The organism is Mesorhizobium sp. dw_380 (assembly GCF_018588885.1).
In the GTDB taxonomy this organism is placed as follows: Bacteria; Pseudomonadota; Alphaproteobacteria; order Rhizobiales; family Rhizobiaceae; genus Mesorhizobium.
Window position 1 is genome coordinate 168,407 of record NZ_JAFFIW010000001.1, and the last position, 55,380, is coordinate 223,786.

The following is a 55,380-nucleotide window of genomic DNA, read 5'->3' on the forward strand; positions in this document are numbered from 1 at the left end:
ACCCTGCCCCGCAACTATGGCGGGCCGATGCAGTTCGAGGGATCCACGCATGAGCGCGCTTGAAATCCGTGGCATCCGCAAGAGCTATGGCAGTGTCGAGACGCTGAAAGGCATCGACATCGCGCTGCAGAGCGGCGAGTTCCTGGTGCTGCTCGGCTCGTCGGGCTGCGGAAAGTCGACGCTTCTCAACATCATCGCGGGGCTCGCCGAAGCGACGAGCGGCGACGTGCTGATCGGCGGCCGCTCGATCCTTGGCGTTCATCCCAAGAACCGCGACATCGCCATGGTCTTCCAGTCCTATGCGCTCTATCCGAACCTGACCGTGCGGCGCAACATCGGCTTCGGCCTGGAAATGCGCGGCGTTGCGGCCGACGAGCGCGAGAAGGCCGTGAACGAGGCGGCGAAACTGCTGCAGATCGAGACGCTGCTCGACCGCAAGCCGAGCCAGCTTTCCGGCGGCCAGCGCCAGCGCGTCGCCATCGGCAGGGCGCTGGTGCGCAAGCCGCAGGTGTTCCTGTTCGACGAGCCGCTGTCCAACCTCGACGCCAAGCTGCGCCTGGAAATGCGCACCGAGCTGAAGCGCCTGCACCAGATGCTGCAGACCACCGTCGTCTACGTCACTCATGACCAGATCGAGGCGATGACGCTGGCGACCCGCATCGCGGTCATGCGCGACGGCAGGATCGAACAGCTCGGCACGCCCGAGGAGATCTACAACGAGCCGGCGACGCTCTATGTCGCCGGCTTTGTCGGCGCGCCGTCGATGAACATGCTGCAGGCGGTCGTTGCCGGCGGCAAGCTGGCAATTGCCGAGTCCGACGTGCGCATCCCTCTGCCCGCACGCTATGCGAACGCGGCCCGTGAGGGTGCACAACTGATCGTCGGTATCCGCCCCGAAGCGCTTCGCGTGGCGACCGGGGCCTCGACAGACCTGTCCTTGCCTGTGGAGATAGAGGTCGTCGAACTGACCGGCCCCGAGCTGGTCACCACGGCCCGGATCGGCACGCAGCGGCTGACGGCCTGTCTGCCGCCACGGGCCCAGGTCGCCAAGGGCGAAAAGCGCAGCCTCACCTTCGACGAAGCAGCACTTCGCCTGTTCGATCCTTCGACGGGCAAGGCCCTGCCAAGGGCTTGAAGGAAAGTCACGCACGCGGCGGCGCTGTCGCCTCGCACCGCAGACTATTTGGCGATCTCCAACAGGGAGGAGACCAGCAGCTTGCGCTCATCTTTCGACAGCACATCGGAATCGAAGAGGTTCATGCTGCGCAGCCCCTCGATGGCGAGATAGCAGACCAGCAGCGATTTGAGGTCGGGCGCCTCGCCCTTCAGCCGTTCGAAAAGCTGCCGCTTGAAAGTCTTTATCGGTGTCATGAAATCGGGATCCTCGGCGATCGCCGAAAAGATCCAGGACGCCGATGGCTGCTTTTCCTCGCAGTCCTGGGCCGACAATTTGATATAGACTGCGAGTGGATTTTTGCCGTTGTCGTTGCCGCTGGCGGATTCCAGCGCTTGCTCAAAATCGCGCAGATAGCTTTCGACCAGCCCCTGCATCAATTTGGCCTTGGTCGGAAAATTGTAGAGCAGCCCGCCCTTCGACACGCCGGCGCGGCTGGCGACTGCATCGAGCGACAGGCTGCCGGGCCCGGATTCCCGGGCAACATCAGCCGCCGCGGCGAGAATCTTCTCGCGCGAGTTCGGTCGTTGGGCTCTCATGGCGCCTCCCTTCGCAAGCTTAGGCCCAATTGACAAGACCGTCCAGACGGTACAGTAAGACCGCCACTATTTGAAATCGGGACCCACAGTCGATATGTGTCCCGATGTCCGAGCTTCGCGCCGGATTTCGACTGGGGGACTTCCTTGCTCAAGCGCGTACTTCGTATATCTATCGTTATTGTGGTTCTGGTCGTGCTCGTCATTGTGGTCGGCGGCATCGTCGGCTTCAATTTCCTGCGCGACAACGGTATCAAGCAGTATTTCGCCACTATGAAGCCGCCGGCGGCAACCGTGTCGACGACCATCGCCCAGCCGTCGAGCTGGACGCCGGGCGTCGAGGCGATCGGCACGGTCCGTGCTGTGCGCGGTGTCGACCTGACGGTCGAGACCACCGGCATCGTCAAGGACATCCTCTTCCACGCCAATCAGAAGGTGGCGGACAATGCGGTGCTGTTGCAGCTTGACGACGCTGTCGAGCGCGCCGATCTCGAAGCGCAGAAGGCGCAGGCCACATCCGACCAGGCAGCATTCACCCGCGCCATCGAGCTGCAGCGGCGCGGCGTCGGCACCGATGCGACACTGGATGCTGCACGGGCGGCCGCGAGCGCATCCGCGTCGCAGGTCACCAGGCTGCAGGCCGTGCTCGACCAGAAGCAGTTGACGGCGCCTTTCGCCGGCACGGCTGGCATTCCGAAGATCGACATCGGCCAATATCTGGCGCCCGGCACTGCCGTGGTGACACTGCAGGATCTTGACACGATGCGGGTCGATTTCTCGGTTCCCGAACAACAGCTCCCGCTGCTCAAGATCGGCCAGACGATACGGCTCGGCCTGGGCGGCGACGACAAGCCATTTGCCGGCGCCATCCGTGGCATCGACCCCAAGATCGACCCGTCCAGCCGGCTGGTGAACGTCCGGGCGGAAGTCGCCAATCCCGAGGGCAAGCTGACTCCTGGCCAGTTCGTGCAGGTGCGTGTCGAATTGCCCGAGGAGCAGAATGTGCTGGCGCTGCCGCAGACCGCGCTGACCACCAGCCTCTATGGCGATTACATATTCGTGGTGCAGCCGGCCAAACCCGCCAGTGCGGCCCCGGCGCAGCCAGCCAAGCCGGAAGAAAAGCCAGCCGCGGCGGCCACCGATAAATCGCCGGACACCAAATCGGCGGACGCCAAGTCGGCGGACGCGATGAAGCCGGCTGCTGACGCAGCCAAGCCGGCAGACACAGCCAAGCCAGCGGACAAGTCCGCTTCTGATGCCACCAAGCCAGCAGCAGCCGGCCCGGCCAAGCCGGCGGCGGAAGGCGACAAGCCCGCGCTGGTGTTGTCTCAGGTCTTCGTCAAGCCCGGCCGCCGCAATCAAGGCATGGTCGAAATCGTCGAAGGGCTGAAAGCCGGCGACGAGGTCGTTACGGCCGGCCAGAACCGCCTCTTCAACGGCATGTCCGTCATCGTCGACAACACCATCGACCCGACCAAATCGGCAAACAAGCAGGCCGACCAGCAATGAGTTTTTCCGATCTCTTCATTCGCCGGCCCGTCCTCTCCACAGTTCTCGGCTGCATGATCCTGCTGCTCGGTTTCCAGGGCATCTTCAACCTGTCGATCCGGCAGTATCCTAAGGTTGACGAGACCGCGATCACCATCACGACGGCCTATCCGGGTGCCAGCGCCGACCTGATCCAGGGCTTCATTTCGGCCCCGATCGCGCGCGCCGTCGCCTCGACCGAGAACATCGACTACGTCACCTCGTCCAGCCGTCCGTCCTCCAGCACCGTGACGGTGCAGATGAAGCTCGGTTCCAACCCCGACGTGGCGCTGACCGAAGTGCTGTCCAAGGTCCAGGGCGTGCGCGGCACCTTGCCGGACGCCTCCAAGGATCCGGTCATCGTCAAGGGCACCGGCCAGCAGTTCGCGATGATGTACATCTCGATGCAGAATCCGAACATGACGAAGGAGCAGCTGACGGAGTATATCGAGCGCGTCATCAGGCCCCGCATGTCGACGGTCGAAGGCGTCGCCGACGTGCAGATCTTTGGCGCCCAGGAATATTCGATGCGCGTCTGGATCGATCCGGTCAGGCTCGCCGCGCGGGGCGTGACGGCAGCGGAAGTGCTGACGGCGATCAACAACTCCAACTTCCTGTCGGCACCCGGCAACACCCAGAACGAGTATATCGTCTCGTCGATCACCGTGCGCTCGACATTGCAGACGCCGGAAGCCTTCGCCGCGTTGCCGCTGCGCTCGACCGACGGCAATGTGGTGCGCCTGCGCGACGTGGCGCGCGTCGCACTCGCCGCCGCGAACACCGACACCAGGGTCTCTTTCAACGGCAAGCCTGGCACCTTCCTCGCCATCTTCCCGACCCCAGCAGCCAATCCGCTGACCACCGCTGCAGCGCTCACAAAACTCGTGCCGCAGATCCAGGAGACGCTGCCAAAGGGCATGACGATCGAGGTCGTCTACGACGCCACCGGACAGATCAGCGCTTCGATTGAGGAAGTGTTCAAGACCATCGGCGAGGCGGTCGCCATCGTCGTCGTGGTCATCCTCCTGTTCCTTGGCTCTTTCCGTTCGGTGATGATGCCGATCATCACCATCCCGCTGTCGCTGATCGGCGTCTGTTTCCTGCTGTTTGCGGTGGGCTATTCGATCAACCTTCTGTCGCTGCTGGCCATGGTGCTGGCGATCGGCCTTGTCGTCGACGACGCCATCGTGGTGGTGGAGAACATCCACCGCCACATGGAAGAAGATCACATGTCGCCGATGCAGGCGGCCTTCAACGGCATGCGCGAAATCGCCAATGCCATCGTTGCCATGACCATCACGCTGGCCGCCGTGTTCGCGCCGCTGGCCTTCACCGGCGGCCTGACCGGCGCGCTGTTCCGTGAATTCGCGGTGACACTCGCCGGCTCGGTGGTGCTGTCGGGCGTCATCGCCATCACCATCACCCCGATGATGTCGGCGCGCCTTCTGAAGCCTGGCAATGCAGGCCGTTTCCAGCGCATCGTCGACGGCATCTTCTCGCGCGTCGAGCACGTTTATGAGCGTGCCGTTACCGGGTCGCTGAACTATCGCCCGCTGACGCTGATCATCGTGCTGGCGCTTGTCGGCGTGACCGGCTTCATGTTCACCAAGACCTCGACCGAGCTGGCGCCCGAAGAAGACCAGGGCTTCCTGCTCTCGCTCGTGACTGGGCCGCGCTATGCGACGTCCGATTACACCGAGACCTACGTCAACCAGATCCTGGGTCTGGTGAGGGACATTCCGGAGACACGGGCGCAATTCTCGGCGGTCGCCTTCGGCGGCACCACGAACACCGCCTTCGTCGGTTTTGCCTTCAAGGATTGGGCCGAGCGCAAGCGCGGTTCGAAGGAGCTGCAGGCTGACATTACGGCGCGTATCAACAAGGTCGCCGGCGTCCAGGCCTTTGTCTTCGCGCCGCCGACACTGCCGGGCTCGGGCGGTGGCTTGCCCATCTCGATGGTGGTGCGCTCGACCGGCGATTCCGCCGAAGTGTACGAGGCGGCCGAGCAGATCAAGAACAAGGCGCAGGCCTCCGGCCGCTTCATCGTCGTACAGAATTCGATGGCCTATGACGCGCCGCAGGTGACGGTGACCATCGACCGCGACCGCGCCGCCGCCCTCAACCTGCCGATCGCCGATATCGGCCGGACGCTGACGCTGCTGGTCGGCGGCGCCGAAGTGGCGCAGTTCGACCGCGACTCCAACAGTTATGACATCATCCCCCAGGTGCCGCAGGAATTCCGCGACAACCCCGAAAAGCTCGGCGAATACTTCGTGCGCAGCGTGACGGGCGAGATGGTGCCGCTGTCGGCCGTGGTGAAGATTTCGAACAATGCGTCGCCGGCGGCAATCGAGCAGTTCAACCAGCTGAACTCGTCGACGATCTCCGCGCTGCCGCTGCCGGGTGTCACCACGGGCGACGGGTTGAAGGTCCTCGAGGACATCGCCAGGGAGAGCCTGCCCGACACTTTCTTCATCGACTATTCCGGCCAGTCCCGGCAGGAGAAGGAACAGGGCAACACGATCCTGATCGCTTTCGCGGCGGCCGTCATCGTCATCTACCTGGTGCTGGCGGCGCAGTTTGAAAGCTTCCGCGACCCGCTGATCATCATGATGGCGGTGCCGCTGTCGATCTTCGGCGCCATCGTGCCGCTCAATCTGGGCCTCGGCACGCTCAACATCTACACGCAGGTCGGCCTCATCACGCTGATCGGCCTGATCACCAAGCACGGCATCCTGCTGGTCGAGTTCGCCAACCAGCAGCGCGAAATCCATGGCATGCGCCGGCATGACGCCATCATCGCCTCGGCCAAAGTGCGCCTCAGGCCGATCCTGATGACGACGGCGGCAATGGCGCTTGGCGTGGTGCCGCTGATCGTTTCCAGCGGTGCTGGTGCCGCGGCCCGCTATTCGATGGGCCTGGTCATCTTCACCGGCATCCTGGTCGGCACCATGTTCACGCTGTTCGTCGTGCCCATGTTCTACACCTTCATCGCCAGCAAGGACCTGCCGCATCTGGCGGAGAAGCCGGATCCGAAGCTGATGCCGGCGCTGCCGAGCTAGCAACACAAAAAGAGGCCGGAATTTCCCGGCCTCTTGTTTTGGCTGTGCTCGATACCGCCGGTTTGAACCGAAGCTTTCCGGCGGGAGTCCTGAACAGGCACGGCGATCCGCCGGCCCACCCACAGCCTGCTACTTGACGATGACGATGCTGGTGTTATCAGGCCCGAAGGTCTCGACGAGCTGGTAGAAATCGGCGGCATTGTCGGGATGCAGCCGCACGCAGCCATGCGAGGCCGGCTGGCCGAGACGCTTGATCGCATCGGTGGCGTGCACCGCGTAGCCACCGCTGAAGAACACCGCGTGCGGCATCGGCGCATCGTCGTACTTCTTCGAATACCACATCTCATGCATTCGCGTCGGCTTGAACGAGCCCGTCGGCGTCACATGTGCCCTGTCGCCGGTGGAGACCTTCCAGGCGAAGGTCGGCCGGCCATCGACCGAGACCTCCATGACCTGCTGTGAAAGCGAGACCCGCGCCACGATCTTGTTCGCGGCATGGGCGGCGTGGGCGCCGAACAGAAGCGCGGCGCCCGTGAACGCGGCGGCGGTGATGTTGATGAGCCTGGCGGCAATGGTGCTGTGCATGATGTCCCTCTCTCTGCCGGCCGGCCGGCTCCAATTCGATGAGCGGCTTATCGGCGCGACCTGTTTCGGATGTATTTCGCTAGATGCTCGTTTGTGTTTCGGATTTGTTTCCACTGATTAACAGGCCGGACAATCGGATTGACGGCGCTCACCGCCGCCAAACGTGTACAAGCCCAGCACATAGGTATTCGCGTGGAAACGAAAGTTCGAATTATCGTTATATGAAAGGTTGCGGCTCAATTTCGAAACCGAACTGCAACAAAGCGCGGCTTTCGGCGGCATGATCCGGATACGGGCCGGAAGCAAAGTTGACGCAACGAAAGCAGACGGCAACGACCATGGGAACGAAAACGAACACACGATCCTGGCTCTTCAGGATCAGCATCGCGGCGGCGGTCATCGGTGGTGTCGGCACGGTTGCCGGCGGCCTCGTGGCAAGGCTCGCGGCGATGAGTTCAAGCGAAATCTCGACCCTGCACGTCGCCCTGTTTTCCGCCACGGTCTGGATTGTTTCCAGCGTGCGCATCGCCCGGCTCAAGGCCCTCTGGCGGGTTGGCCTTCGGCTGCTGGCGTTGCGCGGCCCCTCCGGCAACTTGCTGCCGAGAGGACCGAAGGCCCGCGCCGCGACGGGGGGCTCCGTGGGCGGCGCGGGCACTTCGGGAGCGTCCTGAAGCGACCCGCACACATTCATTGTTGAAGAATTGGCATTTCTGGAGATTGGAACGATGAAAACGAAATTCGCGGCCTCGGTGCTTTCCGCACTTCTTTATGCGCAGGGCCTGCTTGGCTTTGCCGCGCTTGCCAGCGTGCTCCTCAAGGACCGTGCCCAGGCAAACGAACTCGTCATGAGCAACGACATGCCATCAGGTCCGTCGCTGCTGGTGGTACGCTGAATTTCGGGAGCATCGGCGAGTTGGAAAATCCGATGCTCAGCCAGAATGCGCTGCCGTCAATCGGCGAATTGCTGCGGCGGATCGAACCGGTAGCCGGCGCCACGTATGGTGGTGATGGTCTCGGTGTCGAGCTTGCGGCGCAGCCGCACGATGCGCGAATCGATCGAACGGTCGAACGCGTCGGCATTCTCGGCCGGCGCGGCGGCAATGATGTCGTCACGCGTCAGCACCTTGCGAGGGCTGGCCAGGAACAGCCTGAGCAGCGCCACCTGACCGGGCGAAAGCTGTTCCTCCGTGCCGGAGCGGTGCATGACGATTGCCGATCTCAAATCGACGGTCGCATTCTCCAGCACGATCAGTTCCTGTGTGCCCCTGCCGCGCCGCGAAAGCAGGCCACCGACACGGGCGGCGAGTTCCCTGACATTGAGCGGGCTTTCGATAACGTCGGCGGCGCCAAGTTCGAGCGCCAGCACCTTGTCGACGAGATCAGCCGGCCGGCAGATCAGGATGAAATCCGGCCCGCTTTCGCCGCCCCCGCTTTGGCCGCCATAACGCCTGAGCAGGTCGCGCCCTTCCGCCTGGCTGAGACTGTCGCCGACGACGACGACATCGACGCCCCTGCCCGCCAGCAGCGATTCCGCCTCCCAGGGCTGCCGCGCCTGGCGCACATCATGGCCACGCCGCTCAAGATGGTCGGCGAGTTCGGTCGCGACCACGTCGGCGACGGAAACAAGCGCAATGACGGCTCGTGCGGTCATGTTCTCCAACCGTTCCCTGGCAACTGGATATGAGTGCTGGACATCATGTTTATACCCAATCTACTTTCCACTGAAAGTGGGAGCGAGAACATCGTGCGGGCAAGAATTGTCATCGTCGAGGACGAGCCCGACCTGAGGGACGCGGTTGCCGAATATCTCGGCGCTGCCGGCTATGATGTGGTGCCAGCCGAAACCGCGGCCGCTGCGCGCAGCCTGATCGAGACGCAAGCGTTCCATCTGGCCATCCTCGACATCGCCATGCCGGGCGAGGACGGTCTGTCGCTCGGCCGCTGGCTGCGTTCGAGAATGCCGATCGGTATCATCTATGCGACCGCCGCCGGCACCGCGCTGGACCGCATCGTCGGGCTGGAACTCGGCGCCGACGACTATATCGTTAAACCATACGAACTGCGCGAAGTGCTGGCCAGGGTCCGCAGCGTGCTGCGCCGCGTTCCGCAGCTGACGGAGCTGCTGGACAGGAAAGCCAGGACGGACCGCCGTTCCGTCGTTTTCGGCCCCTTCCAGGCTGATCTCGACGGCAGACTGGTCACCGGAGCCAACGGCGTCGTGATCGATATGGCCAAGAGCGAATTCGACGTGCTGGAGGTTTTCCTGACCCGCGCCAACCGGCTTCTGACGCGCGCCGCGATCTCGGAAGCGATCGGCTTCACCGAGGATCCGGAATCGTCGCGTGCCGTCGATATCCGCATCATGCGCCTGAGGAAGAAGATCGAGGCCGACCCGGCCAACCCGAAATTCCTGCGCACGGTGCGCGGCGAAGGCTATATCTTCTCGCTGCCGACCGGTGACGGCAACTGAGCGCCAGGCCCCCAAGGCTTGAGGTTCGCAGCCGTTGCCAGTCGATCGGATTGGCATGACTTTGGAACGACGGCTGACAATGACGGGCAAAGCGGCAAGCGCGGATATGCAGGCCTTCAGGCAAGGCGCGGCCATGGCTGCCGTGCGCGTCGTTCGCCGGCTGCGCGAGGCCGGTGACTGGCAGCGCGAGATGGACGGCATACTGGAAACGCTCTGCCGTGCCATGGAGTGCCAGCGCGGCATCCTGTTCCGCTTGCGCGAACTGCCCGGCCAAGGTTTTGCCCAGTCGGTGGCCGCCTATTGGATAGACTCCGACTTCGGCGGTGAACTGGCGTCCCCGACCGTCATCGTCCAGTCGATCGTCAACTCGGACCCGCTGCTGGAGCGCGTGGCCGAGGACGAACGGCAGGGTAAGATCTTCGCAGGCCATACACGAAATCTCGAAGGCTTCCTGAGAGCCGATTTCGAAAAGCAGAGCATCAAGTCGTTCCTGTCGGTGTCGGTCTTCGCGCACGGCCATCTGTGGGGCACGCTGGCGGTCAATGACTGCGTCGACGAGCGCGAATGGACCGACGAGGAAGAGGCGACGCTGCACATCATCGCGCTCGCCATCGGCGACGCCATCGAACACTCGCCCTCCGACGCCCATGCCAGCGAAGTGATCCGCCGCACCATGCTGCAGGCCTCGCTCGACGCCATCGTCGTCATCGACGAGACCGGCTCGATCATCGAGTTCAATCCGGCCGCCGAGAAGATGTTCGGTTTCCAGCGCAGCGATATCCTCGGCAAGGACCTCCTCGACACCATTGTGCCGATCTATTACCGCAAGGGCTATGCATCGGGCGCCGAGTACATGTCGGGACGCGGCGCGCCGATGGTCGGCCAGCGGCTCGAAACGGTGACGCAGAACGCCGCCGGCGAAGTGTTTCCGATCGAACTGACGGCGACCGAGATGCGGGTCGCAGAACGCCGCCTGATCTTCGGCTCGATCCGCGATCTGCGCGACAAGCTGCGCGCCGAGGAAGAGATCAACCGGCAGCGCGAGAAGCTGCACCAGAACGAGAAGATGGCGGCGATGGGCTCGCTGCTTGCCGGCGTTTCGCACGAGCTCAACAACCCGCTGGCGGTGGTCGTCGCGCAATCGACGCTGCTGCATGAATTCGCGTCCGACCCGCAGACCAAGGTCCGCGCCGAGAAGGTGCGTGCCGCCGCCGAGCGCTGCGGCCGCATCGTCAAGAGCTTCCTGTCGATGGTCCGGCTTCATCCGGCCGCGCAAGCCGAGACCGACCTCAACCAGGTGATCCGCGCCGCGCTCGAGGTGACGGCCTATGGCGCACGCTCGAGCGGCATCATCATCGACACCGACTTCGCTGCCGGCCCGCTGCTGGCCATGGCGGACGCCGACCACGTGACGCAGGTGGCGGCCAATTTCCTCATCAACAGCCAGCACGCGCTGGCCGGCATTGCCGGCGACCGCTTGATCAAGGTCCGGACATTCCGCGGCGATCGCGGCAATCCGGGCTTTTCGGTCGAGGACAACGGGCCCGGCATTCCCGAAGCGATCCGCAACCGTATCTTCGAATCCTATTTCACCACCAAGCCGGTCGGCGTCGGCACCGGCATCGGTCTGTCGATCTCGAAATCGATCATCGAACGGCACAATGGCAATGTCTGGTTCGAGGAAGTGCTGCCCAGGGGCGCGCGTTTCGTCGTCCAGCTGCCGGCCATATCGGCGGGCCTCGCCGCTGCCGGCGAAACCCAGCCACGCTCGAGCGGCCTGCGCCATGCCCTGATCATAGACGACGAGCCTGACGTCGCCGGCTCGCTGTCCGACATTCTCGAATTGATGGGTATCAAGTCGCGGATCGCCCCTGTCTGGGAATCGAGCACCGAAACCTTGAGCGGCCACATGCCGCCGGACATCGTCTTTTCGGACCTGCGCATGCCCGGCATCAGCGGCATTGCCATCTACCGCGAGTTGCTGGCCGAAAGGCCCGAGCTGGCGCGTCGTTTCGTGCTGGTTACCGGCGACCTGATCGGCGCCAAGGCGGAGATCGAAGCCTTGCCGGCGCAGCAGCGGCCGCAGATCCTGGAAAAGCCGTTCAGCACGCTGGATGTGCGCAGCGTGCTTTCAACCATCGCCGAGCAGGCCGCGTTGAAAGGATAAAAAAGTGGCTCCCGGCCGACGACGCGGCGGGAGCCGAAGGGAGCGCTGGAGGAGCGCTCGGGGAGGTCACGGCATGATCCCGAGATGGGAACCGGTTTCGGGATCACGCTTCGACGAAATCAGAAAATGTTTGGCGTGTTGGTCAGCGGTGCGGCATTGGCGATCATGCGGATCGCACGGGCCTTGTGCATGCCGGACTGCTCGGCAATGGCGCGCAGGCAATCGACGTTCTCGGCGCCCCAGGCCTGTCCCTTGCAGGCGAAGTCGAGCGCCGGCATCGGCAGACGGGCGGTCTTGGTCGTCGTTGGCGCGCCGTCAACGATATTGGCCGGCGGCTTCAGCGAAGCGAAGGCCGGCCCGACCGTCGGCGTAAGCGCCATGCCGACGAAGGAGCAAGCAGCCAGCCCCATGAACATGGCCATCGGGTGGTCGCTGGCACGCTGGCGCAGCGCCAGTTTCGGGCGGCGGTCAGCGCGCTCTGGAGCTTGCAGGCGGCGCTCGGCGGCGATGGTTTCGACTTTCGCATGCATTGCCTTCCCCTTCGCTGAGTTTCTTTTGAAGATGAAGCGAACTTAACCGCGCTTTGTAACGGCGCGAACGTGGTGCAGGTCTGGCAATGTAACCAGATTGAAACGGCGTTTCGGGCAAAACCGGGCAGTACCGGTCATGAGGACTCGCCTTCGCAGCGCAAGCGAGCCCCGGCCGAACGCCGCAGAGGACCCCGCCCAAAGGCTCAGCGAACAGCAGATCAGACGCAGCACGGCAAGCGCTTTTGCCTTCCGGCAAGGCACCTTGATCCTCGGCCCGCACGCTTTGCAAAATCGCTGAGATGGCGCTTCGGAACCGGGGCTAACACTCGGATTCTTCGCGATTTTCCTGGCCGGCAGCAGCATCGGACTCGGCTTGGATCGGCGCAAGGACTCTGCGTGAAAACCAGCCGAATTTTCACAAGCCATTGCATTTCAATGAAAAATGTGATTTTATTGAATGACTATTCAATAAAAAGAAGAGACGTTTATGAACCCGCACCTCCGTGACGTGGCGATCCCCAATGATTGGGACCGGCGCGGACTACCGGGCTGGAGTTACCATTCCGATGCCCTTCTCGAGCTTGAGAAGGAGCATGTCTTCCGCAACCACTGGCAGATCGTCGGACATGTCTGCGACATACCCGATGCCGGTGACTATCTGACCATGGACGTGGTCGGTGAGCGCGCCCTGATCGTGCGCGGCAAGGACGGCGTGGTGCGCGGCTTCAACAACATGTGCCGCCACCGCGGCAGCCGCGTCGTCGCCGACAGCCAGGGCAATTGCAAGAATGCCCTGGTCTGCCCGTTCCATGGCTGGGTCTACAATCTCGACGGCACGCTGCGCGGTGCCGCGCGCCCGCGCTCTTTCCCCGATCTCGACAAGACCGAATTCGGCCTGATGCCGCTCGACCTCGAAGTGTGGATGGGCTTCATCTTCGTCCGCTTCCGCAATGGCGGGCCGCAGCCTTCGGTCGCCGAGCTGATGAAGCCGATCGAGCCGGAATTCTCGCATTACAATGCCGCCGACATGGTGCCGTCCTGGGGCATCTGGACCCAGAAGACCCCGGTCAACTGGAAGTCGGTGCGCGATGTCGACAATGAGGGCTATCACGTCGCCATGGCGCATCCTGCCTTGCAGGATCTTTATGGCGCCACCTATTTCGACGAGCCCTTCATCAACGGCGTTTCGCGCTCCTTTGCCACCTACAATCCCCATGCGGGCCGCCGCTGGAGCGTCAAGAACTACGTCAAGATCGCGCCCGAGCCGACGCATCTGCCAGACTATCTGAAGAAGGCCTGGGTCTATTACGGCATCTTCCCCAATGCGGTCATCTCGGTGATGCCGGAATCCGTGCAGTTCTATCAGGAGTTTCCGCTGTCGACGGGCGAGACCCTGCTGCGCGGCGCCATCTATCGCTACCGCGACGAAAGCCGCGAACAGGCCGCCGCCAGGTATCTCTCCTTCCGCATCGACCGCGACACCATGGCGGAAGACGTGCAACTGTCGGTGTGGTCGAACGAATCCATGCTGTCCGAGGCTTTCGAGGGTTTTTACCTTTCCGACCTCGAATATGGCGTGCGCACCCACCACGACCATTTGCGCAAGATGCTGCCTGTGCTGGGCCTGGAGACCGCGCCCGAGGAGAAGGACATGTGGAATTTGAACGACGCGCTCAGGTCGCGTTCGTAGTTGCGCGCACGTTGAGAATTGGCGAAACCGCCAATGAGAGCGCCCCTCTCCCCGTCACTATACGGGGAGGATGCCGGCAGGCAGGTGAGGGGCAGCACCGGCTTGCGGGTTATTGTTTTGACGGACGATAGGTTCCAGTTTGCGTCGGATGCGACCAATCACCAACGTTGGCGCTGCCCCTCATCCGCCTGCCGGCACCTTCTCCCCGTAGAACGAGGAGAAGGAAAAAACTTCATCCCCGCCACACGCCTTCTTTCCTCAGATCATCCATAGTCCGCGAAATACCCTCGCGCAAAATGCCGACCATGTCGTCGATCTGCTCTCGCGAAATGATCAGGGGCGGCGACATCACGCACATATTGATCAGCGGCCGCACCAAGAGGCCGAGTTCATGGCAATGGGCGTCGATGCGTTTTCCGACATCCTTGTCGAGTTGGAGCGGGTCCTTGCTTTCGCGGTCGGCGACGCATTCGACGCAACCCATCAGCCCGAGGCCCCGCACCTCGCCGACCAGCGGCAATTCTTCCAGCGTCTTCAACTGCGCCTGGAAATAGGGCGCGACCGCCTGCGTGTGGGCGAGCACGCTTTCTTCCAGCAGGTCGAGGTTTTTCAGCGCCACGGCGCAGCCGACCGGATGGCTGGTGTAGGTCAGCCCATGCCCGAACATCGCATCGGGATGGTTCGAGCGGCGCAGTTCTTCCAGCAGCCGTTCCGAGATGATGACGCCGCCGAGCGGGAAATAGCCCGAGGTGACGCCCTTGGCGAAGGTGATCATATCGGGATCGATGCCGAAGACCTCGCCCGAGGCGAAGACATGGCCAAGCCGGCCGAAGCCCGTCACCACCTCGTCGGAGACATAGAGGATGTCATTGTCGCGGCAGATCTCGCGAATGCGCTTGAGATAGCCGTCGGGCGGCACGACGACGCCACCGGAGGCCTGTACCGGCTCGCCGACGAAAGCGCCGATCTTGTCGGCGCCGACGCGGGCGACCGTGTCGCGGAACTGCTCGACCAGGAAATCGGTGAAGGCGGCAAGGCTCATGCCTTGCGGACTGCGGAACGGATCGGGTGAGGACAGCTTGATCACCAGTTCGTCGGCGCCATCCATCCAGTCGCGGTCGCGCGGGCGGCCGTTGAGCGAGGCTGACAGATAAGTCGAGCCGTGATAGGCGCCGCCGCGCGACAGGATCAGCTTCTTTTCCGGCCGGCCGCGCACATTGTTGTAGAACTGCATGAAGCGCAGCGCCGTCTCGACGGCCGAAGAGCCGCCCGTTGTGTAGAAGACATGGCCGAGATCGCCCGGCGCATGGCCGGCGATGCGCATGGCAAGTTCGGCCGACGGCGCGTTCATCGTGTACCAGGGCGTGTTGTAGGACAGCGCCATCGCCTGGTCGTACATCACCTTGGCCAGCTCCTCGCGGCGGTGACCGACATTGACGCACCACATGCCCGCAGGCCCATCGATCAGCCGCTTGCCGGTGTTGTCGGTGATGTAGATGCCGTCACCCTCACCGATCAGCGCGCGCGCCTCCGCACCGACGGAACCAGCGTAAGGCCAGGGCTGGATGAGATGGCGCTTGCCGAGTTCGACGGCATCGTCATCCCCAGGCGCTGCTCCTTCGGTCGCCCTCAGATCTCTTACCGCAGCCATCGTCGCCTCCAGGTCACTTGTCGATTTTTCTCGAGCATGAAATTCAGCTTCGACGCCGGAAAATCAGGCTTTCTTCGCTTCATTTTGAATGTCCGTTCAATCAATATTGCAGAAATAGCGCTTGATTTCAATTGGCGGATGCGCGCATGATGAAAGAAAGCCGGCAAGCTAGAGGCGCGATCAGCAAGAGTGGTCACCGGTTTTGCGTTCGATCGCGCTCCAAACAAAATTGGGAACAAACAGCCGGCGTCAGCACAATGGGATGCCGCATGGCGGAACAGTCCAGGCCAGCAACCGAGATCGCGCCCGGAGCCCTGCAATGACGGCGGCCGTGGAAGGGTCGCCCCCGTTGCGCATGACGCGGGCCAGACGAAATGCCCTTCTGCAATCCGAACCCGTCCAGGGCCTTGCCCTGATCAGCCCGACCTTTTTTTACGCGCTCATTCTTCTGGTCTTGCCGATCCTGGTGGTCATCGCCCACTCCTTCTGGACGCAGCACTACCTGACCATCGACCGCACCTTCACGCTGGAAAACTACCGCGTCGCGCTGACCGAACCGATCTACCGCGACCTGTTGTGGCGCTCGCTCTACATCTCGCTGACGGTCAGCCTGTTCACCGTCATCCTCGCCTACCCGATCGCCTACTTCATTTCCTTCCATGGCGGCCGCCACAAGAGCCTGTGGCTGTTCCTCATCACCATCCCGTTCTGGACCAGCTATCTCCTGCGCGTCATGTCATGGAAGGTCATCCTCGGCTATAACGGCGTCTTGAATTCCGGCCTGATGGGCCTCGGCATCATCGACGAGCCGTCGACAGCCCTGCTCTACAATACGAGCGCCGTCATCATCACGCTCACCCATGCCTGGGCGGCCTTCGCCATCCTGCCGATCTTCGTCTCTCTGGAAAAGGTCGACCGCACGCTGGTCGAAGCGGCCACCGACCTTGGCGATGGCCCCTTGCGCTCATTCCTGCGCGTGACCTTGCCGCTGTCGGCGCCTGGTGTCATCTCGGCGGCGCTGATCGTCATGATCCCGACCGTCGGCGACTACGTCACGCCAAAGCTCGTCGGCGGCAAGGACGGCGTCATGATCGCCAACGCCATCCAGGCGCAGTTCGGCAAGGCGGCCAACTGGCCATTGGGGGCCGCCCTTTCCGTCACCACCATGCTGATCGTCACCCTGATGGCCGGTGCCACGGTGCTGATCATACGCGCATTGCAGAGGCTGGCACGATGAGAGCGCGGCGTTTCCTGCCGGGCGGCTGGCTGTCCGCCTATGCGTTCCTCTATATCGTCTTCCTCTATCTGCCCGTCATCTTCCTGCCGATCTTCTCGATCAACACAGCTCCGACACCGAAGTTCCCGCTCGCCGGCTATACGCTCAAATGGTATGAGGACCTGCCCAACACGCCGGCCCTGCTCGATGCCGCCTGGAACAGCCTGGTCGTCGGCGTCTCGGCTTCGGTTCTCGCCACCGTGCTCGGCATCCTCGCCGCCCGCTCGATCACCCGCTACCGCTATCCCGGCCGCCGCACCATCAATGGCCTGATCATGGCGCCGCTGGTGCTGCCGGAGGTGATCGTCGCCATCTCCATGCTGCTGGTGATGCTGCAGCTGGGCCTCAGCCTGTCATTGTTCACCGTCGTGCTCGGCCACGTCCTGGTCTGCATCCCCTATTCGATGACGGTGCTGACCTCCGGCTTCGAGGGCTTCGACCGCAGCCTGGAGGAAGCCTCCGCCGATCTCGGCGAAAGCGCCTTCGGCACATTCCGCCGGGTGACGCTGCCGATGGTGGCGCCGGCCATCATCTCCAGCCTGCTGGTCTGCTTCACCATCTCGCTCGACGAGTTCATCATCGCCTTCTTCCTGACCGGCACCGAGGCGACGCTGCCCATCTACATCTGGGGCCAGCTGCGTTTCGCGTCGAAACTGCCCGGCGTGCTGGCGCTGGGCACGCTGCTTCTGGTTGCCTCATTCCTGTTGATGACCATTGCCGAAATCCTGCGTCGCCGTGCGGCCAGACGCACCCAGAACGAGGGAGGCCTCTATGCCTGAGCAGCTGCAGCGATCGATGATCGAGATCAAGAACGTCACCCGCAGCTATGGGGCGTTCAAGGCGCTGGACGATGCGTCCCTGACCATCAGGGAAGGCGAATTCTTTTCGCTGCTCGGCCCCTCCGGCTGCGGCAAGACCACGCTTTTGCGCATGATCGCCGGTTTCGACAATCCGACCAGCGGCTCGATCGCGGTCGGTGGCCAGCCGATGGAAGGCATCCCGGCCAACCGCCGGCCGACCAACATGGTGTTCCAGAGCTACGCGATCTTCCCGCATCTCAATGTCGAACAGAACGTCGCCTATGGCCTGAAGCGGCTGAAACTACAAGGCGGCGAGGAGAAGCGGCGCGTCGAGGAGGCGCTGGCGCAGGTCTCGCTGACCGGGCTTGGCAAGCGGCTCGCCACCGAGCTCTCCGGCGGCCAGCGCCAGCGCGTGGCGCTCGCCCGCGCGCTGGTGATGCGGCCCAAGGTGCTGCTGCTCGACGAACCGCTGTCGGCGCTCGACAAGAAATTGCGTGAGCAGATGCAGGTCGAGCTGCGCCGCCTGCAGCAGGCCGTCGGCATCACCTTCGTGCTGGTCACCCATGACCAGTACGAGGCGCTCGCCATGTCCGACCGCATTGCCGTGATGTTCGGCGGCAGGATCGCGCAGGTCGCCTCGCCCAAGGAAATCTACCAGCGGCCGGTCAACCGCCAGGTCGCCGACTTCCTCGGCGGGATGAACTTCGTCAAAGCCGAGATCGTCGAGGAGAACGGCGCCACGCTGGTCGTCGACACGCTGGGCTTCGGCCGCGTCAAGACCGACAAGCCGAAGGCATTCGTGCGCAATGGCGGCGGCGCGACGCTTGGCATCCGGCCGGAGCGCCTGCGCGTGCTGTGGGACAATGCGACGGCGAAATTCGAGGTCGCCGGCAAGGTGGTCGAACGCCACTATTTCGGCGAGATCACCCATCTGATCGTCGAGATACCGGGGCTGGAAAAGCCGCTGTCGGTCACTGAAACCAACGATTTCGGCGCCGACGACATTCCGGTCGGCACCTCGGTCCGCCTTGCCTACGATCCCGAGGCCCTGGTGGCGATGGCGGACTGAAACTCGTCGATAATCTTTTGTGCCGCGATGCGCCCGGCCACGATCGCGCCTTCGACATAGCCCGGAAAGGACGGCGACAGCTCCGACGAAGCGAAATGGACTGGCGGCGCGCCCGCAAGAATCGTGCGCTCGGCATCCCTTACCGTCACGTCGACAATGAGGTCGCTGTAGGCACCGCCGCTCCAGCGGTCATATGCCCAGTCTCGCGAACTGAAATCGATGACATCGCCGGCATCCGGACCGAAGGCTGCCTCCAACCGGGCGATCACTGCCGCACGCAGTTCCGCCTCGCCGAGGTCATGCCAGCGCAGTGCCAGCGGTCCGCCCACGAATACGACGAGCGCGGCCTGCTCGGCGTCCCTGCTGGCGTCGCAGGCAAACAATCCTGGCAGGTCGCGCCACATCACCATGCCGCTCAAATCCCGCTCGCGCCAGAACGGCCTGGCATAGCGCACCAGGATCTTGATCACCGCGCCGCTTTCCCACACGCCAAGCGCCTCCCCGAGACGCGGCGGCAAGAGGGGCGTGAAATCGAGCTTCGCGGCAGTTGCCGGCGGCAAGGCGACCAGCACTTGCTGCGCTTCGATCACGCCATTGCCCGTGGCGATACGAACCCCCTGCGGCCCATGCTCGATGCGCGTGACCGGTTCGTTCACCCGCACCCGGTCGCCGAGACCGCCAGAGAGATCCTCGGCCAGCGACTGCATCGTCTCGCGCAGAGAATACTGCAGCTCAGGCACCTCATTGGTGATGCGCCGGTCATTGTCGATCAGGTGCCAGAGCGGCACCTTGTCCATAGCCAGGCACCACAGGCCTTCGATCATCGACCGGAAAGCCGTCTTGGCATCGGTGGAATCATGCTGGCCTTCGAGCCAGGCCGCGACTGTCATGCCGGCTATCGAGGGGTCGTCCGGCTCGATTCCGTTCATGCGCTCGCGGATCGCCATGGCGCCATGATAGGTCCGCTTGGCGTCCTTGGCCGACATCGACGGATAGGCGATGAAATCGCCCTCGACATAGGTTTCGACAAACGCCTTGCCGCGCGCCCTCGCCAGCGCCATCACCTCCGGCATGTCCTCGCAGAGGAATTGACCGCCGCTGTCGATACGCTCGCCAAGACTGTTGCGAACAGCTTCGACCCGCCCGCCGACACGGTCGCGTGCTTCGAGCAGCGCGAAGCCGATGCCGGCCTTCTTCAGTTCAATCGCTGCCGACAGGCCGGTGAAGCCGGCACCGACGATGACGACGTCGGTTCTTTTCGGTTCGTTCGTCAATAGCCGGCCTTGATCTTCTCGAACTCGTCGACCATGCGCTTCTTCATCTCGGGCGCGACAGGCTGCTGGAACAGCGTCTTGTCGAGAAACTTGTCGAGATTGTCGAAGCCGCGGTCGGTGAGCACCTCGTGGTCGATGGCAGCCATGCCGGCGCCGTTGCCGTGGCCATAACCGAAGGTCTTGACCAGATAGTCCGAAACAGCGGGAGCGTTGACCGCGTTCAGGAAGTCATAGGCTTCATCAAGCTTGACCGGCGCATCCTTCATCAGCACATAGCCGCACACCCAGGTTGAAATGCCCTCCTTGGTATCGCGGTTCATGGCGATCGGCAGGCCCTGACCCTTCAGTGTCACAAAGGTCTCGTTCCAGCCCCAGACGAGATCGACCTCATTGCCGATGAAGGCCTGGTTGAGGTCGGTGTCATCGGTCCAGTAGAAGCGGATGTTCTTGTGCACCTCGCGCAGGAAAGCGGAGGCCTCCTTGAACTGGGCATCGGTCATCTTAGTCCAGTCCTTGAGGCCGATGACCAGGCTCGCCAGCGCGTAGGCGTCGTCGACATTGTCGCCGATGGTGACGCGGCCCTTGTATTTTGGATCGGCGAAAATCCTCAGCGACTGCGCCTCATCCGCCGTCACTTTGTCGGTGCGGTAGAGCAGCGATGTGTTGCCCCAGTCGAACGGCATGAACCAGGCCTTGCCGTCGGCGGTGACGGCGAGATCCTTCATCGCCATGATGCCGGGATTGAGGTCCTTCCAGCCTGATATCCTGGAGGTATCGAGCGGCTGCAGCACGCCGGCCTCGCGCCACTTCACCACGCTTTGCGAGCAGGGATGCGCGATGTCGGCCTTGAAGCCCGCCCGCATCTTCTCGAAGGCTTCGTCCTCGTCGCCGAAGAAAGCAAAGGTCGGCTCGGCGCCATATTTGGCGGCGTAGGCGGGATGCAGCAGCGGATCTTCGTAACCGGACCAGTCGAACACCACGAGGTCGCCGCCGCCTGCCGCCCAGGCATAGACCGCGCCGGCGCCGATCATGCAGGCGGCGGCGAGGGCAAGGCGGCGCAGCATCGGCATCATGGCAAAACTCCCCCATCGCGAAAAAGCTGCTGCGAGGTTAGGAGAAATCATCTGCCTTGGCGAGGCCCGTCCGCTCGCCATAGCTGTGGCGGAACGGGCAATCGTGACGGGATCAGTAACCTGCTTTGATCTTCTCGAATTCGGCGATCATCTTCAGCTTGAGGTCGGACGGCAGCGGTGACTGGAACAGCGTCTTGTCGACGAATTTCTGCACGTCGTCATAGCCTTTCTCCTTCAGGATCGCCTGATCGACACCGGCCATGCCCTTCGCGTTGGCCTGGCCATAGCCCCAGTCCTTGACCAGGACCTTGGCGGTCTCCGGATCGTTGACGGCGTTCAGATAGTCATAGGCCTTGTCGATGTTGCCGGGCGCGTCCTTGAACAGCACATAGCCGCAGACCCAGGTCGAGATGCCCTCATTGGTGTCCTTTATGGACTCGATCGGCACGCCGGCGGCGACCGACTGAACGGTGGCATCATTCCAGGCCCAGGCGAGGTCGACTTCGCCACCGCTCAACAGCTGGACGATGTCGGTGGTGTCGGTCCAGTAGGAGCGCACGTTCTTGTGCACCTGGCGCAGGAAGTCGGAAGCCTGCTTGAACTGGTCATCCGTCATCTTGGTCCAATCCTTCAGGCCAATGGCAAGGCTTGCCAGCGCATAGGCGTCGTCGACATTGTCGCCGATGGAGACGCGGCCCTTGAACTTCGGGTCAGCGAACGCCTTCAGCGACTGCACATCCTTGGCATCGATCTTGGAGGAGTTGTAGGTGAGCTGCGTGTTGCCCCAGTCCCAAGGCATGAACCACGCCTTGCCGTCATCGGTCGTGGCGAGATTTTTCATCGCCATGATACCGGGATTGAGGTCTTTCCAGCCGGCAATCTTCGAGGTGTCGAGCGGCTGCAGGAGGCCAGCCTCGCGCCATTTCACCACACTCTGCGAGCAGGGATGGCCGAGATCGGCCTTGAAGCCGGAACGCACCTTCTCGAACGCTTCGTCCTCGTCGCCGAAGAAGGCGAAGGTCGGCGAATCGCCGTTCTTCTCGACATACTTCGGGTGGAAGCTGGGGTCTTCGTAACCGGACCAATCGAACACGATCAGGTCCTTGTCTGCAGCGATCGCCAGCGCCGCGGCCGAAGCCGCCAGCGCACCAGTCAGCACGAGGGTCAATGTCAGGCGTCTTGTCAGTGTCTTCATCGCTGTTCCATCCTCTGTGGTGTTCTGGTCTTCTTATGGTTTCGTCTTTTCTTATGACCTCGTTGGGCCGTCGGCCTGTGCCGGGTAGTGTCTGGGGAACGCCGCCGACAGGAATTCATTAGCCGCCTGCAAGGCCGACTCGCGGGTTGTGTCCTCGGTGCCCATCATCAACCGCAGCCACAAACCTTCCAGCATGGCGCTGAGCGCCAGCGCCATGACCTGCGCCTCATAGGCATAGCCGCCGCTCTCCTTCAGCGCCGCGCAAAGGTCGATGAAGATGTTCTGATAAACGGCATCACGCGCGCTGCTCAGCGCCTGGTAGGTTGGCCGCGACTTGGCCTCGCCCCAGAAGGCGCACCATGCGGCAAGCTTGCGCTTGTTGCAGATCGAGCGGTCGAAATCGGCCGCGACCAGGGCCTGGAGCTGACGGGCGGGATCATCTCCTGCCCTCTGCAACGCATTGCGCCAATGTACCGAGTACTCGTCATACATGTGCTGCAGCGTCGCGATAAGCAGCTTTTCCTTGCTCTCGAAATGGAAATTGACGATGCCGCGCGACAGGCCGGCGCCGTCGGCGACATCGGCCATCGTCGTCTCCGAATAGCCGCGCTTGGCGAGCGAATCGATCGTCGCCTCGATGAGCTGGAGCTGCCTGACCTCCTTCGAGGCCTTGCGCCCGCGCTTCTCGGATTCGGCCTTTCGTGCTGTTTCAAGGAGCGCGTCCCTGGCGTCTGCCGTCTTCATGCGTGTGATGGTCTCCAGCATCGCCGGCTATCCCTTTGCATCCGGCTTCCACCCGCGAAGATGAGTGGGACGGTGCTCACCACTGTCAAGCACCTTCTGCATGGCTTCCCAGGTCCGGATATTCTTGTCGACATAGGCGGCGCCGACGATGGCCGCGACCGGCGCATAGAGCGGCCCTTTCAGCCTTCGCAACTCGCCGCGCGCGACCTCGCGATACCACGGGTTGCGGTCCCTGACGGTGACATCGGCGAAGCCGGCGCCACGCATCGCCTGGGCATAGCGCGCCGGCGAGGCCATGGCGAAGGACAGCCCCTCGGCGGCGACATAGGCCTTCATCTCGGGCGACGGCTCGCCATCATGCGAGATCATCCAGTTGGAGGCGGCAAAGACGCCGCCCGGCTTCAGCACGCGGAAGATTTCGGCGAACAGCGCGCCCTTGTCGGACACATGCAGCAGCGCGTCCTTGGAAAAGACGACATCAAAGGAGCGGTCGGCGAAAGGCAGCGGTCCCGGCGGCGCCTGGATGAAGCTGGCGCGATCCGCGAGCCCGCGCCCGGCAGCTCGCCGTCTGGCCGCCTCGATCACCGGCTGTTCGACATCGAAGCCGGTGGCGTGGGCGGCGCCATGGCGCTCGATCAGATGCAGCGCGATGCCGCCAGAGCCGCAGCCAATGTCGAGGATCGTCTTGCCCTCGAGGGAAAGCCCCTCAACCACCCGGTCGACCTCTTCAGGCCCACCCGGCGACAGGTAGCCCTCACCCCACAGCGCTTCGAGGAAGCGGATGGCGGTGTCGTCATACTCCGGCTCGACATTTGCCGTTTCGATCATCAGCCCTCGATCCCCAATCGATGAATGCTAGTTCGAACGCCGGCAAAGGCTAGCGCATGCGTGCGAAAACGCAACATCATTTGTTGAACATTCATTCAGAATGGCTGGACAAAATAGCTGATGCCATGCCAAATTCGGTGCATTCGGGAACAGATCACGCAAAAATGAAGAGCGGGTCGCACAGAGCAATTCCAGGAAAAGTGTGAGCGGTTTTCCCGGGAAAACCGCGCAGCGCTTTCCCTTGGGAATTGCGTAGAAACAAAAAGACTGGGCCACAATGAAAGCTTGGGATGCGATCATCATCGGCGGCGGACACAACGGCCTGGTCAACGCCTGTTATCTGCAGCGCGCCGGGCTCGACGTGCTGGTGGTCGAGAAGAACGACTGGGTCGGCGGTGCCGCCACCAGCCGCGAGCTGACGCCGGGCTTCCTCTACTCCAACTGCTCCTATGTCTGCTCGCTGTTCCGGCCGGAGATCATGCGCGATCTCGAACTGCCGCGCTTCGGCCTGCAGGTCATCTCCTATGAGGGCGGCGCGGTGTTCACCCGCGACGGCGATTATCTCGCCAACTGCCGTGACCACGACGCGCACCGGCGCGAATTCGCCCGCTTCTCCAGACGCGACGCCGAAGCCTATGACCGCTACGCCCGTGACGTGACGCGGCAATGCCGTTTCATCCAGCCGCTGTTGATGCGCACCGCACCGGATCCGACCAGCCTCAAGCCGCGCGACCTCGGCGAGCTGCTCTATCTCGGCAAGAAGTTCGCCGGCCTGTCGGCTGAGGAAATGGCGCTGACGCTGCGCTTCTGGACGATGTCGATCTCGGAATTCCTCGACGAATATTTCGAGACTGATGTGATCAAGGCGAACTTCGCTTTGTCCGGTATCATCGGCACCGCGCTCGGGCCGATGTCGCCCGGCACCGCTTACGTGCTGCTGCACCACTATATGGGCGAGGTCGACGGCTCGGTCGGCGCCTGGGGCTATGCGCGCGGCGGCATGGGCGCCGTCACCAAGGCGCTGGCCGCATCGTTTAAGGCCTCGGGCGGCACCATCCGCACCGGCGCCGAAGTCGATCATGTGCTTGTCCAGCGCGGCAAGGCCAAAGGCGTGGTGCTGGCCGGCGGCGAGGAAATTTACGGCAAGCTCGTCGTCTCCAACGCCGACGTGAAGCGCACCTTCCTCAAGCTGGTCGAGGAAAAGGAGCTGCCCGACATCTTCCTGCGCCGGGTGAAGAACTTCAAGATCCGCGGCTCGTCCGGCAAGGTCAACATCGCGCTCGATTCGCGGCCCGAATTCCCGGCGCTGCCGAAGGACTCGCCGGTCTATCGCGGCGACATGCATCTCACCGATTCGATGGAGCGCATGGAGCGCGCCTATGACGACTGGAAGGCCGGGCGTTGGTCGGCCGATCCCTTCCTCGACATGGTGATCCCGACGACGCTCGACCCGACCATGGCGTCGCCGGGCAAGCACTTCATGAGCTGCTTCGTGCAATACGCGCCGCCAAAAGTGAACGGCCGCGAATGGACCGACGCCGACCGCGATGGTTTCGCCGAAAGCGTGATTGCACAGATCGCGGAGTATTCGCCGGGCTTCCGCGACCGCATCGTCCACATGGAGGTGCGCACACCGCGCGAGATCGAGGCGGAAGTCGGCCTTACCGAAGGCAACATTTTTCAAGGCGAACTGACCTTCGATCAGCTTTTGTTCAACCGCCCGGTGCCGGGTTACGCGCAATACCGCTCACCGGTTGGCGGCCTTTATATGTGCGGTTCCTCGACCCATCCAGGCGGCGGCGTCATGGGGGCGCCCGGCCGCAACGCCGCCGTCAAGATCCTGCGCGATCTCGCGAAATCCACCTCGCATATGAGCCCCGCCCATGACGTCATTTGATGCAATCGTCATTGGCTGCGGCCACAACGGCCTTGTCACTGCTGCGACGCTGGCGACAGCCGGCCGCAAGGTGCTGGTGCTGGAGGCCGGAAAAGAAGTCGGCGGCGCCGCGCGCACCGAAGAATTCGCCCCCGGCTTTCGCGGCTCGTCCGTCGCCCATCTGCTGAACCGCCTGCATCCCGACGTGGTAAAGACGCTGGAGCTGGAGAAGCACGGGCTGAAAATCGCGCGTGCCGACTTCATACCGTCGGTAGCGCTGTCGAAGAACGGCCCGCCGCTGGTCCTGCATGGCGCCTATGGCGAGGTGTTGACCGGCGCCAGTTCGTCCGAACAGTCCGCCTGGAGGGACTTGCGCGCGCAGCTGCTGCGCTATGCCGGCATATTGAAACCATTCCTCTCCCGACGTCCGCCCGATCTCGACGGCATGTCGCTGCTCGAGACCGCTTCGCTTGGCCAGACCGCACTGGCGCTGAGAAAACTCGGCAAGGAAGATATGCGCGACTTCCTGCGCGTGCTCTTGATGAATGTCGCCGACCTGCTCGACGAGCAGCTTGAAGATATCAGGCTGAAGGGCCTGCTTGCCTTCGACGCGACGCTTGGCTGCCATCTCGGCCCGCGCTCACCGACATCGCTGCTTGGCCTCTACTATCGGCTGGCAGGCGAGACTGGCGGAGCGGCCGGCGCGCAGATGCTGCCGCAAGGCGGCATGGGTGCGGTCGTCGCCGCCATCCGAGCCTCGGCGGAAAGGGCTGGCGTCGTCATTCGCATATCGGCTCCGGTGGCAAAAATCGTCGTCGAGAAAGGCCGGGCTGTCGGCGTCACGCTCGACAATGGCGAGGAGCTGCGCGCGAGCACAATCGTCTCCGCCATCAATCCGGCAACCACCTTCCTCGATCTCGTCGGACCGCGCGAGATCGACACCGGCTTCGTGCGCAAGGTGAAAAACATTCGCATGAGGGGCGACGCGGCCAAGCTCAATCTGGCGCTCGACCGGCCGCCCCAATTCACCGGCGTCGATGCCGCCGGTCACAACGGCCGGCTGGTCATCGCCCCCTCGCCCGACCATGTCGAGCGCGCCTTCAACCCATCCAAATATGGCGAATTCTCGCAGGAGCCGGTGATGGAGATCACGCTGCCCAGCCTTGCCGACCCGTCGCTCGCGCCTGGTGGGGCCTGTGTGCTGTCGACGGTGGTGCAATACGCGCCGTACGCGCTGAAAGAAGGCTGGGTTGCCGGCAAGCCGAAATTCCTCAAGGCGATCATGGCGCAGCTCGAGGCTTACGCGCCCAGCATCGGCAAGAGCATCGTCCATGCCGAGCTTCTGACACCGGCCGACATCGAGACGCGTTACCGAATGCCGGGTGGCCACTGGCACCACGGCGAATTGCAGGCCGACCAGATGCTGATGTCGCGCCCCGTCTCCAGCTGGTCTGGCTACGATACCCCGATCGAAGGACTGTTCCTGGCCGGCGCCGGCTCGCACCCGGGCGGCGGCGTATCCGGCGCCCCTGGCCTCAACGCAGCATGGCGCATCATCGCGATGGGGAGATAGGCATGATTTTTCTGTTCGCGAAAGCCGCGCTCTGCGGCGCCCCCCTCTGTCCTGCCGGACATCTCCCCCACAGGTGGGGAGATTGGCAGCTTCGGCGCCCTCGCTCATTCCTGGAACATTGCTGGTTGGCGAAAGCCGGGACAACAGTCGATCTCCCCCCTCGTGGGGGAGATGTCCGGCAGGACAGAGGGGGGCGCGAAGGAACGCCGTCATGAATCGTCATGTGAAAATCAACTCAGCTCGCATCGCGGCGCAATCTCATTTCCGCACGCTGCGGCTCGGCACGCCGTTCCAGCCGCGCATCGACGCGCTGGCCAAGACCCAGGACTGGTACAACTGGGCCGGCTACCGCGCCCCGCATTCGCTGTGGGACGAGGAGCTCGAATATTTCGCCATTCGCAGCCAGGCGGCGCTGTTCGACATTTCGCCGATGACCAAATACCGGATCGAGGGGCCGGATGCCGAAGCCTTCCTCGACCGCGTCACCTTGCGCGACGTGACAAAACTCAGGCCTGGTCGCATTCACTACACCGCATGGTGCGATGACGAGGGATTCGTCCTCGACGACGGCACGCTGTTCCGGCTGTCGCCGACACGCTTCCGCCTGTGCTCGCAGGAACGGCATCTGCCGTGGCTGCTCGACAGCGCCATCGGATTCGACGTCACGGTCAAGGAAGAAACCGAGGCCGTCGCCGGGCTCGCTCTGCAAGGACCAACCTCTTTTGCCGCGTTGCGCGATGCCGGCTTCGCCGGCGTCGAGAAACTGAGAGTCTTCGACCTCGCCGATTTCGCGCATGATGGCAGCACCGTAACCATTTCGCGCACCGGCTTCACCGGCGATCTCGGCTACGAGCTGTTCGTGCCGGCCGACAAGGCGCTCAGCCTGTGGGACCGGCTGATGACATCAGGCGAACTGCACGGCATCCGCGCCATCGGTTACACCGCGCTTAATCGCGCCCGGCTTGAGGCTGGCCTCATCGTCGCCAATGCCGATTTCACCACCGCCGAGCACGCCATCCGTGCCGACCGCTTGCGCATGCCGGACGAAATCGGCCTCGGCTTCATGATCGATCTGGAAAAAGGCCATTTCAACGGCCGCCGCGCCATTCTCGCGGCCCGCGCCAAATGCAAGCTGCGCCACGTGCTGGTCGGACTTGAGATCGAAGGCAACATTCCGGCCGAACATGCCATCGTCTACCACAAGAAAAGCGGGGAGGTCGGGCTGGTCAGCGCCGCCATGTGGTCGCCGATGGCCAAGCGCAACATCGCCATCGCCTCGCTGGCGCGGCCCTACGGTGATACTGTCGTGGAGGACCTGTGGGTCGAGATCTACGCCATGCGCGAGCTGCAATACCAGAAGCTGATGAAGCGGGCCAAGGTGGTGGCGCGGCCCTTCATCAAGCTCGAGCGCCGCACCACCACTCCGCCGGCGGATTTCTGACCATGACCGACGACGACGACAAGCAGCAAGACGATGAGGAAGCCGCCGAACAGTGGCAGCTGATCAACACGCCGCTCGGCGAGAAATGGTCCGGCCGCACGCGCTATGCCGCCGCCATGTTCTTCTACAAGCGCGGCGAGATGAGCGCCGAGACGCTGGAAGTCTACCGCATCTGCGCGCGGCTCGATTCGGAAAATCCACTGCCGATCATCCGCGACCGTGGCGTCGGCAAGGACTGGCTCAAGCGCATGGGCTTCGAACAGCGCCCACGCTAACCGATCGTTCGTTCCAGCATGCTCAGCCAGTTGCGGTAAGCGATCTTTTCGATCAGCGCGCGGCCGAAACCGCGAGCCGCCAAGGCATCGATCAGCTTGGGCAGGCCACCGACATCGCCGATGGCGGCGGGGATCATGGCGCCATCGAAATCGGAGCCGAGACCAACACCATCTTCGCCCAGCGCCTGCAGCAGCGAATCGACATGACGCACCATGATGTCGAGGCTGGTGTCGGCATTCATGCGCCCGTCCTCACGCAAGAACCCGGTGGCGAAGTTCAGACCGACCATGCCACCGGACTCGCGGATGGCGCCGAGCTGCCAGTCGGTGAGATTGCGCGAATGGCCGCAGATCGCGTGCACGTTCGAATGGGTAGCGACCAGCGGCGCATCGCTGAGCCCGGCGACATCGCGAAAGCCCTTCTCGTTGAGATGCGAGAGGTCGATCATGATCTTCAGCTGATTGCAGGCCTTGACCAACGCCTTGCCGGCATCGGTCAGGCCCGGCCCGGTGTCGGGCGAGGATGGAAAACGGAACGGCACGCCGTTGCCGAAAGCATTCGGACGGCTCCAGACGATGCCCAGCGAGCGCAGGCCGGCGGCATGCAGCACATCGAGCATCGTGAGTTCGGGATCGATCGCTTCGACGCCCTCGATGTGGAACACGGCGGCGATCGTGTCTTGTGCCATGGCTTTGCGCACGTCGGCGGCGCTGCGGCAGACGGCGAGCGCTCCCGCCCGTTCCAGCCGAAACAGGATGGAGGCCATCGCGATCGTCGAGTTGAGCGCATCGGCGCGCGGGACCTCGGGCGGCAGTGGTTCGCTGTCGCTGGGTGCCGAGGGCACGGCGCTGCGCCTGGTTTTCTCGACCGGCGGCGGGAAAATCGCGAACATGCCGCCGGCGAAGCCGCCGGCCTTGGCCCGCGGCAGGTCGATGTGACCGCCCGATTTCCCTTCGATGAACAGCTTTTCGACGTCCGTGTCCTTGGACTGATACAGCCTGAGCAGCGTGTCGTTATGGCCGTCGAAGACGGGGACGATATCGGATGCTGTCATTGGGGGGTCATTCAGTTCGTTTGTCGGCGCGGGAGCGATATATCATACCCACTTAGGCACGATGTGCTACCCGCGCAAATTACAAAGCCGTGCCGGCGGCTGCCCTTTTATACCCCGCACCTGATCGCCCGCTTGTCTGACCCTAATGCTTCAGCACGTCGGCCCATTCCGCGTGGCGGCGGAATTGGGCGTTGGCGAACGGGCAGAGCGGGATGATCTTCTTGCCCGCCGCGCGTGCATCCTCGACGGCGCGGGTGACGAGCCGAAGCCCGGCACCCTGGCCGCGAAAGACGTCCGGCACTTCGGTGTGGTCGATGATGATCTGGTGCTCGCCGATCTTGGTGAAGGTCATCTCGGCCTCGGCGCCATCGGGGCCGCGCAGGACATAGCGCCCTTTGGAACCGCGATCTTCCAGTTCGATCTCAGGCAGTTGGTCGGGCATCGCTAAGCTCCTTGGGCGACACCGGCAAAAAGCCGCCGCGCCGCCTCGATTTCATTTGGCCGAACCTCATGCCCGCCTTCGTGCCACTCCACTGTGACATCGGCACCGTCGGCACGCAAATAGGCTTCGAGCCGCGTCGTCAGGTTCGGCGGGCAGATCGGATCACGCTTGCCGGCGGTCACCAGGATGTGACGGCCGACGAGGCTGCCCTTGACCTGCGGCTCGAACGGGATCAGCGGATGCATCAGAACTGTGGCATCGAACAATCCCGGCATGGCAAACACCACCGAGGCCAGGATGTTGGCGCCGTTGGAATAGCCGAGGCCGAGCACTGCCGATGGCTTTGTCGCCCCGACATGGGCCGCCTCGACATGCGCCTTGACGAATTCAGCCATCTTGTCCGTCGCCCGGCCCAGGTCGTCCATGTCGTAGACGCCCTCGCCGGTACGACGGAAGAAGCGTGGGGCACCATGTTCCGACACATCGCCGCGCGGCGAGATGATGGTTGCCTGGGGCGCGAGATCGCGCCCCAGCGAGACAAGCTGGTTCTCGTCCGCCCCCGTGCCATGGAAGACGAAGAGCAGCACGCCGCCCGGTGAACCGGGCAGCACCGTGTGGATGTAAGCGTCCTTGCTCATGGCCTTAGCCTTCCAGCTTCTGCAGATGCTGCTCGAGATAGGGCCTGAGGTGCTGATGCTGCGTCGGCAGTTTCAGCGCTTCGCCCAGATGAGCGGTGTCCTCGTCCTTGTCGAACCCCGGCTCGTTGGTGGCGACTTCGAACAGCACGCCGCCCGGCGTGCGGAAATAGATCGCCCAGAAGTAGTCGCGATCGATCACCGGTGTCACGCCATAGCCCGTATCCATCAATGCCTTGCGCACTTCGAGCTGCTTGGCGCGGTTCTCGACGGCGAAGGCGACATGGTGGACCGAGCCGGCGCCGAGATCGGCGAAGGGTGCGGTCGGCAGCGATTCGATATCGACGACATCGGCACCATTGCCGTTCTTCACCGCGAACCGGCTGACATTGCCTGATTTCTCGATTTCCTCGTAACCCATGAATTTCAAGAGCTCCTCTGTGGCGCCGCCATCCTTCAGCCTGAGCGCAACCGAGTGAAAGCCACGGATCGCTGCGTCAGCCGGAACCCCGCTTTTCGCCCAGGGCGCACGGCCGTCGGCCTTGGCCTCGACGAGCGCGAAACCGTCGCCGTCGGGACCGGCAAACGCCAGACGCTTCTCGCCGAACGTCTCGTCGCGCGACAGGCCGGAGACACCTGCATCGGCGAAGCGCTTTTCCCAATAGGCGAGCGTGCCTTCGGGCACGGAGTAGACCGTGGTGCCGACCTCGCCGACGCCATGACGGCCCTTGCCGATATTGGGAAACGGAAAATAGGTCATCACCGAACCGGGCGTGCCGACCTCATCGCCATAATAGAGGTGGTAGACGTCGGGCGCGTCGAAATTGACTGTTTTCTTGACCCGGCGCAGGCCAAGCTTGTGGGTGAAGAAATCATTGTTCTGCCGGGCATCACCAGCCATTGAGGTGACGTGATGCAGGCCCTTGATCTGGTCGAGCATTGTCGTGCTCCTTCCCTTGTATTTATGCGGCCCTTGCCGCTGTCCACGCCAATATGAGGACACGACTGCCAGCGGCAAAGGCGGCAAACACAGAATGGACTGTGCTGAAAATATGAACAATCGGAAGAAGGTCGTTCACCGATAGACTAACAGGCCAGGCTTGCGCCGTTGCTGGAAATCGGTTCCATGAGCGGCATTCGAACATGTTGCGACAAGGGCATCGCGAGTGACAGGAAAAGCCAGGCGCCCGAACGTTCTCCTGATCACCTGCGACCAGTGGCGCGGTGATTGCCTGTCGGCGGTTGGCCACCCCGTGGTGAAGACGCCAAATGCCGACGCGCTCGCCGCCGAGGGCGTGTTGTTCAAGCGGCACTATGGCGGCGCGGCGCCTTGTTCGCCGGCGCGTGCCTGCCTCTACACCGGTCTCTACCAGATGAACAACCGCGTCTGCCGCAACGGCTCGCCGCTGGATGCCCGCCACGGCAACATCGCGCTGTATGCCCGGGCGCTAGGCTACGATCCGACACTGTTCGGCTACACCGACGTCTCGCTCGATCCGCGCCTGCTCGCGCCTGGCGATCCAAGGCTGCAAAGCTATGAGGGCGTGCTGCCGGGGTTCACCGTGCGCCAGCTGCTGCCCGAGCACCAGAAGCAATGGCTGTCCTGGCTGAAGCAGCGGGGCATCGATATCAGTGCCGGATCTCCCGGCATCCATCGTCCGGTGGACGGCAGCGGCGAGGCCGGCACCGTCAGCAATGCCCCGCCGGTTTATTCCAGGGACGAAACGCCCGCCGCTTTCCTGACCGGTGAATTCACACGCTGGCTCGGCGAGCAGGAACAGGGCAAGCCGTGGTTCGCGCATCTGTCCTTCATCAGCCCACACCCGCCCTTCATCGTGCCGGAACCGTACAACACGCTCTATGAGCCGGCCGACGGCCCCGCATTCCATCGTGCGGCCAACTGGCAGGCGGAGGCACGGAGCCATCCCTATCTCGCCTATGATCTCGGCCGCCAGAAGCAGGCCAAATTCCGTCCCGGCGCCAATGGCAAGGTGCACGACTGGAGCGAGGATGATTTCCGCCGCATCCGCGCAATCTATTACGGCATGATCTCCGAAACCGATGCGCAGCTCGGCAGCATCTGGCAGGCGGTCAAGGCCGCAGGTGCCTGGGACGACACGATCATCGTACTGACCTCGGACCATGCGGAGATGCTGGGCGATCATTTCATGCTGGGCAAGGGCGGCTATTTCGACGGCAGCTACCACATTCCGCTGATCATCCGTGATCCGCACCACGGCAAGGCTGCCGGCCGCGGTGTCGATCGCTTCACCGAGGCGGTGGACATCCTGCCGACGCTCCTTGACCTGTTTGGCGAAGACCCCGAACCGCACCTTGATGGGCATTCACTGACGCCGTTCCTGAGCGGCGGGAGTCCCGCGGCCTGGCGCGACGCAGCGCATTGGGAGTTCGATTTCCGTTCGATTGCCGGTGGCGAGGCCGAAGCGCATTTCGGCATTGTCTCGCGCCAGTGCAACCTGGCCGTCATCCGCACGGAAAAATTCAAATATGTGCATTTCAACGGCGGCCTGCCGCCGCTGCTGTTCGACCTCGAGAGCGATCCCGGCGAACTCACGAATCTCGCCACTGACCCCGCCTACCTCGCGGTGCGGCTGGAGTTCGCCGAGCGGTTGCTCGCCTGGCGCGCCGAACATCTCGACCAGTCACTGGCGCTGGCGGAGCTGACGGAAAATGGCGTGGTTGGCCATGTGAGCAAGGCAGTAGGCAGTAGGGAATAGGGCTTGCCTACTGCCTACTGCCTACTGCCTACTGCCTACTGCCTACTGCCCTATCGTACCATCATTCGCTGCTGGTCACGCTGCTGGGCATAGCTGCCCTTGTTATAGGCGGGCTGTGCCTGGAGCTGTTCCTTGGTGAATGTCGTGTAGAGATATTTCTTGCCATTCTTGTCGGTCATGAATTTGAGGTTGTCCATGCCGACCGCCACTTCCTTCGAACCTATGCCAAGGAAGCCGCCGACATCGACGATCACCGCGTCGGTCTTCTTGTCCGGCGTCAGCACGACATCGCCGATCTGACCGACCTTGGCGTCATTGGCGCCGTAGACAGTTGTGCCTTTCAGATCGTCACCGCGGATTTCCCCAATCGGCATCGGCGTGAGCGTAGACTTGTCAATTGCCCCGGTGGTTGTCTGGTCGGGGGCCGGTGCGGTAGTGGCTGCGGGAGCCGCGGCCGTCTTGTTGGCGGGAGCGGCGGCGGGGGCCGTGGTGACAGCCGGTGCGGTTGCCGCCGGCTGATTGGATGCCGTTGTGGCCGGGGCCGGGTCATAGGCCTTGCGGTTGAACTCCGCCTGTGCCTGCAGCTCCTCCTTGGTGGTCTGCGCCACCAGCCAGCGGTTGCCGTTCTTCTCCGCCCACTGTGTCTTGTTGAAGTCGTAGGTGACGTTCTTGGCGCCCAGACCAAGGAAACCACCCACGCCGATGACCAGCGACTGGGCTTTTCCTTCCTTGGACAGGACGATGTCGTCGACCTTGCCGATGTTCTGCGCGTCATCGCCGGTACCGTTGTAGACGGTTTCCCCGATGATGTTGGTGGCAAGGTTGCCCTCGGCACGATTCACCGGCTCGACCTTGGCGGGAACCTGCGCGGTGTCGGCCGGTGCGGTAGCCGACGGAGCTTCCGCGGTTGTCGACGGCGCGGGTGCCGGTGCATAGGCCTTGCTGTCGAAGTCCGGCCGTGCCTTCAGTTCGTCCGTGGTCGTCTGGGCGACCAGCCAACGGTCGCCATTCTTCTCGGCCCACTGCAGCTTGTCGTAATCGAAGGCGACATTCTTCGTCCCCACGCCCAGGAAGCCGCCGACGCCGATGACGACGGATTTCGCCTGGCCGTTCTTGTCGAAGACGACGTCGCTGACCTTGCCGATGTTCTCGGCGTTGTCACCGGTGCCGTTGTAGACGGTTTCGCCGATGATGTTGGTGACGATGCTGCCCTCTGCGCGCGGCACCGGTGCGGTGGCCGCAGGCGCCTCTGGGGCGGCAGGTGCTGGGGTTGTCGCGCTCTGCGCGAAGGCGCCGGTCGCAATCAATGTAGCGACGGCGGTGGTGGCTAAAAGGGTGCGGATCATGATGGTGTCTCCTGGTGCCTGATTTCGTACATGCCGTGCGGAAACAAAGGAGATCCGGCGCGGCATCTCTACAGGTTCACAACGTCGTGAACATGCTGTTGTTCCGACAAAAGTGACCTGGGCGCTCGCGGCCAATCCCAAGTGCCACATCATCAAATGCAACCGCGGATTTCGGCGCTGCCGGAACTTTCATCGGGGCGCCGCGTTTCAGTCTTCGGCTGGGTTCGTCCCGGCCTGTTCGTGGTTGAACTGACGGAGCGGGGCATGAGATTTGCAGCGGTGCTGAACCGGGACGGCGGCACCTTGCGCTCCACCGACATTGCCGCTTTTGCCGACCGGATGCGTCAGACACTGGAAACGGCAGGGCACTCGCTCAGCATAGACGTGGTTGCCGGAGAGGACGTGGTGGAAACCCTGGACAGCGTTTCGCGCCGCGCCGTCGACGTCGTGCTGGCCGGTGGCGGCGACGGAACCATTTCAGCAGCGGCCGCGAGGCTGATGGGCAAGAAAAAGGCGCTCGCCATACTGCCGGCCGGCACCATGAACCTGTTCGCGCGCGGCCTCGGCATTCCACAATCACTCGACGCTGCGCTGAATTCCTTCGCTGACGGCGAAATCATCGCCGTCGACATGGCCACGGCCAACGGCCGGCCCTTCGTGCACCAGTTCTCCATCGGAATGCATGCGAAGATGGTGCAGTTGCGCCAAAGGATGGAATTCGGCTCGCGCCTGGGAAAGATCGGCGCTTCGGTCAAGGCGGCATGGGCGACGATCAAGAACCCGCCGTCGATGAACGTCACGCTCAGCATCGGCGAAGCCGAGATGACTGCGCGCATAACCGGCATCGGCATTACCAACAATCTGTTCGGCGAAGGCCACTTGCCTTATGCGGACAACCCTTCCGGCGGCGTGCTTGGCATCTATGTCACCGTGGCGCAGCAGCGCGCCGAACTGGTCAAGTTCTTCTTCAACATGGCACGCGGCAAATGGCGCGACAACGAACATGTCGAAATCCACCAGGCCGACCGGACGGTCCTGAAAATCCATTCCGGCAGCAGGAAGTTCCGCGCCGTCATGGATGGCGAACTGGTCAGGCTCGAGCGTGAGACGACGATCGAAATCCAGCCCGGCGCGCTGAATGTCCTGGTGCCGTCCCGCATCACCGAGGCGAAGGCTGCCTGATGTTCGGTGGAGCGGTGCAATCAGCGGTTCTAGCCCGAGGGCGCCTCTCCGGTCGTAGGCGGCGTGGGGACATGCTGCTGATCGCTGTTCGTCGACTTGATCAACGCCCCATAAATCTCAGCGACGCCCCACGCGATGAGCACCAGAAGCAGTGCGGCGATCAGGATACGGAATCCATGCTGACCCCATCGCCCCTGACGCGCTTTGTTTTCGGGAATGATCTTGGGCATGGTCGGTCCTTGTCTCTTCATGCGCCTATCGGCACACGGTCGGGTAACGGTTCCTTGCTACGATGGTTCCGGGGAAGGCGGCGCCAGGTCTGCCGGCCGAGGTTGCGCGCGCGGTGAAAGACAAAGACCGGCTGGCCGTGCTGCACGGGCTGAAGATGCTGGCCATGGCGGCCGACCTGGGGACCGCATCAGCAGCCTCGCCGCGTCCGTGATGCAGGTACCGATCGCCCTGCTTGCGCTCGTTAGTATCGAGCGGCAATGAATACCGGCCCGAAGGCGTCTTCGCCGAAATATCGATGCCGCTGGAAGATCTGACCAAGCAACGGATATTACCCCGACCGCCGGCCCTATTTCCCCTCCCCGGCATCCGGATCGTCGTGCTTCACGTTCTCACGGTAGATCGCATAGGCCGCGAGCGCCAAGGCTGGACCCAAAATGACGCCGAGGCCGCCCTTCCCCTTAAGCAGGGTCGGCAGCACCGCGAGTGCGGCCGTGATACCGATCGCCATGATGTTGGCCTTGCGCCGCCTTGCCTCGCGGCGGGCATGGACGCCGGACATCAACCGATAGGTCAGAAAAACGAGGCCGGCGACGACCAGGAAGCCGCCGCCGAAACCAAGCGATGCCGCGAACGATCCATAGCGCGTCGCGGCCCAGATATAGGCCGCCCCGACCAGGAAGCCGAGGCCGCAGAACGCGGCAAGCGCGGCAAGCGCGTAAACGATGGCCGCCGTGCGTGCTCGATGTATGGCTGCCACGGTTTCGCCCGAGGCGAGACCCGAGAGCAGGGATGCCAGCAGTCCCATCTGGGGGCGGAGCTAGCGACGCGCGAGCAGCGCGAAGAGGAAGCCGACGCCGGCGGCGATCGCCAGCGACGTCACGGGCTTTTCGCGCACGCTGGCCACCATTTGCGCTTCAATGTCCCTGGCGTTGCCGCGCAGGCTGTCGAAGGCCGCTTCACCCTGGGCGCGCAACTGTTCGACGCCCTCGGCCGCCGCACGGCGCGCTGTCCCGTAGCCGTGCTCACCGGTCTTGGCCAACTGTTTGGTGAGCTTGTCGATGTCAGCCTTCAATTGCCGGATGTCGGCTTCGAGATCCGAATTCGTCCGCGCTTCGTTGGCGGTCTTCCCTGCACCGGTGGCCATTCCTTAACTCCTTGTGATTGCGCGGTTTCAAACGCGCCGTGCGTCTCAAGGTTCCGGCATCGGGACAAACTAGCCGAAAACCTGTCCGCGCGCACCCGATCCGCCTTCCCGGTAGTGGGTCAGTTTGAAATTTCGCCTTTGAATGGCCGGCGCGCTGAATGCCATATTCGACCTATGACCGATAAGCACCCAAAGCGCCCGCGAAGGCAATCCCGATCCCAAGCACGTCAGCACGTCATTTGCTGAACGCCAGAACCTCACCATGCGAATGCATATGCGCCGCTTCACCCGCCTGACCAACGGCTTTTCCAAGAAGGTCGAGGCTCACGCCAATGCGGTCGCTCTGCACTTCATGTACTACAACTTCGTTCGCATTCATTCATCGCTTCGCGTTACCCCGCAATGGCCGCCGGTGTTACGGACAAGCTTTGGGAAATTGGCGATATCGTAGCGCTGATCGAAGCGAAAGAAGCGGAGAAGCCGATGGCGCGCGGGCCCTATTCAACCAAGGGCCGGGGCGGTCTTGCGCGAGAGCCCCAGCCCTAGTAGTGCCGCTTATATCAGGCTGGTACTAGTTCGATGATACGCATGATGCTGGGCTTGTCGCTCTTATTCGTGTCGGTTTCTACGTTTCCAACAGGGCAGAAGTAGATGTCACCGGGCTGTAACGTGAAAGGTTCCTTCCCTTTGATTTCCGCATAGAGCGGTGCACCCTGGATTTCGCATATGTCCACGGTTTTAGAACCCGGGTCCGAGAACGTTGATCCGGGCTGGAAGGTGATTTCCATAAGCAGTGCTTTCGAAAAGCCCGGAACCGGCCCTATGGGCGCTACTTCCCTGAACGTTTTCAATGTTACCCCTGGAGCAAGTTCCTCGACTTTCACGTCCTCCGCATTAGCGGACGAACCTCCCCCGAACAGCGTCGCGGCGCCCATCGCACCGAAGATCAAAACCGAACGCCGATCAAATTCAGACTTTGCTTGAATGTGTTCCATGCCTTTCCTCCCTATTCTTTTATGAACGCAACAAACAAGTATAGCATTTAATGGCCCAACCTTCCACTGACCGGCACCTGACAAAGCTGACTTAGCTAGTTGCGGACGGACGCCCCCATCCAGTGCGAAATTTCAAACTGACCCACTGCCGCCTTGCCCGGCAAGCGGTGCTGCGTCAGATCAGCGGCCGGCGGCCCTCGCCCAGCCCTTCCCAGCCTGCGAGCTGCTTGAGCCCGTCATTGTCGATGACCTCGCAACCACCATCGCGCCAGATGATCAGCTTGCGATCCATCAGCTTGCGGATCGTCTTGTTGGTGTGAACCAGCGACAGGCCAAGCGTATCGGCGATATGCTGCTGGGTGATCGGGATCTGGATGGATTGCTTGCCGCTCAGCCTGACGGCCCTGGCCCGGCTGCCGATGAAGGCGATGAGATAGGCCGCGCGCGTCCATTCTGGCCTGGCATTTCGACCCCTCTTCGAAAGCCTGCCGGCCGGCAGGTCGCGATCAACGTTTTGCCAAGATCGAGGTTCCGACCTCGGCGACATGTCTTTTTTAAATGACAACGAGTGCAATTGCGATCATGACTCCGACGTTTCAAAGGAGCCTTTGCCTGTGTCGCCATTGCTTGACGGATTGCGGATTCTTGTGCTCGAGGACGAATTCCTCATTGCCATGGACGTCGAGCAGCTTTGCCGCGATCATGGTGCACGGGAGGTGGTGATTGCCCGCGATCTAGCCGAGATCAATGGCCGAGAGGTCGCCACGCAATTCGACGCGGCCATCGTCGATCTGATGCTGGGCGGCACCTCGACGCTCGAATTCGCAGCCGGCTTGCGAAAAACAGGCGTCCCTTTCGTGTTTGCCTCCGGCTATTCGGATGCGGAAGAGATCAGGACATCCTTTCCGGGAGTGAGGCTGGTGACTAAACCCTATTCAGGTGAAGATCTCGTCGAAGCGCTGGCCGTGGCTTACGGACGCGGCTCTCCTGGGTGAGATCGATGCTGATGTGCCCGGATCGCGTGTCCGGATCACGCGTCAATGCGCCGCCGTCCCCGTGACCTGCGCCGAAATCGCATCGGGTCCATATTCATCCTCGCCGGAAATCTTCAGGATTTCCTGCAGGCGCGTGCGGGCCCGGCTGACACGGCTCTTGATCGTTCCGACTGCACAACCGCAGATTTCCGCGGCTTCCTCATAGGAGAAGCCCGATGCGCCGATGAGGATGATGGCCTCGCGCTGGTCTTCCGGCAATTGTTCGAGAGCGCCACGAAAATCCTTGAGATCGAGTTGGCCGTGCTGGGCCGGATGCACCGCGAGCCTGGCCGTCATGATGCCGTCGCTGTCCTGCACCTCTCGGCCGCGTTTGCGCATCTGCGAATAGAATTCATTGCGCAGGATCGTGAAAAGCCATGCCTTGAGGTTGGTGCCGGGCTGAAAGCTCTCATGCTTGTCCCATGCTTTGACCAGGGTCTCCTGAACGAGGTCGTCGGCCTTGTCGGCATTCTGCGTCAGCGACACGGCAAAGGCTCGCAAGCTCGGGATTGCCCCAAGCAGATCGGTCTTGAAGCCTTGGGAGACCGCTGCCATGGCTCAGTCCTTCTTCTGTGCGGGTTCGGCCCGCTCCAGTTGGCTGAGCAACTGGGCAAAGCGATCCGGCACATCGTCGGAGACCAGCTCGTCATAATACTGTTTGAGTTTGCGTCCGATTTCGGAGTTCGGCCCGAGCGGGTCGCCGACACCGTTCCGGCGCCTGCCCGCGGCGCCAGTCAAAATATCTTTCGTCATGTCCTTCATTTCGCCCTTATATTCCCAAACCCAAGCCGCTATTCAACTCAAAACAAGGCAAGCGGCACCATCGTCTGGTTGCCCATCCCAACCTCCAGAACGCCGTTCCCGCCTATTCGTTCCATATCGCGCGGAACTTTTTCGGAAGACCCGCGTTGTTAAATGGGGTTTGCAATCAGTTGATCTGCAATCCGGGCAATCACGTCATTCTGAGGGAGACGTCTTACCATGAGTTTATCCGCCACCATCGCCCCGCACCTGCCGTTCCTGCGCCGCTTCTCGCGTGCCGTGTCGGGATCGCAAGAGAGCGGCGACGCGCTGGTCGCTGCGATGCTTGAGGCCATCATCGCCGATATAGACATCTTTCCCGAGGCATCGAGCGACCGCATCGCCTTGTACAAGGTTTTCGCCAAACTCTTCACGTCCATCGCCATCCGCGTGCCGCAGGAGCAGGCACAATCGGCCTGGGAGCAGCGCGCGGCCGCCAATCTCAACGCGATCGCGCCTCTTCCCCGTCAGGCCTTCTTGCTGGTTGCCGTCGAAGGCTTCAGCGAGGACGAGGCGGCCGAGATTCTCGACGTCAGCGAGCAGGAATTCTCCGAGCTGCTTGCCCAGGCAAGCAATGAGATTTCCCGCCAGGTGGCGACCGACGTGCTGATCATCGAGGACGAGCCGTTGATCGCCATGGACATAGAGGAGATGGTCGAGAGCCTCGGCCATCGTGTCGTCGGGACGGCGCGCACCCATGCTGAAGCGGTGACGATGTTCGGCAAGACACGGCCGAAGATGGTGCTGGCCGACATCCAGCTCGCCGACGGCAGTTCAGGCATCGAGGCGGTCAACGAGATCCTGTCGTCAACTTCGGTGCCGGTTATCTTCATCACCGCCTTTCCCGAACGCCTCCTGACCGGCGAGCGCCCGGAACCGGCCTTCCTTGTGACCAAGCCGTTCAATCCCGACATGGTCAAGGCGCTGATCAGCCAGGCGCTGTTCTTCGACCGCCAGGCGAAAGCCGCCGCATAGTTTCGCTGCTTTCCAGCGGGAACTCACGAAAAAAGGCCGTCCGGTGCGATGCATCGGGTGGCCTTTTTGGCAGCCCGGCCCATCATCCGCGAATTTCGAGGCCCGCTCCTGCCTCTAACGGTTTGCAAGCTTCGTCTTTTTCGGCAAAGGGTGGAACAAACCGCATTCACCCACGTTTTTACCGCACCATTCGGAAGGAGATGAACCATGCTTTACTGGGCGCTCGTATTTCTTGTCGTGGCGATCATAGCCGGCGCGCTTGGTTTCGGCGGCATCGCCGGCACATCTGCCGGCATAGCGCAGATATTGTTCTTCATCTTTCTCGCCTTCCTGGTCATTTCGCTCCTGGCCGGCCTGTTCAGGCGGGTGTGAGGCTGAGCGTTCATCCAGGCGAACACTGGAAGCCGCACCCCTCAAACGGTTTCCAGCCACCGCCGGGCGGTATCCCCCAAAAGGACGCCGTCCGGCGGACCGCTTTGGAAGCCGGCCCACGGGATTTCATTTTGGGAACCCATTTGACAATGAGCCGTTCAGCCTGATTGGGTGGACAGATTGACCGATGCGTTCCAGGACTGCAGATAAAGAGGGAAACACACGGACAGACGAAGTCATCGCGCTGCATCCTGTCGAAAGCGGCATGCAGCTTGGTCGGGCACTTCTCCACGCATTGCACAATGCCGGCATTTCCGTCCTCTATCAGGATCGCGAGATGAAAACCGTATGGGCCCGCAACATGCGAGAGCCCTGGGTTCCCGCCGCCGCTGAAGGCGACGGCATCCTGCCGACGACACAGGCTGACCGCATCAGCACCGCCAAGCGCGAGGTCATCGCGTCGGGAAATCCGCAGCGCCTGGATATCAGTGTTCCGGTCGAGGATGGCGTGCGCTGGTTTCAGGTTTGGGTCGACGCCGACCATGGCGATGGCGGCGACGTGCAAGGTGTCGTCACCACAATGGTCGAGACGACCGAGCAGAGGCGGCGCGAACAGACCCTGACAACGCTGCTGCGCGAAGTCAGCCACCGCTCGAAGAACCTCCTGGCGATCATCCAGAGCATCGCCACCCAGACCGGTCGCTATTCCGACAGCATCAGCGATTTCCTGACGCGCTTTCGCGGCCGGCTGCAGTCATTGGCCTCCTCCCAGGATCTGGTGACATCCTCCAACTGGCGAGGTGCCGCCCTTCATGAACTGGTGACGAGCCAAGTCGGCCGCTATGGGACGAACACATCGTACAACCTTCGCTTTCGGGGTGCCAATCCCTACCTCAATCCCAACGCCGCGCTGCATATCGGCCTGGCCATGCACGAACTCGCCGTCAACTCGGTCAGCTACGGCGCCTTGTCCCGCCCGGATGGGTTCGTCGAAGTGACCGCCGATCTCGACACCACCGCCACCGGTGAGGTTGCCTTGGCGCTGACATGGGCCGAAACCATTGGCACCGATGGCGGTCGGGAGACGCAAAAGCGCTTCGGCAGCGTGGCGCTGGAACGGGTGGTTCCCACATCCCTGGGCGGAACCGCGAGCCTCGACATCGCGGATGGTCACCTTGAATACCGTCTTGTCGTCCCGCATGGCAATTTCGAGACGCAATGAGCGCCTGCGGCAAGCCACGATCCTTAACCGGCTGTTCACCATAAGAGCAGATGCTGTTTATCCTGATACCGCTGGAACCCGCCGGCAGGCGCTGCAGCGCTGGCATTATTCGCTCGCCACCCCGAGCGCTCAGGAACTTTCCCCCAATATGGGCCGTTACTGTGGCGGGAGGGCATCCCGCCATGGAACACATCGCTGCATTCTTGCTGGTCATCGGCTGCACCAACTCGATGGCCGACTGCCGTGAGCTACAGGTGCCGGTGAACGTTTTCGAAACCGCCGAGGAGTGCACGGCCGAGCGGCCGTTCGCCATGGGCGACGTGCAGGGACAGGCGCAGCATATCGTCGCCAAATGCCTTGCTGTCGACCCGGCGCTCGAGGATGATTACGACCAGATCGTCTGGAAAGTGCGCCCCGATGGCAGCCTCGACGCCTCGCTGGCGATTTCCAGCCTGGTCATGGCATCGAACGCAGCGCGCCCAGAATAAGACTCCCTTGACCAACAATAAATTCGAGCAGCAAAGGCCGTTATTTCATGCTAGATGGCTGCTGGTGCTTACCAAAGTGTGGACACAAAGTGAGGAGTGACTCAATGCGGAAGATGATTATTGCCATGGTCGCGGTGGTCGCGGTCAGCGGCTGCACCTCGACCGAGCAAGACGTGGTGGGCGGCGGCTTGATTGGCGCCGGTATCGGCGGCTTGGTCGGCGGCGGCAAGGGCGCTCTGATTGGTGCGGCTGTCGGCGCCGGTTCCGGCCTGCTGGTGCGCAAGCTGCAGAACGGCCAATGCGTGTATCGCGACCGCCGTGGAACCTACACGGCACGCTGCAACTAATTCCGCGATAGAGGAATGCAAATCCGGGGGCCAAGTCCGGCCTCCGGATTTTTTTGATTGGCGATCTGTCGCTGTCCCTGCTGACCGGCAGAATCTTAATGCATGTCGCCCAAAAGTGACCTCGGCTTTGGGAGAACCACATGCATAGAGCAAATCGCTAAAGCGCGTCGCATGAATCCGTTTCAACGCGACGCGCTTTAGAGCAATTCCAGGAAAAGTGTGAACGGTTTTCCGTCCGGAATTGCGTCAAAACAAAGAGCTAGAGCGATTCACCGTTTCCGTGAAACGGTGAATCGCTCTAGCCGACCAGTGGAATTTTGATTTCCACTTTCAGACCGTCGGCCTGAAAATCGCGTTTGATCGTGCCACGCAGTTCACGCGTGACGTTCAGGTCGATCAGCTTGGTGCCGAATCCGGTCTCGGCTGGCGCTTCGACCTTCTTTTTCCCAGCCTCCCGCCAGTTCAGCGCCAGCGTCCGCTCTCGCCCACGCCCTTCCAGCGACCAATCCACCTTGAGCGCCCAGTCATGCCCAAGCGAATTGGCGGAATTGCCGGCTTCGCCATATTTCAGCGCATTGGTCGCCAGTTCATGGAAGGTGAGGCCAAGCGCCTGCGTCGTGGTCTCGTCAAGCAGCACCTCCGGCCCCGACAGCAGGCCCTCGGGCAGATCCTTGCCGAACACCTGGCCAAGTTCGATGCGCAGGAGATCGGCCAGATCGGCCTTCTGCCAGCGTGAGCGCGTCAGCATGTCCTGGGACGCCGCCATCGCCTGCAGCCTGGCCGAAAAAGACGCGGAAAACTCATTGACGTCGGTCGCTCGCGACGCCGTCTGCCGCGCGATCGCCAGCACCCTGGTGATCGAATTCTTGATGCGATGCTTCATCTCCTGCAGCATCAGGTCTTTTTCGAGCAGGCTCTTTTCGGTCGTCTCGTGCAGGCGTGATGCCGCCTCATATGCCCGCTCCTGATAGCGCGCCACCAGCGCGATGGCACCGGCCAGCAGCAAGCCGAACAGCCCCAGCATCAGCGGGATGGCGCGCGACGACGGCTGCGAGAAGGCGCTGGTCGGCCTGAACAGCACAGTCCACGGACGGCCGGCCACCGTGACCTTGCGGGTGACCAGCAGCCGATCGCCGAATGTTGGAGCTGGCGGCGTCTCCGACCGGAACAAAAGATTGTCGCCATTCACCGCGCCGTCATAGATCTCGGTGTTGACCGGCAGCAGCGGCGCGCGGCTGAGCGCGATCTGGAACAGGTCCCGTGCCCGGAAGGCCGCGTAGAGCAAGCCAGCGGTCGAGGATCGTGATGCGTTGATGACCTCCGGCGCGGTTTCGACGTTGAGCCGCACGAAGACCAGGAAGCCGGTGAAGGTCTGCGCCACACCCGTGCCCTGGCCCAGCTGCACCAGCCCACTCGCGTGCTGCTGGTCATCGGCCATTGCCTTCTCGATCGCTGCGCGTCGCACCGGTTCGCTGAACATATCGTAGCCAATGCTGGCCCGGTTGGACGGGTCCAGCGGCTCGAAAAGCGTGATGGGGGCGCGCCAGGGCTGCGTCGTGCCCGGATAGACCGGATGGCTGACGCCAAAATCATGCAGGATATCGCGTTCGACCGCCGCCTCGTCGCCCGTCTTGACGAGCCGCAGGAAGCCGATGCCGCGCAGGCCGGCGAAATTGTTGTCGATATCCAGCGCGTCGAAGAACGCCTTGAACTCGTTCTGCGAGATGTCGCCATTGCGGGCGTCGAACAGCGCCTGTGTCGACCGCAGCAGCGACAGATGCAGGTCGATCCGGCTCTCGATCCGGTTGAGCGCGTCATCGGACGCCGCTTCGAATTTGATGCGGGCGGCTTCCTGCGTCGCGAAATAGGCGAACCCCGCCATGGTCATGCTGATCAGCGCAACGGCGATGAACGCGACGATTGGAAAAAGCTTCTTCAACGGATGAATGCGGTCCATGGGCAATACCGGACCTTTATGGGCAAGTCCCCGGGCCAAGACAATGGCAAGGCCAAGCCATCGCGATCACTGGCATATCACGTGAGCGGCAACCGGCCATCCCCGATCAGCCCACACCGGAACTGTGAACAGGCCTCAGGCGGCGATCTTCAGCGCGCCCGGCCCGGGAATGGCGCCCGGAGGACATTTGCCCAGGATGATCATGCCGAGCACCTCGTCCTGGGTGACATCAGTGGTGCGCGCAGTGCCGACCACCTGACCGTTTTTCATCACGCAAACCCGGTCGGCCAGTTCGAACACATCATGGATGTCGTGGCTGATCAGGAAGATGCCGATGCCGTCCGACTTGAGCTGCCTCACCAGTTCGCCGACCTGCGCCGTTTCCTGCGGACCAAGGGCCGCCGTCGGCTCGTCCATGATCAGGATGCGGGCGTTGAACAGGATCGCGCGTGCGATCGCCACCGATTGCCGCTGTCCGCCCGACAGCTTGATCACCGGCTCCTTGAAGCGCTGGAAGCGGGGATTGAGCCGCCCCATCACCTTGCGCGCTTCGGCCTCCATGGCGACGTCGTCGAGCGTGCCCCAGGCGGTCATCAACTCGCGGCCGAGGAAAAGATTGGCGGCGGCGTCGACATTGTCGGCGAGCGCCAGCGTCTGGTAGATCGTTTCGATGCCGTATTTCTTGGCGTCGCGCGGATTGGAGATCGACGCCTCCTCGCCGTTGACGAATATCTGGCCGGCATCGCGCTTGTAGGCGCCGGACAGGATCTTGATCAGCGTCGACTTGCCGGCACCGTTATGGCCGAGCAGCGCCACGACCTCACCGGGGAAAAGATCGATGGAGGCATCGTCGACGGCCCGGATGCCGCCAAAGGCGATCGAGATGTTGCGCATATCGACCAGCGAGGTGCCGGCGGGAGCGGTTGTGGGAGCGGTTTTGTCTGCCATGATTTTCTCCTCCCTACAGTTCTTGCTTGAGCATGATCTTGTCCGAAAACCGGCTTGCACTTTTCGGGATCATGCTCAGACCCGCTTGCGGTAGACGGTATCGAGCCAGACCGCGACGACGAGCACGGCGCCGACGACGATGCTCTGCAGCGGTGAGTCGATGCCGAGCAGCACCATGCCAGATTGCAACGACTGCATCAGCAGCGCGCCGAGCATGGCGCCGAGCACTGTTCCGGAGCCGCCGGCAAGCGAGGTGCCGCCGATAACCGCGGCGGCAATCACCAAAAGCTCGTCCAGCGTGCCCAGCGCATTGGTCGACGCGTTGAGGCGGGCCGACGAGATCGCCGCGCTGATCGCGGCCAGCACGCCCATGATCATGAACACCTTCATTGTCACCCAGCGCGTGTTGATGCCGGCGAGATTGGCGGCCTCCGGATTGCCGCCGATGGCAAAGACGTAGCGGCCGAAACGGGTGCGCTTGGTGATGAAGGTCATGACGATGCCGACCGCGACCGCCATCAGCACCGGTATGGCAATGCCGTGGGCGATGAACAGTCCGCTTTCGGGAATGGCGATGCCGTTCTGCTGTGCGTACTGGCGCACGATGCCGATTGGCCACGGATAGGAATTGGCGATCCACACCGCGCAAAGTATGGCAACGCAGGCGACTACGCCGAGAAACGTTTCCGCCCAGACGGGACGCAGTGGAAAGTTGAACCGTTTGCGCTGCGATCGACCGTTGAGCAGCGCGAAAGCGACAGCGGCGCAAGCAACGATGCCTATGATCCAACTGGCGGTGGCGCCGATCGAGCCCCGGGGTCCGCCCCCCATCAGCTGGAATGTAGCGTCGAGCGGCGCGACCGTGCGCCCGTTGGTGATGAGCCATGCCATGCCGCGCCAGACCAGTAGGCCGCCCAGCGTCACGATGAAGGCCGGAACTTCGAGGTAGGCGATGATGAAGCCCTGGAATGCACCGATCGCGAGACCGAGCACCACGCCGGCGGCGAGCGCAATGATCCAGAGCCAGGGATTTCCAAGCTGGAAGCCGATGACGCGAATGAGGAATTCGGCTTGTGCCACGCCCATGATCATGCCGATCACACCTTCGACGGAACCAACCGAAAGGTCGATGTTGCGCATGACGATGACCAGCACCATGCCGGTCGCCATGATCGCGACCGAGGAAGTCTGCACCGACAGGTTCCAAAGATTGCGCGGCGTCAGGAAAAGGCCGCCCGACAGGATGTGAATGCCGACCCAGATGACCAGCAACGCACCGACCATGCCAAGCATGCGCGTATCGAGTTCGGTTGCCTTGAGGAAGCGTCCGACGGCGCTCAGTTCCGACGAGCGCGCTCCGTCTGCGGGCGCATTTGCGGCGGGCGTGTCAGAGGTCGTGTCGGTCATGAAATTCTCCCGCCGGGCTGCCGTCTGGCGCGGATGCCGGAATGCAGCCTAGAAGTTACCCGCCCGGGGCGGAAACACAAATCTTCTTGAAGAAACGCCGCGGCCTGACAGCCGCGGCGCCTCATTGCTTGGAATCGTCAAGATCAGTTGCAGGCCGCGACGCTGCCGGCGGCGACACCCGCGCAGACTTCGTCCTTCTTGATCCAGCCGGCGTCGATGACGAGGTTGAGATTGTCCTTGGTGATCGCGACCGGTGTCAGGAACAGCGACTTGACGGTGTTGCCGCCAGGCGTCGTGAAGTCCTTCACACCGGCGATGTCGGTCATCTTCTTGCCGTTGGCCAGCTGCGAGGCGATCTCGGCGGCGTTCTTGCCGAGTTCGCGTGCGTCCTTCCACACCGACACGGTCTGGGTGCCGAGCGCGATGCGGTTCAGAGCGGCATGGTCGCCGTCCTGACCCGACACCGGCACGGTGCCGGCAAGACCTTGCGCCGTCAGCGCCGCGACGACGCCGCCGGCGGTGCCGTCATTGGCGGCCACCACCGCATCGACCTTGTTGTCGTTGGCGGTCAGGAACTGCTCCATGTTCTTCTGGGCGTTGGCAGGCAGCCAGCCGTCCGTATAGGCCTCGCCGACATTCTTGATCTTGCCGCTGTCGATGGCCGCCTTGAGCACTTCCATGGAACCGGCGAACAGGAAATCGGCATTCGGATCGGCACCCGAACCCTTGATGAAGACGTAGTTGCCTTCCGGCTTGACCTTGAACACTCCGCGGGCCTGCATGCGGCCGACTTCCTTGTTGTCGAAGGTCAGATAGAAGACGTCCTTGTTCTCGATCAGGCGGTCATAGCCGACGACCGGAATGCCTTCGTCCAGCGCCTTCTGCACCGCCGGGCCGATAGCCGAGGCATCCTGCGCCAGGATGATCAGCGAATTGGCGCCCTGCGAGATCAGGCTCTCGACGTCGGTGAGCTGCTTGCCGGGATTGGACTGCGCATCGGCGGAAATGTACTTGTCGCCGGCGGCCTCGATCGCCTTCTTCATGGCCGCCTCGTCGGTCTTCCAGCGCTCTTCCTGGAAGTTGGACCACGAAACCCCGATGACCTTGTCCTTCGCCTGCGCGACCGACACAAGCGTCAGCGACATGGCGACACCCGCCAGGATGGCGGCTGTAAATCTCTTCATGATATTCCTCCCTACGCCGCGTATGGCGCGACCAAACTGGCCCTAAGGCCGGCACAAAGGCCCTATTTTTTCGAGCCTCGAAAAAACACTGATCCATCGCCGGAACGCTGTCAACAACGATTCTGATGGATTTTGAGGTGCCGCGGACTTTTTTTCGAGCTTCGGAATAAATAATGACAGCGTGGGGCGCTTCTGCCAGTATTTGGCCGCTTCGCTGACGGCTTCGGGAGGCACGAAAGGCCGCGGCGACCGGGAGGATGTGGGAAAATGTCGGTCGGAATCCGCCACGACGATCTACGCCGGCGCAACCGTGCCATGGTGATCGCCGCCGTGCGCCGGGCCGGCCGGCCCTCGCGCACCGAGATCGCTGCGACGACCGGCCTCAGCCATTCGACCATATCGGCGATTTCCTCCGACCTGATCGGTGAAGGCATCCTGACCGAGAGCAAGCCGAGCGAGGCCGGCTCGCTGAAACGCGGAAGGCCGCAGGTCGGTCTCGGCCTCAACCCGGAGGCCGCGGCGGTGATGACCGTGGTGCTGTCGCTGAATTTCCTGTCCGTCGCCGTCATCGACTATGCCGGCCAGGTGATGTCAGAGGAGCAACGCCGGCTGGACACGCTGACCATGTCGCGCGAGGCGCTAATCGGCGAATGCACGGCAATCGTGCGGCGGCGCCTTGAGGATCCCGACCTCGATGTACGCAGCGTCGCCCGCATCGCGCTGGCAGTCCAGGGCATCACCGACACCGAGGCGCGTGCCATGCTGTGGTCGCCGATCACGCCGCAGACCGACATCGCCTTCGCCGACATACTCGAAGCCGAGTTCGGCATCCCCGCCACGATGGAGAACGACTGCAACATGATGGCGGTGGCGCTGCGCTGGCGCGACCCCGGGCGCTATCGCGACGACTTCATCGCCATCCTTTTGTCGCACGGCATCGGCATGGGCCTGGTGCTGAAGGGCGAGCTGTTCACCGGCACCCATTCCTCGGGCGGCGAGTTCGGCCACATGATCCATCGTCCCGGCGGCGCACTCTGCCGCTGCGGACGGCGCGGCTGCGTCGAGGCCTATGCCGGCAACTATGCCATCTGGCGCAATGCCAGGCAGCTTGGCGAGGACACCGAACCGGCCGCCGATGTCAGCGACGCGCAGATGCGGGCACTGGCAGCCACGGCGCGGGAAAGAGGCGGGCCCGAGCGCGAAGCCTACCGCAAGGCCGGCGAAGCACTCGGCTACGGCCTCGGCAGCCTGTTCGCGCTCATCGATCCGGCACCCGTCGCCATGGTCGGCGTCAGCGCCGCCGCCTTCGACCTGATCGAGCCGGCATTGCGTGAGGCCATCGCCCAGACCGCCGGCGGCCAGCATTCGGAATCGATTTCCTTCGATACCGAGCCGAACGAACTGCCGCTGATCCGCGAAGGCTGCGCCATGCGCGCGCTGACCTTCGTCGACCAGGAGATTTTCGCGCCGGGCGCGCAGGCGAGAGCGGGCCTCGCCGGCAAGAACGTGGCCTGAGCCGGTGTCGCCTAGCCGAGGGCATCGCCGACGTTCGAGATTGGCTGCGGCTTCAGAGAGGTCGTCATCCTTGGGCGAAGCAGGAGCGAAGCTCCGTCGCGGAGACCCAAGGATCCATGCCGCGACCTTAGCCGTGGGATGCAGCTGAGCAGAATTCTGCACCGTGGCAACGCTCCGAAGTCGCGGCATGGATCCTCGGGTCTGCGCCGCGTAGCAGCGCTCCTTGCTCCGCCCGTGGATGACGAAGCAATGGCTGCTGGCGCAAGCATGAATCCGACTGTCGGACCCTCCGCGTCGAGAAACTAATCTTCCCTGATCGCGTATCCCGCCCCGCGAATGGTGCGGATGACATCCGGCATGCGGCCATTGTTAACCGCCTTGCGCAGGCGGCCGACATGCACGTCCACGGTGCGCTCGTCGATGTAGATCGTCTCACCCCAGACATTGTCGAGCAGCTGGCTGCGCGAGAACACGCGGCCGGGATGGCGCATCATGAATTCGAGCAGGCGGAACTCGGTCGGCCCGAGCCGGATCTCACTCTTCTTGCGGTAGACCCGGTGCGATTCGCGGTCGAGCACGATGTCGCCGACCTTGAGCACGCTGGACAGGACTTCCGGCTTGGCGCGGCGCAGCAGCGCCTTGACCCTGGCCATGAATTCCGGCGTCGAGAACGGCTTGACCAGATAGTCGTCGGCGCCGGTCGAGAGGCCGCGCACGCGGTCGCTCTCCTCGCCACGCGCCGTCAGCATGATGATCGGCAGCCGCTCGGTCTCCGGCCGCATCCTTAGCCGGCGACAGAGTTCGATGCCGGACACCGCCGGCACCATCCAGTCGAGCACCAGAAGGTCGGGCACGTTCTCCTGCAGGCGGATCTCCGCCTCGTCGCCGCGCGTCACCACCTCGACCTGGTAACCCTCGGATTCCAGATTGTAGCGGAGCAGCACCCCCAACGGCTCCTCGTCCTCCACCACCATTATGCGTGGCGCGATCATTGGCTGGTCACCCCTGCTATGCCGCCGGTGCCGACATCGCGGTTTCGTCCTGCTTCGGACGATTGGCGGGCAGCTGCGTGCCGGTCAGCACGTAATACGCATTTTCGGCGATGTTGGTCACATGGTCGCCGATACGTTCGAGATTCTTGGCGCAGAACAGGAGATGCGTGCAAGCCGTGATGTTGCGCGGATCTTCCATCATGTAGGTCAGGAGTTCGCGGAAGACCGAGGTGTATTTGACGTCGATGCGTTCGTCGGCGGCGCGCAGCTTCGCCAGCGCCTCGGCATCGCGCGCCGCATATTCCTCGATGACGCCCTGGACCTGGATCAGCACCAGCTGCGCCATGGCGTCGATGGAATGCGACAGGTCGCGCGGCGTGGCGCTGAGGCCGACAGTGCCGACGCGCTTGGCGATGTTCTTGGCAAGGTCGCCGATACGTTCGAGGTCGCCCGCCATGCGGATCGAACCCACTACATGGCGCAGATCGTCGGCCATCGGCTGGCGCTTGGCGATCAGCGTGATGGCGCGATCGTCGAGCTCGCGCTGGCGCGCGTCCATGATCGCATCGTCGGAGACGACGCGCTGGGCGAGAGCATTGTCGGAGTTCAGCAGCGCCTTGGTGGCACCGCCGACCATCGAGCCGGCGAGATCGCCCATGTCGCTGATCAGCCTGCTGATCTGTCCGAGATCTTCGTCAAAGGCTGCGACTGTGTGTTCGGCCATGATCCTGGTCCTCGTATGCGTGCGATCAGCCGAAGCGGCCGGTGATGTAGTCCTGCGTGCGCTTCTCGCGGGGCGAAGTGAAGATCTTCTCGGTCCGGTCGAACTCGACCAGTTCGCCCAGATACATGAAGGCGGTCTGCTTCGACACGCGCGCCGCCTGCTGCATGTTGTGGGTGACGATGACGATGGTGTAGTCGGCCTGCAGCTCGTCGATCAGCTCCTCGATCTTGGCGGTCGACAGCGGGTCGAGTGCCGAGGCCGGTTCGTCGAGCAGGATGACTTCCGGCTTCACCGCCACGGTGCGGGCGATGCACAGCCGCTGCTGCTGGCCGCCGGAAAGGCTGAGGCCGCTGGCGTTGAGCTTGTCCTTGACTTCGGTCCAGAGTGCTGCGCGTTTCAGCGCCTGCTCGACACGGCCGTCCATCTCGGCCTTGCTGATCTTCTCGTAGAGCCTGACGCCGAAGGCGATGTTCTCATAGATCGACATCGGGAACGGCGTCGGCTTCTGGAACACCATGCCGATCTTGGTGCGCAGCAGGTTGAGGTCCTGCGAGCGGTCGAGGACGTTCTGGCCGTCGAGCAGCACCTGGCCCTCGGCCGTCTGCTTGGGATAGAGCTCGTAGATGCGGTTGAAGACGCGCAGCAGCGTCGACTTCCCGCAGCCCGAGGGGCCGATGAAGGCGGTGACGCTGCGCTCGGGCAACGACAGCGTGATATCCTTCAGCGCCTTCGACTGGCCGTAGTAGAAATTGAGGTTCTTGACCTCGATCTTGGCCTTGGCGGCCGCCTCGCCGGCGATCGTCATGTCTGGAGACAACATCTGGCTCATTTGTCCTCTCTGCGTCCGGTCAGGCTGCGCGCAAAGATGCTGAGCGCGAGAACCGTCAATGTGATGATGAGTGCGCCGGTCCAGGCCAGTTGCTGCCATTCCTCATAGGGGCTGAGAGCGAACTGGAAGATGGTGACAGGCAGGCTGGCCATCGGCGCGTTGAGATTGCTCGACCAGAACTGGTTGTTGAGCGCGGTGAAGAGCAGCGGCGCCGTCTCGCCCGAGATGCGGGCGATGGCCAGCAATATGCCGGTGACGATGCCGGAAAGTGCCGCGCGGTACGCGACCGAACGGATGACCACCCAGCGCGGCGCGCCGATCGCCGTGCCGGCCTCGCGCAAGGCATTGGGCACCAGGTTGAGCATGTCCTCGGTGGTGCGCACGACGACCGGGATGACCAGGATGGCCAGCGCGACGGCGCCGGCGATCGCCGAGAAATGCCCCATCGGCCGCACCATCAGCTCGTAGACGAACAGGCCGATGATGATCGACGGCGCCGACAGAAGGATGTCGTTGATGAAGCGCACCACGGTCGTGAGCTTCGAGAATCGGCCATATTCGGCCATGTAGGTGCCGGCCAGCACGCCGATCGGCGTGCCGACGATGATGCCGATGATGGTCATCACGATGCTGCCGTAGATGGCGTTGAGCAGGCCGCCCGCATCGCCGGGCGGCGGCGTCATTTCCGTGAACACCGAAAGAGAAACGCCGGACAGGCCCTTGTAGAGCAGCGCGCCGAGGATCAGCGCCAGCCAGACAAGGCCGATGCCTGCCGCGGCGACGCACAGCGTCATCATCACGCCATTCCTGCGCTTGCGGCTCTGGTGAAGCGATGCGGCTGTCGACATCGGTCAGGCTCCCGTGCGGGCGTCGATGCGCATCAGCATGTAGCGTGCGATGGCAAGGATCAGGAAGGTGATAACGAAAAGGATCAGCCCGAGCGCCACCAGCGAAGATGTATAGAGATCGCCGACCGCTTCGGTGAATTCGTTGGCGATGGTGGCCGAGATCGTCGTTGCCGGCGCGAACAACGACGTCGAGATGCGATGCGCATTGCCGATGACGAAGGTCACCGCCATGGTTTCGCCGAGTGCGCGGCCAAGGCCGAGCATGACGCCGCCCATGATGCCGATGCGGGTGTAGGGAATGACGACGCGGCGGGTCACTTCCCAGGTCGTGCAGCCGATGCCGTAGGCCGATTCCTTCAGCACAGGCGGCACTGTGTCGAAGACGTCCTTGGTGATCGAGGTGATGAAGGGCAGCACCATGATGGCAAGGATCATCGCCGAGGTCAGCAGGCCGATACCGTAGGGCGGACCGGCAAACAGGCTGTTGAGACCGGGAATGCCATGGAAAACACTGATAATGAACGGCTGCACGGTCGTCTGCAGGAACGGCGCCAGCACGAACAGGCCCCAGATGCCGTAGATGATCGAAGGAATGCCGGCCAGCAGTTCCACCGCCATGCCGATCGGGCGCCGCAGCGGGCGCGGGCACAGTTCGGTGAGAAAGATGGCAATGCCGATGCCGAGCGGCACGGCGATCAGGATGGCGATTGCCGAGGTGATGATGGTGCCGTAGATCGGCGCCAGCGCGCCGAATTTCTCCGTCACCGGGTTCCAGCTTTCGCTGGTCACGAAGGAGAAGCCGAAGGTCGACAGGGCTTGCCAGGAACCGGCAAACAGCGAGATCGCAACGCCGCCGAGCAGGACCAGCACCAATATCGCGGCAGCGCGGGTCACTGCGTGGAAGATCGCGTCGGTCAGCGCGAACCGTCGGACGGTGGCGTCGCGCGACCCTCTGACGGCTGGCAAGGCTTCCTGGACAGCGCTCATGTCAAGCTCGGCTCTTTGAGTTGAGGGAAGGGAGCGCCGCGGTCGCGGCGCTCCCTCAGAAGGTATTACTCGCCGGCGAAGACGGGCTTGCCGTCGGCCTTGATGTCAGCCTTCCACGAAGCCTTGATCAGGTCGACGACGCTGTCGGGGATCGAGACGTAGTCGA

General features: G+C 62.9%; 56 protein-coding genes and 2 pseudogenes (2 of these 58 only partly in view). 26 read left to right on the forward strand and 32 right to left on the reverse strand.

What is annotated here, in order from left to right:
- Window positions 1–63: the final stretch of a PfkB family carbohydrate kinase gene (locus JT360_RS00825; protein ID WP_214469595.1), read on the forward strand. Its footprint begins 876 nt before the window's first position; 63 of the gene's 939 nt are visible here — the last part of the coding sequence; its start codon lies beyond the left edge, outside the window; its stop codon occupies window positions 61–63.
- The gene (locus tag JT360_RS00830; RefSeq protein ID WP_214469596.1) at window positions 50–1,135 is read left to right on the forward strand and encodes an ABC transporter ATP-binding protein; all 1,086 of its coding nucleotides are present in this window, start codon (window positions 50–52) and stop codon (window positions 1,133–1,135) included. Before JT360_RS00825 ends, JT360_RS00830 begins: the two co-directional genes overlap by 14 nt.
- A gap of 44 nt (window positions 1,136–1,179) precedes the next feature.
- Here JT360_RS00830 and JT360_RS00835 read toward each other — a convergent pair whose 3' ends face one another.
- Window positions 1,180–1,713, reverse strand: coding sequence for a TetR/AcrR family transcriptional regulator (locus tag JT360_RS00835; RefSeq protein WP_214469597.1), 534 nt, complete (start codon window positions 1,711–1,713; stop codon window positions 1,180–1,182).
- Between the two features lie 144 nt (window positions 1,714–1,857).
- Between JT360_RS00835 and JT360_RS00840 the strand changes: the two genes are divergently transcribed.
- Both JT360_RS00840 and JT360_RS00845 read left to right on the forward strand, forming a co-directional pair.
- Window positions 1,858–3,219: an efflux RND transporter periplasmic adaptor subunit gene (locus tag JT360_RS00840; protein WP_214469598.1), complete on the forward strand. Its 1,362-nt coding sequence runs from the start codon at window positions 1,858–1,860 to the stop codon at window positions 3,217–3,219.
- Window positions 3,216–6,299 (forward strand): efflux RND transporter permease subunit, encoded by a 3,084-nt coding sequence (locus JT360_RS00845; protein WP_214469599.1) that lies wholly within the window; start codon window positions 3,216–3,218, stop codon window positions 6,297–6,299. The genes JT360_RS00840 and JT360_RS00845 overlap by 4 nt, the downstream gene beginning before the upstream one ends.
- A 129-nt stretch (window positions 6,300–6,428) precedes the next feature.
- On the opposite strand, the gene JT360_RS00850 is transcribed toward JT360_RS00845, so the two are convergent.
- Entirely contained in the window at window positions 6,429–6,884 is a 456-nt protein-coding gene (locus JT360_RS00850) for a L,D-transpeptidase (RefSeq protein ID WP_214469600.1), read from the reverse strand.
- A 338-nt stretch (window positions 6,885–7,222) separates the two neighbouring features.
- Here JT360_RS00850 and JT360_RS00855 point away from each other — a divergent pair, with 338 nt between their 5' ends.
- Window positions 7,223–7,555 carry a hypothetical protein gene (locus JT360_RS00855; RefSeq protein ID WP_214469601.1) on the forward strand — a complete coding sequence of 111 codons (333 nt, stop codon included), beginning with the start codon at window positions 7,223–7,225 and terminating at the stop codon, window positions 7,553–7,555.
- 54 nt (window positions 7,556–7,609) lie between these two features.
- The gene (locus JT360_RS00860; protein WP_214469602.1) at window positions 7,610–7,777 is read left to right on the forward strand and encodes a hypothetical protein; all 168 of its coding nucleotides are present in this window, start codon (window positions 7,610–7,612) and stop codon (window positions 7,775–7,777) included.
- Between the two features lie 56 nt (window positions 7,778–7,833).
- On the opposite strand, the gene JT360_RS00865 is transcribed toward JT360_RS00860, so the two are convergent.
- Window positions 7,834–8,535 carry a response regulator transcription factor gene (locus tag JT360_RS00865; RefSeq protein ID WP_214469603.1) on the reverse strand — a complete coding sequence of 234 codons (702 nt, stop codon included), beginning with the start codon at window positions 8,533–8,535 and terminating at the stop codon, window positions 7,834–7,836.
- 45 nt (window positions 8,536–8,580) lie between these two features.
- Between JT360_RS00865 and JT360_RS00870 the strand changes: the two genes are divergently transcribed.
- Together JT360_RS00870 and JT360_RS00875 are read left to right on the forward strand one after the other, a co-directional pair.
- On the forward strand, window positions 8,581–9,354 hold the full coding sequence (locus JT360_RS00870; protein ID WP_214469604.1) for a response regulator: 774 nt from the start codon (window positions 8,581–8,583) through the stop codon (window positions 9,352–9,354).
- 79 nt (window positions 9,355–9,433) lie between these two features.
- The gene (locus tag JT360_RS00875; protein WP_214469605.1) at window positions 9,434–11,521 is read left to right on the forward strand and encodes an ATP-binding protein; all 2,088 of its coding nucleotides are present in this window, start codon (window positions 9,434–9,436) and stop codon (window positions 11,519–11,521) included.
- A 119-nt stretch (window positions 11,522–11,640) separates the two neighbouring features.
- On the opposite strand, the gene JT360_RS00880 is transcribed toward JT360_RS00875, so the two are convergent.
- On the reverse strand, window positions 11,641–12,051 hold the full coding sequence (locus JT360_RS00880; protein ID WP_214469606.1) for a hypothetical protein: 411 nt from the start codon (window positions 12,049–12,051) through the stop codon (window positions 11,641–11,643).
- A 487-nt stretch (window positions 12,052–12,538) separates the two neighbouring features.
- On the opposite strand from JT360_RS00880, the gene JT360_RS00885 reads away from it, so the two are divergent.
- Window positions 12,539–13,741 (forward strand): aromatic ring-hydroxylating oxygenase subunit alpha, encoded by a 1,203-nt coding sequence (locus JT360_RS00885; protein ID WP_214469607.1) that lies wholly within the window; start codon window positions 12,539–12,541, stop codon window positions 13,739–13,741.
- A gap of 232 nt (window positions 13,742–13,973) precedes the next feature.
- Here the strand turns inward: JT360_RS00885 and JT360_RS00890 are convergent, their stop codons facing one another.
- The gene (locus JT360_RS00890) at window positions 13,974–15,392 is read right to left on the reverse strand and encodes an aminotransferase (protein WP_214469608.1); all 1,419 of its coding nucleotides are present in this window, start codon (window positions 15,390–15,392) and stop codon (window positions 13,974–13,976) included.
- A gap of 319 nt (window positions 15,393–15,711) precedes the next feature.
- Between JT360_RS00890 and JT360_RS00895 the strand changes: the two genes are divergently transcribed.
- From JT360_RS00895 to JT360_RS00905, 3 genes are read left to right on the forward strand one after another with little or no spacing between them, the layout of a single operon-like run.
- Entirely contained in the window at window positions 15,712–16,629 is a 918-nt protein-coding gene (locus JT360_RS00895; RefSeq protein WP_214469609.1) for an ABC transporter permease, read from the forward strand.
- Window positions 16,626–17,447 carry an ABC transporter permease gene (locus JT360_RS00900; protein ID WP_214469610.1) on the forward strand — a complete coding sequence of 274 codons (822 nt, stop codon included), beginning with the start codon at window positions 16,626–16,628 and terminating at the stop codon, window positions 17,445–17,447. The genes JT360_RS00895 and JT360_RS00900 overlap by 4 nt, the downstream gene beginning before the upstream one ends.
- Before the next feature lie 16 nt (window positions 17,448–17,463).
- A complete protein-coding gene (locus JT360_RS00905; RefSeq protein ID WP_214469748.1) occupies window positions 17,464–18,537 on the forward strand; it encodes an ABC transporter ATP-binding protein in 1,074 nt (357 codons plus the stop codon).
- Here the strand turns inward: JT360_RS00905 and JT360_RS00910 are convergent.
- The 5 genes from JT360_RS00910 to JT360_RS00930 form a co-directional block, all read right to left on the reverse strand.
- Window positions 18,501–19,811 (reverse strand): flavin monoamine oxidase family protein, encoded by a 1,311-nt coding sequence (locus JT360_RS00910; RefSeq protein WP_214469611.1) that lies wholly within the window; start codon window positions 19,809–19,811, stop codon window positions 18,501–18,503. The two genes, JT360_RS00905 and JT360_RS00910, sit on opposite strands and share 37 nt — an antisense overlap.
- A complete protein-coding gene (locus JT360_RS00915; protein ID WP_214469612.1) occupies window positions 19,808–20,884 on the reverse strand; it encodes an extracellular solute-binding protein in 1,077 nt (358 codons plus the stop codon). Before JT360_RS00915 ends, JT360_RS00910 begins: the two co-directional genes overlap by 4 nt.
- 112 nt (window positions 20,885–20,996) lie before the next feature.
- Window positions 20,997–22,079, reverse strand: coding sequence for an ABC transporter substrate-binding protein (locus tag JT360_RS00920; protein WP_214469613.1), 1,083 nt, complete (start codon window positions 22,077–22,079; stop codon window positions 20,997–20,999).
- Between the two features lie 51 nt (window positions 22,080–22,130).
- Window positions 22,131–22,844, reverse strand: coding sequence for a transcriptional regulator BetI (betI, locus tag JT360_RS00925; RefSeq protein ID WP_214469614.1), 714 nt, complete (start codon window positions 22,842–22,844; stop codon window positions 22,131–22,133).
- Between the two features lie 6 nt (window positions 22,845–22,850).
- A complete protein-coding gene (locus JT360_RS00930; RefSeq protein ID WP_214469615.1) occupies window positions 22,851–23,651 on the reverse strand; it encodes a methyltransferase domain-containing protein in 801 nt (266 codons plus the stop codon).
- A 277-nt stretch (window positions 23,652–23,928) separates the two neighbouring features.
- Here JT360_RS00930 and JT360_RS00935 point away from each other — a divergent pair, with 277 nt between their 5' ends.
- The 4 genes from JT360_RS00935 to JT360_RS00950 all read left to right on the forward strand — a co-directional run bounded on the left by JT360_RS00935 (window position 23,929) and on the right by JT360_RS00950 (window position 28,816).
- A complete protein-coding gene (locus JT360_RS00935; protein ID WP_214469616.1) occupies window positions 23,929–25,548 on the forward strand; it encodes a phytoene desaturase family protein in 1,620 nt (539 codons plus the stop codon).
- Window positions 25,535–27,100: a phytoene desaturase family protein gene (locus JT360_RS00940; RefSeq protein WP_214469617.1), complete on the forward strand. Its 1,566-nt coding sequence runs from the start codon at window positions 25,535–25,537 to the stop codon at window positions 27,098–27,100. The genes JT360_RS00935 and JT360_RS00940 overlap by 14 nt, the downstream gene beginning before the upstream one ends.
- A gap of 211 nt (window positions 27,101–27,311) precedes the next feature.
- Window positions 27,312–28,541, forward strand: coding sequence for an aminomethyl transferase family protein (locus JT360_RS00945; RefSeq protein WP_214469618.1), 1,230 nt, complete (start codon window positions 27,312–27,314; stop codon window positions 28,539–28,541).
- Window positions 28,542–28,543: 2 nt separating this feature from the next.
- Window positions 28,544–28,816, forward strand: a complete 273-nt coding sequence (locus JT360_RS00950) for a hypothetical protein (protein ID WP_214469619.1) — start codon at window positions 28,544–28,546, stop codon at window positions 28,814–28,816.
- On the opposite strand, the gene JT360_RS00955 is transcribed toward JT360_RS00950, so the two are convergent.
- The 4 genes from JT360_RS00955 to JT360_RS00970 form a co-directional block, all read right to left on the reverse strand.
- Entirely contained in the window at window positions 28,813–29,871 is a 1,059-nt protein-coding gene (locus JT360_RS00955; RefSeq protein WP_214469620.1) for a dipeptidase, read from the reverse strand. The two genes, JT360_RS00950 and JT360_RS00955, sit on opposite strands and share 4 nt — an antisense overlap.
- Before the next feature lie 142 nt (window positions 29,872–30,013).
- Window positions 30,014–30,313: a GNAT family N-acetyltransferase gene (locus tag JT360_RS00960; RefSeq protein WP_214469621.1), complete on the reverse strand. Its 300-nt coding sequence runs from the start codon at window positions 30,311–30,313 to the stop codon at window positions 30,014–30,016.
- 2 nt (window positions 30,314–30,315) lie between these two features.
- Window positions 30,316–30,951 (reverse strand): alpha/beta hydrolase, encoded by a 636-nt coding sequence (locus JT360_RS00965; protein WP_214469622.1) that lies wholly within the window; start codon window positions 30,949–30,951, stop codon window positions 30,316–30,318.
- Window positions 30,952–30,955: 4 nt separating this feature from the next.
- Entirely contained in the window at window positions 30,956–31,888 is a 933-nt protein-coding gene (locus tag JT360_RS00970) for a VOC family protein (protein WP_214469623.1), read from the reverse strand.
- Between the two features lie 226 nt (window positions 31,889–32,114).
- Between JT360_RS00970 and JT360_RS00975 the strand changes: the two genes are divergently transcribed.
- Window positions 32,115–33,686: an alkaline phosphatase family protein gene (locus tag JT360_RS00975; protein WP_214469624.1), complete on the forward strand. Its 1,572-nt coding sequence runs from the start codon at window positions 32,115–32,117 to the stop codon at window positions 33,684–33,686.
- A gap of 50 nt (window positions 33,687–33,736) precedes the next feature.
- Here JT360_RS00975 and JT360_RS00980 read toward each other — a convergent pair whose 3' ends face one another.
- Window positions 33,737–35,032, reverse strand: a complete 1,296-nt coding sequence (locus tag JT360_RS00980) for a PRC-barrel domain-containing protein (protein WP_214469625.1) — start codon at window positions 35,030–35,032, stop codon at window positions 33,737–33,739.
- 264 nt (window positions 35,033–35,296) lie between these two features.
- On the opposite strand from JT360_RS00980, the gene JT360_RS00985 reads away from it, so the two are divergent.
- Complete coding sequence (locus tag JT360_RS00985; RefSeq protein WP_214469626.1) at window positions 35,297–36,214, forward strand: diacylglycerol/lipid kinase family protein; 918 nt, start codon at window positions 35,297–35,299, stop codon at window positions 36,212–36,214.
- A 29-nt stretch (window positions 36,215–36,243) separates the two neighbouring features.
- On the opposite strand, the gene JT360_RS00990 is transcribed toward JT360_RS00985, so the two are convergent.
- The 3 genes from JT360_RS00990 to JT360_RS01005 form a co-directional block, all read right to left on the reverse strand.
- On the reverse strand, window positions 36,244–36,444 hold the full coding sequence (locus tag JT360_RS00990; protein WP_214469627.1) for a hypothetical protein: 201 nt from the start codon (window positions 36,442–36,444) through the stop codon (window positions 36,244–36,246).
- A 347-nt stretch (window positions 36,445–36,791) separates the two neighbouring features.
- Window positions 36,792–37,250 carry a hypothetical protein gene (locus JT360_RS01000; RefSeq protein WP_214469628.1) on the reverse strand — a complete coding sequence of 153 codons (459 nt, stop codon included), beginning with the start codon at window positions 37,248–37,250 and terminating at the stop codon, window positions 36,792–36,794.
- Window positions 37,251–37,262: 12 nt separating this feature from the next.
- Window positions 37,263–37,589 (reverse strand): ElaB/YgaM/YqjD family protein, encoded by a 327-nt coding sequence (locus JT360_RS01005; protein WP_214469629.1) that lies wholly within the window; start codon window positions 37,587–37,589, stop codon window positions 37,263–37,265.
- A 184-nt stretch (window positions 37,590–37,773) separates the two neighbouring features.
- Here JT360_RS01005 and JT360_RS01010 point away from each other — a divergent pair.
- Window positions 37,774–38,135 (forward strand): annotated as a pseudogene (locus JT360_RS01010) (hypothetical protein); the annotation flags it as partial.
- A gap of 14 nt (window positions 38,136–38,149) precedes the next feature.
- Here JT360_RS01010 and JT360_RS01015 read toward each other — a convergent pair.
- Both JT360_RS01015 and JT360_RS01020 read right to left on the reverse strand, forming a co-directional pair.
- Window positions 38,150–38,584: a hypothetical protein gene (locus JT360_RS01015; protein WP_214469630.1), complete on the reverse strand. Its 435-nt coding sequence runs from the start codon at window positions 38,582–38,584 to the stop codon at window positions 38,150–38,152.
- 175 nt (window positions 38,585–38,759) lie between these two features.
- Window positions 38,760–39,029 (reverse strand): annotated as a pseudogene (locus tag JT360_RS01020) (helix-turn-helix domain-containing protein); the annotation flags it as partial.
- A 169-nt stretch (window positions 39,030–39,198) separates the two neighbouring features.
- Here JT360_RS01020 and JT360_RS01025 point away from each other — a divergent pair.
- Window positions 39,199–39,579, forward strand: coding sequence for a response regulator (locus tag JT360_RS01025; RefSeq protein WP_352126981.1), 381 nt, complete (start codon window positions 39,199–39,201; stop codon window positions 39,577–39,579).
- 42 nt (window positions 39,580–39,621) lie between these two features.
- Here the strand turns inward: JT360_RS01025 and JT360_RS01030 are convergent, their stop codons facing one another.
- A complete protein-coding gene (locus JT360_RS01030) occupies window positions 39,622–40,173 on the reverse strand; it encodes an RNA polymerase sigma factor (RefSeq protein WP_010911883.1) in 552 nt (183 codons plus the stop codon).
- 3 nt (window positions 40,174–40,176) lie between these two features.
- On the reverse strand, window positions 40,177–40,380 hold the full coding sequence (locus JT360_RS01035) for a NepR family anti-sigma factor (protein WP_214469631.1): 204 nt from the start codon (window positions 40,378–40,380) through the stop codon (window positions 40,177–40,179).
- 219 nt (window positions 40,381–40,599) lie between these two features.
- Here JT360_RS01035 and JT360_RS01040 point away from each other — a divergent pair, with 219 nt between their 5' ends.
- The 5 genes from JT360_RS01040 to JT360_RS01060 all read left to right on the forward strand — a co-directional run bounded on the left by JT360_RS01040 (window position 40,600) and on the right by JT360_RS01060 (window position 43,823).
- Window positions 40,600–41,394: a response regulator gene (locus JT360_RS01040; RefSeq protein ID WP_214469632.1), complete on the forward strand. Its 795-nt coding sequence runs from the start codon at window positions 40,600–40,602 to the stop codon at window positions 41,392–41,394.
- Between the two features lie 207 nt (window positions 41,395–41,601).
- Entirely contained in the window at window positions 41,602–41,766 is a 165-nt protein-coding gene (locus tag JT360_RS01045) for a DUF1328 domain-containing protein (protein WP_214469633.1), read from the forward strand.
- A 187-nt stretch (window positions 41,767–41,953) separates the two neighbouring features.
- Window positions 41,954–42,988 carry a sensor histidine kinase gene (locus tag JT360_RS01050; protein WP_214469634.1) on the forward strand — a complete coding sequence of 345 codons (1,035 nt, stop codon included), beginning with the start codon at window positions 41,954–41,956 and terminating at the stop codon, window positions 42,986–42,988.
- A 182-nt stretch (window positions 42,989–43,170) separates the two neighbouring features.
- Entirely contained in the window at window positions 43,171–43,476 is a 306-nt protein-coding gene (locus JT360_RS01055) for a hypothetical protein (protein ID WP_214469635.1), read from the forward strand.
- A gap of 104 nt (window positions 43,477–43,580) precedes the next feature.
- Entirely contained in the window at window positions 43,581–43,823 is a 243-nt protein-coding gene (locus tag JT360_RS01060) for a YMGG-like glycine zipper-containing protein (RefSeq protein ID WP_214469636.1), read from the forward strand.
- A gap of 298 nt (window positions 43,824–44,121) precedes the next feature.
- Here JT360_RS01060 and JT360_RS01065 read toward each other — a convergent pair whose 3' ends face one another.
- From JT360_RS01065 to xylF, 4 genes are all read right to left on the reverse strand, one after another.
- Window positions 44,122–45,762 (reverse strand): CHASE domain-containing protein, encoded by a 1,641-nt coding sequence (locus JT360_RS01065; RefSeq protein WP_214469750.1) that lies wholly within the window; start codon window positions 45,760–45,762, stop codon window positions 44,122–44,124.
- A 153-nt stretch (window positions 45,763–45,915) separates the two neighbouring features.
- On the reverse strand, window positions 45,916–46,728 hold the full coding sequence (locus JT360_RS01070; protein ID WP_214469637.1) for an ATP-binding cassette domain-containing protein: 813 nt from the start codon (window positions 46,726–46,728) through the stop codon (window positions 45,916–45,918).
- A gap of 75 nt (window positions 46,729–46,803) precedes the next feature.
- A complete protein-coding gene (locus tag JT360_RS01075; RefSeq protein ID WP_214469638.1) occupies window positions 46,804–48,135 on the reverse strand; it encodes a sugar ABC transporter permease in 1,332 nt (443 codons plus the stop codon).
- A gap of 143 nt (window positions 48,136–48,278) precedes the next feature.
- Window positions 48,279–49,319 (reverse strand): D-xylose ABC transporter substrate-binding protein, encoded by a 1,041-nt coding sequence (xylF, locus tag JT360_RS01080; RefSeq protein WP_214469639.1) that lies wholly within the window; start codon window positions 49,317–49,319, stop codon window positions 48,279–48,281.
- A gap of 267 nt (window positions 49,320–49,586) precedes the next feature.
- Between xylF and JT360_RS01085 the strand changes: the two genes are divergently transcribed.
- Complete coding sequence (locus tag JT360_RS01085; protein ID WP_214469640.1) at window positions 49,587–50,834, forward strand: ROK family protein; 1,248 nt, start codon at window positions 49,587–49,589, stop codon at window positions 50,832–50,834.
- Window positions 50,835–51,136: 302 nt separating this feature from the next.
- Here the strand turns inward: JT360_RS01085 and phoB are convergent, their stop codons facing one another.
- The 6 genes from phoB to pstS all read right to left on the reverse strand — a co-directional run.
- Entirely contained in the window at window positions 51,137–51,826 is a 690-nt protein-coding gene (phoB, locus tag JT360_RS01090) for a phosphate regulon transcriptional regulator PhoB (protein WP_010911896.1), read from the reverse strand.
- Between the two features lie 16 nt (window positions 51,827–51,842).
- Window positions 51,843–52,550 carry a phosphate signaling complex protein PhoU gene (gene phoU, locus JT360_RS01095; RefSeq protein WP_214469641.1) on the reverse strand — a complete coding sequence of 236 codons (708 nt, stop codon included), beginning with the start codon at window positions 52,548–52,550 and terminating at the stop codon, window positions 51,843–51,845.
- A gap of 25 nt (window positions 52,551–52,575) precedes the next feature.
- Window positions 52,576–53,379, reverse strand: coding sequence for a phosphate ABC transporter ATP-binding protein PstB (pstB, locus tag JT360_RS01100; protein WP_214469642.1), 804 nt, complete (start codon window positions 53,377–53,379; stop codon window positions 52,576–52,578).
- Window positions 53,376–54,227: a phosphate ABC transporter permease PstA gene (pstA, locus tag JT360_RS01105; protein WP_214469643.1), complete on the reverse strand. Its 852-nt coding sequence runs from the start codon at window positions 54,225–54,227 to the stop codon at window positions 53,376–53,378. Before pstA ends, pstB begins: the two co-directional genes overlap by 4 nt.
- 3 nt (window positions 54,228–54,230) lie before the next feature.
- Window positions 54,231–55,214: a phosphate ABC transporter permease subunit PstC gene (gene pstC, locus JT360_RS01110; RefSeq protein WP_214469644.1), complete on the reverse strand. Its 984-nt coding sequence runs from the start codon at window positions 55,212–55,214 to the stop codon at window positions 54,231–54,233.
- Window positions 55,215–55,279: 65 nt separating this feature from the next.
- On the reverse strand, window positions 55,280–55,380 hold the 3' portion of the coding sequence (gene pstS / locus JT360_RS01115) for a phosphate ABC transporter substrate-binding protein PstS (protein ID WP_214469645.1). 955 nt of this gene lie beyond the right edge of the window; 101 of the gene's 1,056 nt are visible here — the last part of the coding sequence; its start codon lies beyond the right edge, outside the window; its stop codon occupies window positions 55,280–55,282.

Excerpts from the sequence above, each read along its gene's own strand:
- JT360_RS00850 (WP_214469600.1), bottom strand. The coding sequence starts at position 6,884 with ATGCACAGCACCATTGCCGCCAGGCTCATCAACATCACCGCCGCCGCG.
- JT360_RS00980 (WP_214469625.1), bottom strand. The coding sequence starts at position 35,032 with ATGATCCGCACCCTTTTAGCCACCACCGCCGTCGCTACATTGATTGCG.
- JT360_RS00960 (WP_214469621.1), bottom strand. The coding sequence starts at position 30,313 with ATGCCCGACCAACTGCCTGAGATCGAACTGGAAGATCGCGGTTCCAAA.
- JT360_RS00875 (WP_214469605.1), top strand. The coding sequence starts at position 9,434 with ATGACGGGCAAAGCGGCAAGCGCGGATATGCAGGCCTTCAGGCAAGGC.
- JT360_RS00830 (WP_214469596.1), top strand. The coding sequence starts at position 50 with ATGAGCGCGCTTGAAATCCGTGGCATCCGCAAGAGCTATGGCAGTGTC.
- JT360_RS00935 (WP_214469616.1), top strand. The coding sequence starts at position 23,929 with ATGAAAGCTTGGGATGCGATCATCATCGGCGGCGGACACAACGGCCTG.
- JT360_RS01060 (WP_214469636.1), top strand. The coding sequence starts at position 43,581 with ATGCGGAAGATGATTATTGCCATGGTCGCGGTGGTCGCGGTCAGCGGC.
- JT360_RS00895 (WP_214469609.1), top strand. The coding sequence starts at position 15,712 with ATGACGGCGGCCGTGGAAGGGTCGCCCCCGTTGCGCATGACGCGGGCC.
- JT360_RS01000 (WP_214469628.1), bottom strand. The coding sequence starts at position 37,250 with ATGGGACTGCTGGCATCCCTGCTCTCGGGTCTCGCCTCGGGCGAAACC.
- JT360_RS00855 (WP_214469601.1), top strand. The coding sequence starts at position 7,223 with ATGGGAACGAAAACGAACACACGATCCTGGCTCTTCAGGATCAGCATC.
- JT360_RS00945 (WP_214469618.1), top strand. The coding sequence starts at position 27,312 with ATGAATCGTCATGTGAAAATCAACTCAGCTCGCATCGCGGCGCAATCT.
- JT360_RS01040 (WP_214469632.1), top strand. The coding sequence starts at position 40,600 with ATGAGTTTATCCGCCACCATCGCCCCGCACCTGCCGTTCCTGCGCCGC.
- JT360_RS01085 (WP_214469640.1), top strand. The coding sequence starts at position 49,587 with ATGTCGGTCGGAATCCGCCACGACGATCTACGCCGGCGCAACCGTGCC.
- JT360_RS01005 (WP_214469629.1), bottom strand. The coding sequence starts at position 37,589 with ATGGCCACCGGTGCAGGGAAGACCGCCAACGAAGCGCGGACGAATTCG.
- JT360_RS00900 (WP_214469610.1), top strand. The coding sequence starts at position 16,626 with ATGAGAGCGCGGCGTTTCCTGCCGGGCGGCTGGCTGTCCGCCTATGCG.
- JT360_RS00965 (WP_214469622.1), bottom strand. The coding sequence starts at position 30,951 with ATGAGCAAGGACGCTTACATCCACACGGTGCTGCCCGGTTCACCGGGC.
- JT360_RS00930 (WP_214469615.1), bottom strand. The coding sequence starts at position 23,651 with ATGATCGAAACGGCAAATGTCGAGCCGGAGTATGACGACACCGCCATC.
- JT360_RS00880 (WP_214469606.1), bottom strand. The coding sequence starts at position 12,051 with ATGCATGCGAAAGTCGAAACCATCGCCGCCGAGCGCCGCCTGCAAGCT.
- JT360_RS00870 (WP_214469604.1), top strand. The coding sequence starts at position 8,581 with ATGTTTATACCCAATCTACTTTCCACTGAAAGTGGGAGCGAGAACATC.
- JT360_RS00860 (WP_214469602.1), top strand. The coding sequence starts at position 7,610 with ATGAAAACGAAATTCGCGGCCTCGGTGCTTTCCGCACTTCTTTATGCG.
- JT360_RS00905 (WP_214469748.1), top strand. The coding sequence starts at position 17,464 with ATGATCGAGATCAAGAACGTCACCCGCAGCTATGGGGCGTTCAAGGCG.
- JT360_RS01055 (WP_214469635.1), top strand. The coding sequence starts at position 43,171 with ATGGAACACATCGCTGCATTCTTGCTGGTCATCGGCTGCACCAACTCG.
- JT360_RS01075 (WP_214469638.1), bottom strand. The coding sequence starts at position 48,135 with ATGACCGACACGACCTCTGACACGCCCGCCGCAAATGCGCCCGCAGAC.
- JT360_RS01050 (WP_214469634.1), top strand. The coding sequence starts at position 41,954 with ATGCGTTCCAGGACTGCAGATAAAGAGGGAAACACACGGACAGACGAA.
- JT360_RS01030 (WP_010911883.1), bottom strand. The coding sequence starts at position 40,173 with ATGGCAGCGGTCTCCCAAGGCTTCAAGACCGATCTGCTTGGGGCAATC.
- JT360_RS00865 (WP_214469603.1), bottom strand. The coding sequence starts at position 8,535 with ATGACCGCACGAGCCGTCATTGCGCTTGTTTCCGTCGCCGACGTGGTC.
- JT360_RS00915 (WP_214469612.1), bottom strand. The coding sequence starts at position 20,884 with ATGATGCCGATGCTGCGCCGCCTTGCCCTCGCCGCCGCCTGCATGATC.
- JT360_RS01035 (WP_214469631.1), bottom strand. The coding sequence starts at position 40,380 with ATGAAGGACATGACGAAAGATATTTTGACTGGCGCCGCGGGCAGGCGC.
- JT360_RS00920 (WP_214469613.1), bottom strand. The coding sequence starts at position 22,079 with ATGAAGACACTGACAAGACGCCTGACATTGACCCTCGTGCTGACTGGT.
- JT360_RS01015 (WP_214469630.1), bottom strand. The coding sequence starts at position 38,584 with ATGGAACACATTCAAGCAAAGTCTGAATTTGATCGGCGTTCGGTTTTG.
- JT360_RS00970 (WP_214469623.1), bottom strand. The coding sequence starts at position 31,888 with ATGCTCGACCAGATCAAGGGCCTGCATCACGTCACCTCAATGGCTGGT.
- JT360_RS00955 (WP_214469620.1), bottom strand. The coding sequence starts at position 29,871 with ATGACAGCATCCGATATCGTCCCCGTCTTCGACGGCCATAACGACACG.
- pstB (WP_214469642.1), bottom strand. The coding sequence starts at position 53,379 with ATGAGCCAGATGTTGTCTCCAGACATGACGATCGCCGGCGAGGCGGCC.
- JT360_RS01070 (WP_214469637.1), bottom strand. The coding sequence starts at position 46,728 with ATGGCAGACAAAACCGCTCCCACAACCGCTCCCGCCGGCACCTCGCTG.
- betI (WP_214469614.1), bottom strand. The coding sequence starts at position 22,844 with ATGCTGGAGACCATCACACGCATGAAGACGGCAGACGCCAGGGACGCG.
- JT360_RS00940 (WP_214469617.1), top strand. The coding sequence starts at position 25,535 with ATGACGTCATTTGATGCAATCGTCATTGGCTGCGGCCACAACGGCCTT.
- JT360_RS01045 (WP_214469633.1), top strand. The coding sequence starts at position 41,602 with ATGCTTTACTGGGCGCTCGTATTTCTTGTCGTGGCGATCATAGCCGGC.
- JT360_RS00950 (WP_214469619.1), top strand. The coding sequence starts at position 28,544 with ATGACCGACGACGACGACAAGCAGCAAGACGATGAGGAAGCCGCCGAA.
- phoU (WP_214469641.1), bottom strand. The coding sequence starts at position 52,550 with ATGGCCGAACACACAGTCGCAGCCTTTGACGAAGATCTCGGACAGATC.
- xylF (WP_214469639.1), bottom strand. The coding sequence starts at position 49,319 with ATGAAGAGATTTACAGCCGCCATCCTGGCGGGTGTCGCCATGTCGCTG.
- phoB (WP_010911896.1), bottom strand. The coding sequence starts at position 51,826 with ATGATCGCGCCACGCATAATGGTGGTGGAGGACGAGGAGCCGTTGGGG.
- pstC (WP_214469644.1), bottom strand. The coding sequence starts at position 55,214 with ATGAGCGCTGTCCAGGAAGCCTTGCCAGCCGTCAGAGGGTCGCGCGAC.
- pstA (WP_214469643.1), bottom strand. The coding sequence starts at position 54,227 with ATGTCGACAGCCGCATCGCTTCACCAGAGCCGCAAGCGCAGGAATGGC.
- JT360_RS00985 (WP_214469626.1), top strand. The coding sequence starts at position 35,297 with ATGAGATTTGCAGCGGTGCTGAACCGGGACGGCGGCACCTTGCGCTCC.
- JT360_RS00835 (WP_214469597.1), bottom strand. The coding sequence starts at position 1,713 with ATGAGAGCCCAACGACCGAACTCGCGCGAGAAGATTCTCGCCGCGGCG.
- JT360_RS00890 (WP_214469608.1), bottom strand. The coding sequence starts at position 15,392 with ATGGCTGCGGTAAGAGATCTGAGGGCGACCGAAGGAGCAGCGCCTGGG.
- JT360_RS00845 (WP_214469599.1), top strand. The coding sequence starts at position 3,216 with ATGAGTTTTTCCGATCTCTTCATTCGCCGGCCCGTCCTCTCCACAGTT.
- JT360_RS00885 (WP_214469607.1), top strand. The coding sequence starts at position 12,539 with ATGAACCCGCACCTCCGTGACGTGGCGATCCCCAATGATTGGGACCGG.
- JT360_RS00990 (WP_214469627.1), bottom strand. The coding sequence starts at position 36,444 with ATGCCCAAGATCATTCCCGAAAACAAAGCGCGTCAGGGGCGATGGGGT.